General features: G+C 72.2%; 43 protein-coding genes and 1 riboswitch (1 of these 44 only partly in view). Of the genes, 30 read left to right on the top strand and 13 right to left on the bottom strand.

Annotated elements, in window-relative coordinates:
• From hydA to ACQVFL_RS16935, 6 genes are all read left to right on the top strand, one after another.
• Window positions 1–331 carry the 3' end of a dihydropyrimidinase gene (gene hydA, locus ACQVFL_RS16960; protein WP_431726963.1) on the top strand. Its footprint begins 1,085 nt before the window's first position, so only the last 331 of its 1,416 coding nucleotides appear in the window; its start codon lies off the left edge, out of view; it ends in the stop codon at window positions 329–331.
• A 42-nt stretch (window positions 332–373) separates the two neighbouring features.
• A complete protein-coding gene (locus tag ACQVFL_RS16955) occupies window positions 374–1,381 on the top strand; it encodes an LLM class flavin-dependent oxidoreductase (RefSeq protein WP_396696806.1) in 1,008 nt (335 codons plus the stop codon).
• A gap of 4 nt (window positions 1,382–1,385) precedes the next feature.
• Window positions 1,386–2,081, top strand: a complete 696-nt coding sequence (npdG, locus tag ACQVFL_RS16950) for an NADPH-dependent F420 reductase (RefSeq protein ID WP_431726962.1) — start codon at window positions 1,386–1,388, stop codon at window positions 2,079–2,081.
• A complete protein-coding gene (locus ACQVFL_RS16945) occupies window positions 2,078–2,908 on the top strand; it encodes a carbon-nitrogen hydrolase family protein (protein WP_396696810.1) in 831 nt (276 codons plus the stop codon). Before npdG ends, ACQVFL_RS16945 begins: the two co-directional genes overlap by 4 nt.
• Window positions 2,905–3,603 carry a 2-phospho-L-lactate guanylyltransferase gene (gene cofC / locus ACQVFL_RS16940; protein ID WP_396696812.1) on the top strand — a complete coding sequence of 233 codons (699 nt, stop codon included), beginning with the start codon at window positions 2,905–2,907 and terminating at the stop codon, window positions 3,601–3,603. Before ACQVFL_RS16945 ends, cofC begins: the two co-directional genes overlap by 4 nt.
• Before the next feature lie 69 nt (window positions 3,604–3,672).
• Window positions 3,673–4,656, top strand: a complete 984-nt coding sequence (locus tag ACQVFL_RS16935; RefSeq protein WP_431726961.1) for a DMT family transporter — start codon at window positions 3,673–3,675, stop codon at window positions 4,654–4,656.
• Here the strand turns inward: ACQVFL_RS16935 and ACQVFL_RS16930 are convergent.
• Window positions 4,602–16,676: an amino acid adenylation domain-containing protein gene (locus ACQVFL_RS16930; RefSeq protein ID WP_431726960.1), complete on the bottom strand. Its 12,075-nt coding sequence runs from the start codon at window positions 16,674–16,676 to the stop codon at window positions 4,602–4,604. The two genes, ACQVFL_RS16935 and ACQVFL_RS16930, sit on opposite strands and share 55 nt — an antisense overlap.
• A 120-nt stretch (window positions 16,677–16,796) precedes the next feature.
• A riboswitch (cobalamin riboswitch) is annotated at window positions 16,797–17,004 on the top strand.
• A gap of 137 nt (window positions 17,005–17,141) precedes the next feature.
• Here ACQVFL_RS16930 and ACQVFL_RS16925 point away from each other — a divergent pair.
• The 10 genes from ACQVFL_RS16925 (at window position 17,142) to ACQVFL_RS16880 (ending at window position 30,528) form a co-directional block, all read left to right on the top strand.
• Window positions 17,142–19,517, top strand: a complete 2,376-nt coding sequence (locus ACQVFL_RS16925) for a ribonucleoside-diphosphate reductase subunit alpha (RefSeq protein WP_431726959.1) — start codon at window positions 17,142–17,144, stop codon at window positions 19,515–19,517.
• Window positions 19,508–20,563 (top strand): ribonucleotide-diphosphate reductase subunit beta, encoded by a 1,056-nt coding sequence (locus ACQVFL_RS16920; RefSeq protein WP_396696820.1) that lies wholly within the window; start codon window positions 19,508–19,510, stop codon window positions 20,561–20,563. The genes ACQVFL_RS16925 and ACQVFL_RS16920 overlap by 10 nt, the downstream gene beginning before the upstream one ends.
• Before the next feature lie 1,218 nt (window positions 20,564–21,781).
• Window positions 21,782–22,465, top strand: a complete 684-nt coding sequence (locus ACQVFL_RS16915) for a GntR family transcriptional regulator (RefSeq protein WP_396696822.1) — start codon at window positions 21,782–21,784, stop codon at window positions 22,463–22,465.
• Window positions 22,462–23,427 carry a tripartite tricarboxylate transporter substrate binding protein gene (locus ACQVFL_RS16910; RefSeq protein WP_396696824.1) on the top strand — a complete coding sequence of 322 codons (966 nt, stop codon included), beginning with the start codon at window positions 22,462–22,464 and terminating at the stop codon, window positions 23,425–23,427. The genes ACQVFL_RS16915 and ACQVFL_RS16910 overlap by 4 nt, the downstream gene beginning before the upstream one ends.
• On the top strand, window positions 23,427–23,921 hold the full coding sequence (locus ACQVFL_RS16905) for a tripartite tricarboxylate transporter TctB family protein (RefSeq protein ID WP_396696826.1): 495 nt from the start codon (window positions 23,427–23,429) through the stop codon (window positions 23,919–23,921). The genes ACQVFL_RS16910 and ACQVFL_RS16905 overlap by 1 nt, the downstream gene beginning before the upstream one ends.
• The gene (locus ACQVFL_RS16900; RefSeq protein WP_431726958.1) at window positions 23,918–25,450 is read left to right on the top strand and encodes a tripartite tricarboxylate transporter permease; all 1,533 of its coding nucleotides are present in this window, start codon (window positions 23,918–23,920) and stop codon (window positions 25,448–25,450) included. The genes ACQVFL_RS16905 and ACQVFL_RS16900 overlap by 4 nt, the downstream gene beginning before the upstream one ends.
• Window positions 25,447–26,469 carry a sialidase family protein gene (locus tag ACQVFL_RS16895; protein WP_431726957.1) on the top strand — a complete coding sequence of 341 codons (1,023 nt, stop codon included), beginning with the start codon at window positions 25,447–25,449 and terminating at the stop codon, window positions 26,467–26,469. Before ACQVFL_RS16900 ends, ACQVFL_RS16895 begins: the two co-directional genes overlap by 4 nt.
• On the top strand, window positions 26,466–27,347 hold the full coding sequence (locus ACQVFL_RS16890; RefSeq protein ID WP_396696832.1) for a dihydrodipicolinate synthase family protein: 882 nt from the start codon (window positions 26,466–26,468) through the stop codon (window positions 27,345–27,347). The genes ACQVFL_RS16895 and ACQVFL_RS16890 overlap by 4 nt, the downstream gene beginning before the upstream one ends.
• Before the next feature lie 49 nt (window positions 27,348–27,396).
• On the top strand, window positions 27,397–29,031 hold the full coding sequence (locus ACQVFL_RS16885) for a fucose isomerase (RefSeq protein ID WP_431726956.1): 1,635 nt from the start codon (window positions 27,397–27,399) through the stop codon (window positions 29,029–29,031).
• The gene (locus tag ACQVFL_RS16880; protein WP_396696836.1) at window positions 29,032–30,528 is read left to right on the top strand and encodes an FGGY-family carbohydrate kinase; all 1,497 of its coding nucleotides are present in this window, start codon (window positions 29,032–29,034) and stop codon (window positions 30,526–30,528) included.
• A gap of 40 nt (window positions 30,529–30,568) precedes the next feature.
• Here ACQVFL_RS16880 and ACQVFL_RS16875 read toward each other — a convergent pair whose 3' ends face one another.
• Window positions 30,569–31,810, bottom strand: a complete 1,242-nt coding sequence (locus ACQVFL_RS16875) for a cytochrome P450 (protein ID WP_431726955.1) — start codon at window positions 31,808–31,810, stop codon at window positions 30,569–30,571.
• 117 nt (window positions 31,811–31,927) lie between these two features.
• On the opposite strand from ACQVFL_RS16875, the gene ACQVFL_RS16870 reads away from it, so the two are divergent.
• The gene (locus tag ACQVFL_RS16870) at window positions 31,928–32,503 is read left to right on the top strand and encodes a TetR/AcrR family transcriptional regulator (RefSeq protein WP_396696840.1); all 576 of its coding nucleotides are present in this window, start codon (window positions 31,928–31,930) and stop codon (window positions 32,501–32,503) included.
• Between the two features lies 1 nt (window position 32,504).
• The gene (locus ACQVFL_RS16865; RefSeq protein WP_431726954.1) at window positions 32,505–34,157 is read left to right on the top strand and encodes an amidohydrolase; all 1,653 of its coding nucleotides are present in this window, start codon (window positions 32,505–32,507) and stop codon (window positions 34,155–34,157) included.
• A gap of 148 nt (window positions 34,158–34,305) precedes the next feature.
• Here the strand turns inward: ACQVFL_RS16865 and ACQVFL_RS16860 are convergent, their stop codons facing one another.
• The 5 genes from ACQVFL_RS16860 to ACQVFL_RS16840 form a co-directional block, all read right to left on the bottom strand.
• Window positions 34,306–35,562, bottom strand: coding sequence for a M14 family zinc carboxypeptidase (locus tag ACQVFL_RS16860; RefSeq protein ID WP_431726953.1), 1,257 nt, complete (start codon window positions 35,560–35,562; stop codon window positions 34,306–34,308).
• 205 nt (window positions 35,563–35,767) lie between these two features.
• Window positions 35,768–39,136 (bottom strand): endo-1,4-beta-xylanase, encoded by a 3,369-nt coding sequence (locus ACQVFL_RS16855; RefSeq protein WP_431726952.1) that lies wholly within the window; start codon window positions 39,134–39,136, stop codon window positions 35,768–35,770.
• 265 nt (window positions 39,137–39,401) lie between these two features.
• Window positions 39,402–39,986, bottom strand: coding sequence for a hypothetical protein (locus ACQVFL_RS16850; RefSeq protein WP_431726951.1), 585 nt, complete (start codon window positions 39,984–39,986; stop codon window positions 39,402–39,404).
• A gap of 316 nt (window positions 39,987–40,302) precedes the next feature.
• Window positions 40,303–41,016 carry a hypothetical protein gene (locus tag ACQVFL_RS16845; protein WP_431726950.1) on the bottom strand — a complete coding sequence of 238 codons (714 nt, stop codon included), beginning with the start codon at window positions 41,014–41,016 and terminating at the stop codon, window positions 40,303–40,305.
• Window positions 41,017–41,202: 186 nt separating this feature from the next.
• Window positions 41,203–41,844: a hypothetical protein gene (locus tag ACQVFL_RS16840; RefSeq protein WP_431726949.1), complete on the bottom strand. Its 642-nt coding sequence runs from the start codon at window positions 41,842–41,844 to the stop codon at window positions 41,203–41,205.
• A gap of 195 nt (window positions 41,845–42,039) precedes the next feature.
• Here ACQVFL_RS16840 and ACQVFL_RS16835 point away from each other — a divergent pair, with 195 nt between their 5' ends.
• Both ACQVFL_RS16835 and ACQVFL_RS16830 read left to right on the top strand, forming a co-directional pair.
• Window positions 42,040–42,996: an AfsR/SARP family transcriptional regulator gene (locus ACQVFL_RS16835; RefSeq protein WP_431726948.1), complete on the top strand. Its 957-nt coding sequence runs from the start codon at window positions 42,040–42,042 to the stop codon at window positions 42,994–42,996.
• Window positions 42,997–43,751: 755 nt separating this feature from the next.
• Window positions 43,752–44,627 carry a DUF2637 domain-containing protein gene (locus ACQVFL_RS16830; RefSeq protein WP_431726947.1) on the top strand — a complete coding sequence of 292 codons (876 nt, stop codon included), beginning with the start codon at window positions 43,752–43,754 and terminating at the stop codon, window positions 44,625–44,627.
• A 280-nt stretch (window positions 44,628–44,907) separates the two neighbouring features.
• Here ACQVFL_RS16830 and ACQVFL_RS16825 read toward each other — a convergent pair whose 3' ends face one another.
• Together ACQVFL_RS16825 and ACQVFL_RS16820 are read right to left on the bottom strand one after the other, a co-directional pair.
• Window positions 44,908–45,099, bottom strand: a complete 192-nt coding sequence (locus tag ACQVFL_RS16825) for a DUF397 domain-containing protein (protein WP_431726946.1) — start codon at window positions 45,097–45,099, stop codon at window positions 44,908–44,910.
• Entirely contained in the window at window positions 45,096–45,896 is an 801-nt protein-coding gene (locus tag ACQVFL_RS16820; protein ID WP_431726945.1) for a helix-turn-helix domain-containing protein, read from the bottom strand. Before ACQVFL_RS16820 ends, ACQVFL_RS16825 begins: the two co-directional genes overlap by 4 nt.
• 410 nt (window positions 45,897–46,306) lie before the next feature.
• Here ACQVFL_RS16820 and ACQVFL_RS16815 point away from each other — a divergent pair, with 410 nt between their 5' ends.
• From ACQVFL_RS16815 to tgmC, 8 genes are all read left to right on the top strand, one after another.
• Complete coding sequence (locus ACQVFL_RS16815; RefSeq protein WP_431726944.1) at window positions 46,307–46,555, top strand: hypothetical protein; 249 nt, start codon at window positions 46,307–46,309, stop codon at window positions 46,553–46,555.
• Between the two features lie 203 nt (window positions 46,556–46,758).
• Window positions 46,759–47,010 (top strand): hypothetical protein, encoded by a 252-nt coding sequence (locus ACQVFL_RS16810; protein ID WP_431726943.1) that lies wholly within the window; start codon window positions 46,759–46,761, stop codon window positions 47,008–47,010.
• Between the two features lie 204 nt (window positions 47,011–47,214).
• A complete protein-coding gene (locus tag ACQVFL_RS16805) occupies window positions 47,215–47,718 on the top strand; it encodes a hypothetical protein (RefSeq protein WP_431726942.1) in 504 nt (167 codons plus the stop codon).
• The gene (locus ACQVFL_RS16800) at window positions 47,718–48,101 is read left to right on the top strand and encodes a helix-turn-helix domain-containing protein (RefSeq protein WP_431726941.1); all 384 of its coding nucleotides are present in this window, start codon (window positions 47,718–47,720) and stop codon (window positions 48,099–48,101) included. The genes ACQVFL_RS16805 and ACQVFL_RS16800 overlap by 1 nt, the downstream gene beginning before the upstream one ends.
• Before the next feature lie 46 nt (window positions 48,102–48,147).
• Window positions 48,148–48,486, top strand: coding sequence for a hypothetical protein (locus ACQVFL_RS16795; RefSeq protein ID WP_431726940.1), 339 nt, complete (start codon window positions 48,148–48,150; stop codon window positions 48,484–48,486).
• A 202-nt stretch (window positions 48,487–48,688) separates the two neighbouring features.
• Window positions 48,689–48,913 carry a putative ATP-grasp-modified RiPP gene (tgmA, locus tag ACQVFL_RS16790; RefSeq protein WP_431726939.1) on the top strand — a complete coding sequence of 75 codons (225 nt, stop codon included), beginning with the start codon at window positions 48,689–48,691 and terminating at the stop codon, window positions 48,911–48,913.
• Window positions 48,914–48,922: 9 nt separating this feature from the next.
• Window positions 48,923–49,849 (top strand): ATP-grasp ribosomal peptide maturase, encoded by a 927-nt coding sequence (gene tgmB, locus ACQVFL_RS16785; protein ID WP_431726938.1) that lies wholly within the window; start codon window positions 48,923–48,925, stop codon window positions 49,847–49,849.
• Complete coding sequence (gene tgmC / locus ACQVFL_RS16780) at window positions 49,842–50,993, top strand: ATP-grasp peptide maturase system methyltransferase (RefSeq protein WP_431726937.1); 1,152 nt, start codon at window positions 49,842–49,844, stop codon at window positions 50,991–50,993. The genes tgmB and tgmC overlap by 8 nt, the downstream gene beginning before the upstream one ends.
• 506 nt (window positions 50,994–51,499) lie before the next feature.
• Here tgmC and ACQVFL_RS16775 read toward each other — a convergent pair.
• Window positions 51,500–52,255 (bottom strand): hypothetical protein, encoded by a 756-nt coding sequence (locus ACQVFL_RS16775; protein WP_431726936.1) that lies wholly within the window; start codon window positions 52,253–52,255, stop codon window positions 51,500–51,502.
• 783 nt (window positions 52,256–53,038) lie between these two features.
• Here ACQVFL_RS16775 and ACQVFL_RS16770 point away from each other — a divergent pair.
• Window positions 53,039–53,854: a replication-relaxation family protein gene (locus ACQVFL_RS16770; RefSeq protein WP_431726935.1), complete on the top strand. Its 816-nt coding sequence runs from the start codon at window positions 53,039–53,041 to the stop codon at window positions 53,852–53,854.
• A gap of 54 nt (window positions 53,855–53,908) precedes the next feature.
• Here ACQVFL_RS16770 and ACQVFL_RS16765 read toward each other — a convergent pair whose 3' ends face one another.
• The 3 genes from ACQVFL_RS16765 to ACQVFL_RS16755 all read right to left on the bottom strand — a co-directional run bounded on the left by ACQVFL_RS16765 (window position 53,909) and on the right by ACQVFL_RS16755 (window position 56,509).
• Complete coding sequence (locus tag ACQVFL_RS16765; protein ID WP_431726934.1) at window positions 53,909–55,372, bottom strand: relaxase/mobilization nuclease domain-containing protein; 1,464 nt, start codon at window positions 55,370–55,372, stop codon at window positions 53,909–53,911.
• A gap of 44 nt (window positions 55,373–55,416) precedes the next feature.
• Entirely contained in the window at window positions 55,417–55,902 is a 486-nt protein-coding gene (locus tag ACQVFL_RS16760) for a hypothetical protein (protein ID WP_431726933.1), read from the bottom strand.
• Between the two features lie 154 nt (window positions 55,903–56,056).
• Window positions 56,057–56,509, bottom strand: coding sequence for a hypothetical protein (locus ACQVFL_RS16755; RefSeq protein ID WP_431726932.1), 453 nt, complete (start codon window positions 56,507–56,509; stop codon window positions 56,057–56,059).
• Window positions 56,510–57,159: 650 nt separating this feature from the next.
• On the opposite strand from ACQVFL_RS16755, the gene ACQVFL_RS16750 reads away from it, so the two are divergent.
• Complete coding sequence (locus tag ACQVFL_RS16750; RefSeq protein WP_431726931.1) at window positions 57,160–57,651, top strand: hypothetical protein; 492 nt, start codon at window positions 57,160–57,162, stop codon at window positions 57,649–57,651.
• The last annotated feature ends 20 nt before the right edge of the window (window positions 57,652–57,671 follow it).

The raw sequence follows: 57,671 nt of genomic DNA, 5'->3' as shown, positions 1-57,671 counted from the left end.
CGTGGTGAGCGGGGTGATCGACCCGTGCCGCTTCGTGGACCTGGTCGCGGCCCGACCGGCCAAGCTGTTCGGCCTGTTCCCCCGCAAGGGCGTCGTGGCGGTCGGTGCGGACGCCGACCTGGTGGTCTGGGACCCAGCCGCCGACCACGTGATCACGGCTGCGGGCTCGCACACGCGCACCGACTACAACATCTACGAGGGCATGCGCGTGACCGGTCGACCCGTGCACGTCTTCTCCCGGGGCGAGCACCTGGTCGGCCCGGACGGTCTGCGGACCGACACCCCGGGCCGGGGCGCCTTCCTGACCCGCGACGCCCCGCGTCTCCTCTGACCCACCGAATCCCCTGCACCACGTACGAGCGGAGCTGGACAGATGACACTTCCCCTGGGTATCCACGTCGGTGAGCGACTCAGCCTGGAACAGACCTACTGGCAGGCCGAGTTCGCCGACCAGAACGGGTTCGAGTCCGTCTGGGTCGCCGAGGGACGACTCGCCCGCGACGGCATCGTCCCGGCGGCGATCATCGCGAGCCGGACGCGGAACGTGAAGATCGGCACCGGTGTGGTCAACAACAAGAGCCGCAACGCGGCCCTGATGGCGGTGACCTTCAAGACGCTGGACGAGGTCGCGCCGGGCCGGGCCATCCTGGGCATCGGTGCCTGGTGGGAGCCGCTGGCGACCAAGGTCGGCCAGCCGCTGTCCAAGCCGCTCAAGTCGATGCGCGAGTACATCGGCGTGCTCCAGGCGTTCTTCCGCAACGAGGTCGTCAACTTCGACGGCGAGTTCGTCCAGATGCAGGACGTGCGTTTCGACAGCATGTACCGGGAGAACAAGCCGGTCGACATCCCGATCTACATCGGCGCGGTCGGTCCCCGGATGCTCGAACTCGCCGGTGAGATCAGCGACGGCGTGCACATGGACTTCCTGCTGCCGCCGTCGTACATGGTGGGTGCCCGGGAGGCGATCGACCGTGGCCTGGCCAAGCGGACCGACGGCCGCGACGCCATCGACCTGACCCAGATCGTCTCGTGCAGCGTCAACGACGACGACCCGCAGGAGGCCATCGACGCCTGCAAGGCGTTCCTCACCCTCTATCTGTGCCAGCAGCCGCACATCGCTGAGCACTGCGGCGTGGAGCGGGAACTCGTCGACCGGTTGCAGGAGATCGCCGGCTGGCCCGCCACCCCGGAGGACATCAAGCGGGCGATGCACCTGGTCCCCAACAGCCTGGTGCAGAACGTCACCGCCTGCGGCACCACCGACGACGCCTTCCAGAAGCTCCAGGCGTACCAGGAGGCGGGCGTGCGCTGCCCGATCATCTCCACGCTCGGGGACAAGGAGCAGACCCTCACCCGGCTCGCCCAGGCCGCGAAGGCGTGACCCGGTGAGCACCCATCCCTCCTGCCGCGTCGCCGTGGTCGGCGGCACCGGCCCGCAGGGCCGTGGGCTGGGCTACCGCCTGGCCCGCGCCGGACACCGGGTCGTCCTCGGCTCCCGCGACGCCGGACGCGCCGAGGCCGCCGCCGAGGAGCTGTCCCGTCAGGTCGGCGCCGCACGCGTCACCGGCGCGACGAACCTGGCGGCGGCGACCGACGCCGACGTCGTCCTGCTCGCCGTGCCGTACGACGGGCACGCCGACCTGGTCACCGGACTGGCCCCGGCGCTGGCCGACAAGCTGGTGGTGAGCTGCGTCAACCCGCTCGGCTTCGACCGCCACGGCCCGTACGGCGTCGCCGTGCTGGCCGGCAGCGCCGCCGAGGAGGCCGCCGCGCTGGTGCCCTCGGCCACCGTGGTCGGCGCGTTCCACCATCTGGCCGCCCCCCTCCTGCTCGACCCGGACGCCGACCTGAGCCACGAGGACGTCCTGGTCTGCGGGGACGACGTCGCCGCCAAGGAGCGGGTGATGGCCCTCGCCGTCGACGTGACCGGCGGCCGTGCCGTCGATGCCGGCCGGTTGCGACTGGCCCGCCAACTGGAACCCCTGACCGCAGTCCTGATCAGCGTCAACAAGCGGTACAAGACCCGTTCGGGGCTGGCTCTGACCGGCCTCGCCCCGGCGGTCGGAAAGGTCCCCGCGTGAAACTCGCCGCCCTGCAACTCCGCGCCACCGACGACCGGACCGAGACGATCGGCCGTGCCGCCGACCTGATCGACGCCGCCGCCGACCAGGGCACCCGCATCCTGCTGCTGCCGGAACTGTTCGCGGTGCCGTTCGTCCAGCCCGAACCCGACCTGGACTACTTCCGGTACGCCGAGGGCCTCGACGGTCCGTCGAACCGGATGGCGGCCGAGCGGTCGAAGCGGCACCGGATGACGGTGGTCTCGTCGATCTTCGAGGCGGGCCAGGTCCCCGGGGTCTACCACAACACCGCCTGCACCTACGTCGATGGTGAACTCAAGTCGGTGTACCGCAAGTCGCACCTGCCGTTCTCCAACGGCTTCCCGGAGAAGTTCTACTTCCAGCCGGGCGGTACCGAACCCGACGTGGTGCAGACCGGGGAGACCGGCGTCGGCACCATCATCTGCTACGAGCGGCACTTCCCCGAACTGAGCCGCGTGGTGGCCCTGCGTGGCGGGTCGGTGCTCTGCGTACCCGTCGCCTCGGCGAGCGCGCCGATGCGCGAGGTGTTCCAGTTGGAGCTGCGCGCGCACGCCGTGTTCAACGGGCTCTTCGTGATCTGCTCGAACCGGGTCGGCACCGAGGGCACCAAGGAGTACTTCGGGCTCAGCGCGGTCTACGGCCCCAACGGCGACGTGCTCGCCCAGGCCGCCGACGACCGGGACGACCTCGCGGTGGCCGAGGTCGACCTGGACCTGGTGGACCTGTCCCGTCGCCGTCGCCCGTTCCTGCGCGACCGCCGGCCCGAGCTGTACGGCCGGTTGACCCGGATGGAGCCGGAGACGTGACCCCGGGTCCGTGGGTGGTGGTCGTACCCGCCAAGTCCTTCGCGGCGGCCAAGACCAGATGCGTGGGGCTGGCCGCCGCCGACCGTGCCGCGCTGGCCCGGGCGATGCTGACCGACGTGCTCGGTGGGCTGACCCGGGCCCGGCGGGTCCGCGCCGTGGTCGTCGCCACCACCGACGCGCAGGTCACCGCCACGGCGTTGGCCTGCGGCGCCGTGGTCGCCGGCCGGATCGGCCCGCCCGAGTTGAACCGGGAGGTCGACGCGGCGCTGCGGCTCGCCGGCGAGGCGTACGGCGACGCCCGTCTGGCCGTGGTGATGGCCGATCTCGCCGCGGCCCGCCCGGCGGAGTTCGACGCGGCCCTGGGAGCCGCCGGACCGTACCCACGGGCCGTCGTCCCGGACGCCGACGGCACCGGCACCACCCTGCTGGCGCTGACCGAGGCCGCCGACTTCCGTCCCTACCTCGGGCCCGGCTCGCGCCGCCGCTTCCTCGCCGACGGCTATCACGACCTGCCGGTGCTCGCCCCAGGGCTGCGCCGGGACGTGGACACCGTGGCCCACCTGCTGGACCTGCGGGCCGGTCACCTCGGGCCCACCACCCGCGCGTGGGCCGCGACACCGCCGTCCGGCGGTCCGCCTCGCGTCACCCGGCCCGTTCGCCCGGCCCACCCGCACGCCGTCCGGCACCCGGCCTGAGGCCACCTCGGCCCGGACGGTCGAGAATGATTCACTGATCATGAGGTCGGCACCCACCGGAAGGACACGATGAGCCCGCTCACCAGCCGGGCCACCGGCGATCGCACCTGGCTGGTCGCCGTGGCCGCCAGTCTCTGGGGCTTCTCCAGCCTGCTCCGCGAACCGCTGGCCCGCGAGCTTCCCGCGCTGAGCGTGGTGCTGGCCGAACACGTCGTGCTGGTGCTGCTGGTGTCACCCTGGCTGATCCCGGCCGTACGCGCCCTGGCCCGATCCTCGGTGCGCACGAAGCTGGCCGTACTGGTGATCGGGGCCGGCTCCTCGGCGCTGGCCACCACGCTGTTCACCGCCGCGTTCCGGCTGGGCGACCCGATCACCCCGCAGGTGTTGCAGAAGCTCCAGCCGGTGCTCGCCCTGGTCCTGGCCGCCGTGCTGTTGGGCGAGCGGGTCGGCCCCCGGTTCCCGCTCTTCGCGGTGCCCGCGCTGGTCGGCGCCTGGCTGCTGGCCTTCCCCGATCCGCTGGCGGCGCAGCCGCGCGGCCTGGCCGCAGCCGGACTCGCCCTCGGCGCGGCGGCGCTCTGGGCGGCCGGGACCGTCCTCGGCCGGCTGGTCAGCGCCGAACTGTCCTTCCTGCACGTCACCACGCTGCGGTTCAGCGTCGGACTGATCGCGTTGGCCACCTTCGCGGCGGCCACCGGCACCCCGGTCGGCGTGCCGATCGAGTTGGTGCCCCGGCTGGTGCTGCTCGCCGCCATTCCCGGCCTGCTCGCGCTGACGCTGTACTACCACGCCCTGCGCCGGACGCCCGCGTCCAACGCGACCCTCGCCGAACTGGCCTTCCCGCTGACCGCCGCCCTGGTCGGGCTCACCCTGCTCGACGGTCGACTCGGCACCAGCCAGTGGGTCGGCCTGACGTTGGTGCTGGCCTCGGTGGTGCTGCTCGCGTTGCACGAGAACCGCAGCTCCCGACCGGCCGTGCGGCACCCGCAGCAGCGGATGCCTCAGGTCGCGGGGACCTCCGGCAGCGCCGCCGGGAGGTCCGGCTCGACCCGGTGACGCAGCAGGTGCAGTGGCCCGGCGGTGACCCCCGCCCCGGCCAGTGCCGCCGCGTACGTCGTCGCCGTCGACTCGTCCACCAGGCCGTGCACCAACGGCAGGGTGGGCGTACCGGCGCGTAACAGCGACTCCACCTGGCACGAGGCGATCGTGCCGGGCAACCCGAGCGCCGCCGCGTGACCGGCGATCGCCGCCGACGGCAGGTCCACCGGCACCGTACGGGTGGTCCGCCCCACGTGCAGCAGTCCGCCGCCGACCACCAGCACGTCGCGGTCGCGTCGCATCCGGGCCAGCGCCCGGCCGGGATCCAGCGCGTGCGGGAAGGAGTCGTCCACCACGATCGTGCCGGGGCGCAACCGGTCGACGTCGAGTGGTGCGGTGGCCGCGCTGGTGGCCCCGATGATCAGGTCGGCGGCGTACGCGGGGTCGGGCACCGCCGGGGTGGTGGGGCAGATCTCGACGGCGGCGGTGAGCCCGTCGGCGCGCAGCCGCTCCACCTGGTCGGCCAGCCGGGGCGCGGTCGCCGGCAGGTCGCAGAGGAGCAGTCGGGCCGGTGGACGGGGCGCGCGGGCCAGCAGCAGCCGCAGTGAGGAGAACCCGATCGAACCGAGACCGACCACGGCGACGGTCCGTCCGGCCAGGCTCCGTCCGGTCGCCGCCAACGCCGCCTCGACGGTGAGGACCACCGAGACGACCGTGGCCGCGTGACCCGTGGTGACCGCCGTGGCGGTCCTCGTGTGCCGCAGCACCCCGACGCCGTACCCGGTGTGGGCGGGGATCAGGCCGGCGAGGGAGACACAGGTCGCCCCGAGGCCGGCGGCGAGGTCGACCGCGACGGCGGCCTCGGTGGCGAGCCGGTCCCCGGCGGAGGTCAGCTCGTCGGCGAAACGCGGCAGGCAGACGAAGCCGGAGGTGCCCAGCGGGGTGGACAACTCCTCCAACAGTCGGGGCCCACCACCGGGAAAGAGCAGCTCACGAAGCTGTTCCCGGGGCAGGCTGTCGGCGGGCAGCCCGGCGATCACGGCGAGCTGCGCGGGGGAGGGCAGATACCCGACGATGGCGGCGCTCAACGCGGCCGACCGTCCCGCCTCCGGCGTCGGCGCTGGTCGGTCGATCGCTGCCGCGTCCGTCTGCGGCCGGGTCGACGCCGCCGCGTCCGTCGTCGGCTCGGCTGGCCCGGTCGGCTCGGTGCGCTTGGTCGGCTCTGCGGTCGGTCCGGTGGCGGCCGTGCCCAGGTCGGCGCGGAGCCGGTCGGCGAGGTGGTCCAGGTCGGTGGCGCTCATCGCCGTGGGGGAGCCGCGCAGGGTGACCCGCAGGCCGTCGGCCACCGGCCGGGCGGTCAGGAACAGGTCGGTGCCGAGCGGCGGCGGGGCGAGTTCGGTGTCCTCGTCCCAGCAGAGGTCGAGCCGGTCCGGACCGAGCGCCTCCGGCGGCAGGGCGGCGGGTCGGAGCGCGTCGAAGTCCAGGAAGCTGAAGAAGAACTGGGCACCGGTCGGTGCGCCGTCGGGCCGACCGGCGGGCACGGCCGCCGCGATCGACGGTGGGTCGGCGTGCTGCCGGGCGGCGGTGACCTCGGCCGCGACCCGGGCCAGGTGGACCGGGAAGGCGTCGGTGCCGGTCAGGCGCAGCGGCAGCATCGCCGCACACGGACCGAAGATCCGGTGCAGGTCCGGCAGCGGATGGTCACGTCCGGTCACGGCCAGCCCGAGGACCAGGTCGTCCTGACCGGTGAGCCGGGCCAGCACCCGGTGGTACGCGGTCAGCACCGGCGCGTACAGGGTGGTCGACGCATCGGCGGCGAGTCGGCGCAGCCCGGCCACCACCGTGGCGTCGAGCGTGAACGCGCGGACCGGGGGCGTCGGGTCGTCGCCGGTGCCGTCCTCCGGCCGATCGGTGTCCGCCCGCAGCACCGGCGGCCGGTACGCGGACCCGAACCGTTGCGACCACCAGGCGTACGCGTCCGGGTCCGGTGCGGCGGCGGCCCGCGCCGACAGCAGCCGCACGTAGTCGCGGAAACCGGCCCGCAGCGGCGGCAGCGGATCGGCCGTCCCGTCGGCGTGATAGGCGGCCAGCAGTTCGTGGCCCAGCAGCGCGGCGCTGTAGCCGTCACCGATCAGGTGGTGGGCGTGCACCAGCAGCACGTGGTCGTCCGGCGCGACCCGCAGCAGGCGCAGCCGCAGCAGGGGCCAGGCCCACGGCTCGAACCGTCGGCGACGTTCCTCGGCCACCCGGTCGGCCAGGTCGGCCGGGCCGGTCGGGTGCTCGTACGCCACCGGCAGCCGCATCGCGACGGGCAGTTCCTGCTGCACCGGTGGCCGGGCCCCGGCCGGGAAGACGGTCCGCAGCATCGGGTGCCGGGCGACCAGCACGTCCACCGCGCGCTGGAAGGCGTCCCGGCGCAGCGGACCGCGCAACCGCAGCCGGGCCAGCCAGGCGGTGCCGGCGCCGGGCGTGACGGCGTCGGCGAGCAGGAAGCCGCGCTGCGCGGCGGTCACCGGAAACGGCGCGGTGGCGTCCGCCTGCGGTGCGGTGCCGATCGACGATCCACTGTCGATCGTCGGTTCCGACGTGACGTCGACGTCCATCGTGACCCGAGCACCGGTGTGCGGATCCGTACCGGCGTCGAGCGCGGCGGCCAGGGCGGCCGGGGTCCGGTGCTCGTAGATGAGCGTCGGGCTTGCCGTGACCGCGCTGCGCTCCTGGAGTCGGGCGAAGACCTCCAGGGCCAGGATGGAGTCGCCGCCGAGGGCGAAGAAATCGTCGTCCGGGCCGACCACCGGCACGTCCAGCAGCCCGGCCCAGATCCGGGCCAGCTCCGCCTCGGTGCCTGCCGGACCGGTGATGCCGGTTGCTGGTGCGCGGCGTTCCGGCGGGGCGGTGACACGGGCAGGCCCCGTTGCGTCGGCATCCGGCGCGGTGAGGCTGTCGACGTCCGCCGGAGCGGGTGCGGGGAAGTCGGCGGCCGGAGCGGGTGTGTGGCTGGCGGCGGCCAGTGCCGCCAGGGATTCGCGGTCGACCTTGCCGGTGGCGGTCATCGGCAGGCCGTCCAGCAGGTGCAGACGCGCGGGCACCATGTGCGCCGGGAGGTGGGCGGCCAGGTGGGCGCGCAACGCGGCCGTGGTGGGGTTGGTCTGCGGCGCGGGCAGCACGAACGCGTGCAGCCGGGGATGCGGGTCGGCTCGGTGCAGCACGGTCGCGGAGGCGACCTCCGGGTGGGTGCGCAGCACCGCCTCGATCTCGCCCGGCTCCACCCGGTGGCCGTGGATCTTGATCTGGTCGTCGAGGCGACCCAGGAACTCCAGGGCACCGTCCGGGGCGAGCCGACCCCGGTCGCCACTGCGATAGAACCGCTCGCCGTCGTGGACCACGAACGCCGCCTCGGTCAGCTCCGGCTCGCCGAGGTAGCCGGTGGTGAGGCCGGTACCGCCGAGATACAGCTCACCGGCCACGCCGGGCGGGCAGACCCGGCCGTCCGGGTCGACGACGCGGACCACCGCCCCGCCGACCGGGCGACCGATCGGCAGCCGACGGACCGTGTCGTCGGGACGGGCGTCGATCAGATGCCAGGTGGCGTTGATGGTGGCCTCGGTCGGTCCGTACAGGTTGGTGATCCGGGCGTCGCCGAACAGGTCGAACCAGCGCCGGACCGCCACCGGCGACAACTCCTCGCCGCCCACGTGCACCCACCGCAACGCGGCCAGGTCGGGTGCCTCGCCGTGCCGACGGACGTGTTCCTCGGCGGCGCGCAGGATCCGCTCCCACAGGGTGGGGACCGAACTCCACACCGTGATCCGGTCTGCCGCGATCCGGGACAGCAACGCCTGCGGATCGCGGAGCTGGGCGCGGGTGAAGGTGACCACGGTGGCCCCGACCAGCAACGGGGCCAGGATCTGCCGGACGGAGGCGTCGAAGCAGCTCGACGCCGTCTGGGCGAGTCGGTCACCGGGCCGGTAGTCGAAGGCGGCCACGGCCCAGTCGAGATAGGTACGCATCGACCGGTGGCTGACCGGTACGCCCTTGGGTCGCCCGGTCGACCCCGACGTGAAGATCACGTACGCGGTCTGGTCCGCCGTCGCCTCGGGCACCGACGGGACGTCGAGCGCGGCGTCGGTGGTGCCCGGGGCGAAGGGGACCGGTCGTGCGGCACCGTCGAGGCGGGTCGCGGTGGCGGCCGAGTCGTGGTCGTGCAGCAGCACTCCGGCTCCGGCCCGGACCAGGTGGTCGGCGAGGCGGGTCGGTGGGTGGGTCGCGTCCAACGGCACCCAGGCGGCACCGGCCCGCAGGATGCCGACCACTCCGACCACCGTCTGCGGGCCGGGCGCGGTGAGCAGGCCGACCCGGTCGCCGGGGCGTACCCCGTGCCGGGCGAGCAGCGCGGCCACCCGGTCGGCGTCGCGGTCCAGCGTCCGGTAGGTCATGGCCCGCGCGCCGGTCGTCACCGCCACCGCGTCCGGGGCACGTCGACAGACCGCCCGGATCCGGACGGTCACGTCCGACGCGGTCGCCGCCCCCACAGTGGACGGCCGTGGTCTGCCGGTGGCGATCGCGACGAGTTCGTCCCGGTGCTCGGCGGCGAGCCGGGCCACGGTCGCCGGGGTGAACAGACGGCGCGGGAAGTTCCAGGACAGCCCGAGTCCGTCATCGGACTCCCAGCAGAGCAGGCTCAGCCGGGTGGCGGCGGAGCCGGAACCGGCCGCCGTCGGCGTCACGGCGACCGGACAGTCCGGGTCGAGGGTGACCGGGAACCGGGCGAAGCTGAACCCGGCCGGGCTGGCGGTACGCGGCCCCGCGCCGGGCCGGTCGAGCAGCCGGGCCAGGTCGAGGCTGCTCACCGAGCCGTGCCGCTGCGCCGCCGACCAGGCCACCCGGAGCCGGTCGGCGAGCTGTCCGACCGGCTCGCCGGGATCCACGTCGAGGACCAGGGGCAGGGTGTCGGCGAACGGCCCGACGATCCGGTCGATGCCGTCCAGTCGCGCGTCCCGACCGGCCCGTGCCACCGTCACCGGCACGCGTCGACGTCCACCCCACCGGGCCAGGCACCGCACGTACCCGGCCAGCAGCAGGTGGAACAGCGACACGCCGGCCTCGGCGGCCCGGTCCCGCAACGCCGCCACGAGCGCCGGCTCCAGCTCACCCGGCACCGTCAGCAGCGGTGGGCCGGGCGGCGCGTCCGGGTCGCCGTCGAACGGCAGCCGCAGCGTCGTGCCGTCGGCCAGCAGGTCCCGCCAGTACGCCAGGTCCGCCGACGTCGGCACGGCCACCTCGTGCGCGTACGCGTCGAACCCGGGCGCCGACGGTCGGTGCACCGGCGTACGGCCGTGGGCCAGGGCGGTGTAGTCGGCCCACAGTTCCTCGCTGAGCAGGTTCAGACTGAACCCGTCCCCGGCGGCGTGGTGCAGCACCAGCAGCAGGTGGGCCCGGTCCGGTGCCTCCCGGACCAGGACCGCCCGCAGCGGCGGCTGCCGGGTCAGGTCGACCGGGGTGTTGCACAGCCGCGCCCGTACCTCGGCCAGCGGCTCGGTGAGCGACCGCACCGTGTACCAGTCCGGGTACGGAGCCGCCGGAACCGATACGGGCGGCACGACCTGGCGGGGCGTCCCCGGACCGGCCGTGAACCGCACCCGCAGCATCGGGTGCCGCGCCTCCAGCCTAGCCAGCGCCTGCCCGAGCAGCGCGGCGTCCAGGGGACCGGTGACGGTCTGCTGGACGAAGGCGAAGCTGGCCACGGTCGGGTGGAGCCGTTCGTTGACGTGGAACGCCCGCTGCACGGCGGTCAGCGGGAACGGCCCACCCTCGACCGGCGTCCGCTCCCCGGTCGGCGTGGTACGCGTCACCGGCGGAACCGCCTCGGTGTCGCGTACCCCGGTGAGGTGGGCGGCCAGGTCGGCGACGGTGGTGTACTCGAAGAACAACGTGACCGGCAGTTCCCGGCCGATCTCCTCCTCCAGCCGCTTGACCAGGTCCACCGCGGCCAGCGAGTCCAGGCCGAGGGCGAGGAACGAGGTGTCGTCGGCGATCTCGTCGGGCTGCCGGTGCAGCGGCTCGGCGAGCAGCCGCCGCAGCACCCGGGCCACCTCGTCCCGACCCGGCCCACCATCCACACCGTCCGGTCCGCGCGGCGGGCCGACGACAGTGGCGGTCTCGACAGCGACGGTGGCGACGGCGACCCCGGCCGGGACGCTGACCGCCGGGACGCTGACCGTCGGCGCGGTGACCGAACGCTCCTGCGAGGATGCGACGACGACGTGTGCGGCGTCGACACGACGGGCGAGCGCCAGGGCACGCAGCGCCTCGTCGACCGGCATCGCCCCGGCGGCAGTGCCGACACCGCCGCTGCGGGCGGCCATGCCGGTATCGCTGATCGCGGCGAAGCCGACCGCCTGGACGGGGCGGCCGGTGGCCCGGTGCGCGGCGGCGAACGCGTCGAGGAACCGGTTGGCGGCGGCGTAGTCGCCGATCGCGCCGGCCAGGCCGGGCAGCACCGCGCTGACCGACGAGAACCCGACCAGCGCCGACCGGTCGTGACCGTGTCGCCGCAGCGCCTCGGCGAGCAGGTAGGTGCCGCGCACCTTCGGGCCCAGCACGGCGAGGGTGTCCTGGACGGACTTGGCGCGCAGGGTGCCGACCCGGACGATGCCGGCGGCGTGGAACACCGTGTCCACCCGGGGCAGCGCCGAGAGCAGGGCGTCCACGTCGGCGGCCACGGTCACGTCACACCGGTGGTACGTCGCCGTCGCGCCGAGCGCGGACAGTTCGGCCAGCAGGGCGGCCGGTGCGTGGTCCGACCGACCCGCCAGCAGTAACGTCGGCTGCTCCCGGCGGGCCAGGGACCGGGCCAACGCCGCGCCCACCCCACCGGCCCCACCGACGATCACGTGCACGGCACCCGCCGCGACGGGCCCGGCCGGTCCGTCGGCCCGGTCGGCGGTCGACACCGGGTCGAGCACGGCCTCTCCGCCCGCCGGGTCGAGGAACCGGCCCAGTCGGCGTCCGCCGCGCCAGGCCACCCCGTTCGGCGTGCGCGGGCCCGGCGGCATACTCGGGTCGGTCGGCGTACCGGTGGCGGGCGGGTCCGTGGCGAGGGCGGACAACTCGTGACGGACGGCGTCGACGCGCGCTGCCGTACCGTCCGAGGAGGACAGGTCCACGGTGTGCACGAGCAGGCCGGGACGCTCGTCGGCGAGCGCGGTGGCCAGCCCGGCGAGCACTGCCTGCACCGGGCGTCCCCGTTCCGCCGCCGCGCCGGTGACGTGCACGTCCTCGGTGACCACCAGCAGTCGGCCCGGCCGGTCGGCCCCCTCGTCGATCAGGGCGCGGACGGCGCGTACCTGCCCGGTGACGGCGGCGTCGAGCACGGCCACGTCCGGCGTGTCCACCGCCGCCCCGGCGAGCAGCACGGTGATCCCAGGAGTGTCGTCGTCCGGAGCGGCGTCGGCCCGTGCCGGGTCGACGTGGACCTCGATCCCGTCGGCGGTGAACGCGGCGGCCAGGTCGTCGGCGAACGGGCCGCCCACCCCCGGGCCGCGCAGCCGTACCCGCCGGGCCGGTCCGCCGACCGCCGCCGGCACCTCCCGCCAGCCGACCACGTGCAGCGGTACGGGGTGCAGCGGTACGGGGTGCGCCGTCCCCGGTGGCGCGAAGGCGCGACGCTCGAACGGGTACGTCGGCACCGGCACCCGCTGCCGCCCCCCGTACAGGGCGGGCCGGTCGAGCGGGCCGCCCCGGGCCCAGAGCAGTCCCGCCGTGGCCAGCAGCGACGCGGCACCGCCGGTCGACCCACAGTGCGCCGCCACCAACCGCACCAGTCCGTCGGTCGGCTCGACGTCGACCTGTCCGCCACCGTGCTCCGTCGCCTCCGCGACGCCCAACTCGACCGCGGTGTCGTACCCGTCGTCGTGCAGCCGCCGCCACGCCGCGCCCTGTTCCGGTCCGCTCGCCGCGTCGGTCGTCCACGAGATCGGCTCCGGTGGGTCCCACCGCCCGGCCGCCGGGCTGAACACCGGCACGCCCCGCAGCGCCACGAGGGCGTACCCGCCGTCGTCCCGGTCGTCGGGACCGTCCCCGGCGTGGCTCGGGTCGGCGAGCGCGACGGCACGCCGGACCGCGTCGGCGACGCCCAGCGCGCCCCCGGCGGCGGCTGCCGCCAGCTCGCCGACCCCGTGACCGAGCAGCGCGTCGGGCCGCACCCCCCAGGCGGCGAGCTGCCCGGCCAGGGCCAGGGCCACCACCACGCGCACCGGGGCGGTGACCCGCCCGTCCGGCCGACCCGTCCCGTCCGCCAGGCACCAGGACAGCAGCGGACGCCCCGCCACCGGACCGACGGCGACACAGGCCCCGGTCAGCAGATCCCGGAAGACCGGGAGCCGGTCGTGCAGGTCGCGGACCGCAGGCGCGGTCGGCGAGCCGTCGCCCGGGAAGACGAAGACGATCCGGGGTCGACGGCGGACCGGCCCGTCCCGGTACGCGGTCGCGGCAGCCGCCAACCGGTCGGCCAGCCCGGTGTCGTCGGCGACGAGCGCCAACCGGTACGGCGCGTCGTCGCGGGCCGTCCCGGCGCTGGCGACCACGTCGGCCGTGTCCAGGTCGCCCCGGTCGCGCAGGTGCCCGGCGAGGTCGTGGGCACTGCGCCGCAGCGCGGACGCCGACCGGGCGGTGAGCGTCACCAGGTGTACGCCGGGACCCGCGAGCTGCGGTACGGGCCGGTGGGGCGGTGCCTCGCACAGGACGGCGTGTGCGTTGGTGCCGCCGAAGCCGAACGCGTTCACCCCGGCCACCAAGGGCCCGGGTGCGGTCCACGGACGTGCCTCGGTGACCACCGTGAAGCCGGCGGCGTCGAGGTCGTACCGGGTGGACGGCCGGACGTGGTGCAGCGACGGCGGCAACTGCCGGTGCCGCAGCGCCAGCACCACCTTCAGCAGCGCCGGCATCCCGGCGGCGTTGAGCAGGTGTCCCAGGTTGGTCTTGACCGACCCGAGCCCGCGGGGCGTGCCGTCGGGGCGGGGCGGGTACGCGGCGGCCAGCGACCGTGCCTCCACCGGGTCACCGAGGCCGGTGCCGGTGCCGTGCGCCTCGACGTACGAGACGTCGGCCGGGTCGAGCCCGGCGTCCGCGTACGCGCGCGCGATGACCTCCCACTGCCGCTGTGGGTTCGGGGCGAGCAGGCTCAGCGACCGGCCGTCGTTACCCACGGCGGTGCCGGCGACCAGCGCGAGCACCCGGTCCCCGGCGGCGTACGCGTCGTCGGGGCGGCACAGGACCAGCGCCGCGCCGCCCTCGCCGGGCACGAAGCCGTCGGCGTCGGCGTCGAAGGCGCGGCACCGGCCGGTCGGCGACAACGCCTCGGCGGCGTCCAACAGCCGGTAGCCGGTCTCGGTGAGGTTGAGGTTCACGCCGCCGACCACCGCGATGTCGCACTCGCCGGTGGCCAGGCTGCGCGCCGCCAGGTGCAGTGCGACCAGCGCCGAGGAGCAGGCCGTGTCCACCGTGATCGCCGGCCCGGCGAGGTCCAGCGCCTGCGCCAACCGGGCCGCCACGAGGTTGCGCAGGTTGCCGACCAGCGCCGCCGGTGCGGTGACCGGACCGGCGGCGGCCAGCAGCTCCGGATAGGCGCTCTCGCCGACGGCGGCGAAGACCCCGACCCGGCGGCCCTGCCGACGCGGTCCGGCGTACCCGGCCCGTTCGAGCGCCTCGTACCCGACCTCCAGGAAGAGTCGGGCGTGCGGGTCGGTGAGCCGCGCCTCCTCGTCGGAGAGCCCGAAGAAGTCCGCGTCGAGCTGCATCGGATCGTCCAGGAAGGACCCCCAACGGGGTCGGCCGTCCTGCGGCGTCCACCGGTGCTCCGGGACCGGCCGGACCGCGTCGACACCGTCGACGAGCCTGCGCCAGAACTCGTCCGGGTCGTCGGCACCGGGGAGGCGGCAGGCCATGCCGATGACCGCGAGCGGCGGCGCGCCGGAACGGGTGGCCTGCGACGCCGTGGCGCACCCGTCGGGCGGTGCCGGACGGGTCGTGGGCGGCCCGGCCAGGATGCGGTCGGTCAACGTGGCGACGGTGGGGCAGTCCCGCAGGTCCGCCGGATCGAACGTGGTGCCGAGGGCGTCCTCCAGCCCGGCCAGCACCTCCATCGCCTTGAGCGACGAACCGCCGATGGCCAGGAACCGGTCGTCCGCCGCGATGGTGTCGGCGGGCCGGTCCAGCACCCGCGCCCAGACCGCCCGGACGACCTGCTCGACCCGTCGGCGGGACACCGGCCCCGAGTCGTCCGACGGGCACGCCTCCGACTGCCCTGCCGGGTGCGTGTTCGCGGGTGCCGCCGGGGGTGTGTCGCCGGACGCGGACGTCGCCGGCAGGCCGGTCGCCGCCGGGTGCCAGCGGCGTTCCCGGTCGGCGAAGTCGCCGGCCAGGTAGCGCTCGCGCATCCGTCGCCGCCGCAGCTTGCCGCTGGTGGTCCGGGCGAACGCGCCCGGCGGCAGCGGCAGCACCCGCACGTCGTCGTGCCCGGCCGCCTCGGCCACCCGGGCCCGTGTGGCGTCGAGCACCCCGGTCGCCCCGGCGGGCGGACGGGCCCAGGCCACGAACACCACGATCCGCTCGCCGCCGCTGTCCGGGTCGGTGCAGCCGACCACCGCCGTCGCCGTGGCCGGCAACCCGACAGTAGCGGCGGCCACCGCCTCCAGGTCGGGAGCGTGGAACGTCCGGCCGTTGACGAAGACGACGTCCTTCGCGCGGCCGGTCACGCAGAGCCGACCGGCGCGCTGGAAACCCAGGTCACCGGTGCGCAGCCAACCGTCCACGAAGGTCTCCCGGCTGGCCTGCGGGTCCCGGTGGTAGCCGCGCGCCACGTTCGGGCCGCGTACCTCGATCAGGCCCACCCGACCCTCGGGCAGCGGCCGGTGCCGCTCGTCGACGACGCGTACCTCGCAGCCGGGCACCGGGTGTCCCAGGTCCATCAGCTCCACCGCGTGCGTACCCGGCCCGGTGGTCACCGCCCGGCCCTGGCTCAGCGCGGCCCGGTCCAGCACCAGCGGCGCGGCGACCTCCCCGGGCGGCGGGAAGGTCACCGCGAGGGTCGCCTCCGCCAGGCCGTACACCGGTCGCAGGGCGGCTGGGGCGAGCCCGGCCGGGCGTACGTGCGCCAGGAAGGCCCGCCACACCGTGGGGGAGATGGGTTCCGCACCCACCACCACGCACCGGACCCGGCTCAGGTCCAGCGTGGCGAGGAGGTCCGTCGGGACCCGGCGGACCGCCAGCGCCAGCGCGAAGTTCGCCGCCGACAACAGGGTCGCACGGTGTCGGTGCGCGGCGGTGAACCACAGCGCCGGGCGCTTCGCGAACGCCAACGGGGGTACCCGAACCTGCGTGCACCCGATGGCGAGCGGGGTCAGATGCGTACCGATCAACCCCATGTCGTGGAAGTACGGCATCCAGGTGACCAGGACGTCGTCCGGCCCGGCGCCACTGGCCAGCCGGGACTGCTCCACATTGGCCAGCACGTTGGCGTGGGTCAACTCCACCCCGCGGGGCGTGCCCGTGCTGCCGGAGGAGAACTGGAGGAACGCCACGTCGGTGGGGTCGGCGGCGAACAGCTCCTCCGGTGGGGCGCCGGTCCGCAGGTCGGCCAGCCGCAGCACCGGTCCGGCCAGCCCGTCGGCGACCGCCCCGGTGGTGTCGTCCACCACGGTCACCGCGTCGGCGAGCAGCTCGCGGACGGCCCGTACCCGGGCCGGTTCGGGCGGCAGCGGCACCGGGACCAGCCCGGCGGCGAGCGCACCCCAGAACAGTGGCTGGAAGTCGTCCCCGGCGTCGGCGACCAGGATCACCGGCGTGCCCGGGATCACTCCGGCCGCGCGGTAGCCACCCGCCACCCGCAGCGACTCGTCCCGCAACTGCCGGACGGTCACGGTGCGCTCGGTGCCGTCCTCGCGCACGTGCACGATCACCTGGTCGGGCGTCCGATCCGCGGCCCGGACGAGGATGTCGAGCAGTGCCCGTCGGTCGCCGGGTCCGGCCGCTGTCTGCACGCGACGATGCTAGTGGGCATGATCGAGTACCCGGCCGACGGTCGGCGGGATGCCCGACATCTGGCACGCGACACGCCCGGCACAGCATCTGGTGTTGCCATCTCCGCACCGCACCCATATATGGTGTGCCCCGTAGCTGGTTCGGCCGCCGCTCCACGACGGTCGAGGCAAGAGGGAACCCGGTGGGAATCCGGGACTGCCCCGCAGCGGTGAGTGGGAACGACCGCCGTCATCACGCACTGGACCCGCCAGGTCTGGGAAGCGACGGCCAGTAGGCGCGAGCACCAGGCCCACGAGTCCGAAGACCTGCCAGCGCGCCGCACGCGACGTGTGCGGCGGTCGAAGGCCGCGTGGGACGGCCGACGCCAGGAGCTGGTCAGTCACGGCAGCAGTGCCGTCGGATGACCGGCGGCGTCCTCCCGCGCGGACCCGACGATCTCGGGGACAGGCGTGAGGAGGGGGAACATGACGGTGACCCAGGAGCAGGCGGGGCCGGAGCAACGCCGGCACGTCATGCAGGTCCGCAAGCGGAACGGCGACACCGAGCCGGTGGACGTCAACAAGATCGTCAAGGCGGTGGAGCGGTGGGTCGCCGACCTGGACGAGATCGACCCGCTGCGGGTGGCCACCAAGACCATCAGCGGGCTGTACGACGGCGCGACCACGGCCGAGATGGACAAGCTGTCCATCCAGACCGCGGCCGAACTGATCGGTGAGGAGCCGCAGTACTCGAAGCTGGCGGCCCGGCTGCTGGCCGCGTACGTGGACAAGGAGGTCCGTGGGCAACAGGTCGCCAGCTTCAGCCAGTCCATCCGGTACGCACACGGCCTGGGCCTGATCGGCGACGACACCGCCGCGTTCGTGGCCCGCAACGCGCGCAAGCTGGACGACGCCGTCGACCCGGCGGGGGACCTGCGCTTCGAGTACTTCGGGCTGCGCACGGTCGCCGACCGCTACCTGCTGCGGCACCCGCAGACCCGGCTCGTGGTGGAGACGCCGCAGTACTGGCTGTTGCGCGTCGCCTGCGGCCTGTCGCAGACGCCCGGCGAGGCGATCGGCTTCTACCGACTCATGTCCAGCCTGGCCTACCTGCCCAGCTCGCCGACGCTGTTCAACTCCGGCACCCGGCACACCCAGATGTCCTCGTGCTTCCTGGTCGACTCGCCGCGCGACGAACTCGACTCCATCTACGAGCGCTACCACCAGGTCGCGAAGTTGTCCAAGTTCTCCGGCGGCATCGGCATCTCCTGGTCCCGGGTACGCGGTCGGGGCGCCCTGATCCGGGGCACCAACGGCAGGTCGAACGGCATCGTGCCGTTCCTCAAGACGCTGGACGCCGGGGTGGCCGCGGTCAACCAGGGCGGCCGTCGCAAGGGCGCGGCCTGCGTCTACCTCGAACCGTGGCACCCGGACGTGGAGGAGTTCCTCGAACTGCGGGACAACACCGGCGAGGAGTCCCGGCGGACGCACAACCTGAACCTCGCCAACTGGATCCCGGACGAGTTCATGCGGCGCGTCGAGGCGGACGGCGACTGGTCGCTCGTCGACCCGTCGGACGCCCCCGAGCTGCCCGACCTGTTCGGCGAGGAGTTCGACGAGGCGTACCGGGCGGCCGAGAAGAAAGCGGTCAAGACCGTCAAGGCCCGCGACCTGTACGGCCGGATGATGCGGACGCTCGCGCAGACCGGCAACGGGTGGATGACGTTCAAGGACGCCTCGAACCGGCTGTCGAACCAGACCGGCGCCCCGGGCAACACCATCCACCTGTCGAACCTCTGCACCGAGATCCTGGAGGTCAACGACGACGCCGAGACGGCGGTCTGCAACCTCGGCTCGGTCAACCTGGGCGCGCACGTCACCGCGGACGGTGTCGACTGGGAGCGGCTGCGCGCCACGGTGCGTACCGCCGTGGTCTTCCTGGACCGGGTGATCGACATCAACTACTACCCGGCCGAGCAGGCGGCGGCGTCGAACCCGCGCTGGCGCCCCGTCGGGCTCGGGCTGATGGGTTTGCAGGACGCGTTCTTCACGCTGCGCCTGCCGTTCGACTCGCCGGCCGCCCGGGAGTTGTCGACCCGGGTGCAGGAGGAGATCTTCCTGACCGCGTTGGAGACCTCCGCCGGGCTCGCCGAGCGGTTCGGCCCGCATCCCGCGTACGCCGAGACCCGGGCTGCCCGGGGTGAGCTGCATCCGGACCTGTGGGGCGCCGAGGTCGGCCAGCCCGAGCGCTGGACCGCGTTGCGCGAGACGGTCGGCCGGCACGGCCTGCGGAACTCGCTGCTGGTGGCGATCGCGCCGACCGCCACCATCGCCTCGATCGCCGGCTGTTACGAGTGCATCGAGCCGCAGGTGTCCAACCTGTTCAAGCGCGAGACGATGTCCGGCGAGTTCCTCCAGATCAACACCTACCTGGTCCGCGAGCTGAAGGCGCGGGGACTGTGGACGGCCGCGATCCGGGAGCAGATCAAGCGCGCCGAGGGTTCCGTACAGGGCGTCGTCGAGCTGCCCGCGGACGTACGCGAGTTGTTCCGGACCGCGTGGGAGCTGCCGCAGCGGGCGTTGATCGACCTGGCGGCCGCCCGTGCCCCCTTCATCGACCAGTCGCAGTCGCTGAACCTGTTCCTGAGCGCGCCGACCATCGGCAAGCTCTCCTCGATGTACCTGTACGCCTGGAAGTCCGGGCTGAAGACCACCTACTACCTGCGGTCGCGTCCGGCGACCCGGATCCAGCAGGCCACCGTCGCCGTCACCCCGAGCGTCACGCCGGTCGTGGCGGTCAGCGACGACGAGGCGTTGGCCTGCTCCCTGGAGAACCCCGAGAGCTGCGAGGCATGCCAGTGACCACCGTCTCCGAGACCACCAGCACCAGCACCGGTACGGGGGAGCGGCACCTGCTGCTCGACCCCGGCATGGATCTGACCCTGCGGCCGATGCGGTACCCGCAGTTCTTCGACCGCTTCAAGGACGCCATCAAGAACACCTGGACGGTGGAGGAGGTCGACCTGCACTCCGACCTCGCCGACCTGGCCAAGCTCTCCCCGGCCGAGCAGCACCTGGTGTCGCGACTCGTGGCCTTCTTCGCCACCGGTGACACCATCGTCGCCAACAACCTCGTGCTCAACCTCTATCAGCACGTCAACTCGCCGGAGGGACGGTTGTACCTCTCCCGGCAGTTGTTCGAGGAGGCGGTGCACGTCCAGTTCTACCTGAACCTGCTGGACACCTACGTCCCGGACGAGAAGGAGCGGTTCGCGGCGTTCGCGGCGGTGGAGAACATCCCGTCGATCGCCCGCAAGGCCGAGTTCTGCTTCAAGTGGATCGACTCGATCTTCGCGCTGCGCGAGCTGCGGACCCGGGCGGACCGGCGGGCCTTCCTGCTGAACCTGATCTGCTTCGCCGCCTGCATCGAGGGCCTGTTCTTCTACGGCGCCTTCGCGTACGTCTACTTCCTGCGCTCCCGGGGGCTGCTGCACGGCCTCGCCTCGGGCACCAACTGGGTGTTCCGCGACGAGTCCATGCACATGGCGTTCGCCTTCGACGTGGTCGACACCGTCCGTGCCGAGGAGCCGGACCTGTTCGACGCCGAGATGGAGCAGCAGGTCAAGGACATGCTCGCCGAGGCGGTCGAGTGCGAGGTGCAGTTCGCCGCCGACCTGTTGGAGCAGGGCGTCTCCGGCATGTCGCTGGCCGACATGCGCGAGTACCTCCAGCACGTGGCCGACCGGCGACTGGCCGTGCTCGGCATCGCCCCCATGTACGGCAGCGGCAACCCGTTCGCGTTCATGGAGTTGCAGGACGTCCAGGAACTGTCCAACTTCTTCGAGCGGCGGGTCTCCGCCTACCAGGTCGGGGTGACCGGCTCGGTCAGCTTCGACGACGACTTCTGATCGACCGAGCTGTGCCGTTGTCCCGGGTGGCGTGACGCCGCCCGGGACAGCGGCGTTCCGGCTCGGGCTCCGGCCGGTGCCTGGCCGACTGGTCGTGTCGGCGGCCCCTGTCGAGCTGAACCGTTTGCGCTATCGGCTCCTCGACTGGGAGAGCGGCCGACGGTGGCCTGCACGGTGATGTCGGCGAAGTCGCCGGTGCGGGCGTGGAAGAGCGGTGGACCGACGCGGTCGGCGGTGTGGCGGGCCGGGCGCTCGCGGCCGGTGACCGTCACGGCCGCCCCGGCGAACGGCGTGGGTCATGGCCGCCCCGGCGAACGGCGTGGGTCATGGCTGGTCCGGTGAACGGCGTGGGTTGCGGCCGGCCCGACGAGGCGGGGCGGATCACCGCGATCCGTCGCCGCAGTCAGCTCGACAGTGTCCGTGTAAGACATGGGAGTCAGCGGGTCGGCGCCCCTGGCCCCCCGGCCCCCGGCCCCCGGCCCCCCGGCCCCCGGCCCCCGGCCCCCGGCCCCCGGCCCCCGGCCCCCGGCCCCCGGCCCCCGGCCCCCGGCCCCCGGCCCCCGGCCCCCGGCCCCCGGCCCCCGGCCCCCGGCCCCTGGCCCCCCGGCCCCCGGCCCCTGGCCCCCCGGCCCCCGGCCCCTGGCCCCCCGGCCCCCGGCCCCCGGCCCCCGGCCCCCGGCCCCCGGCCCCCGGCCCCCGGCCCCCGGCCCCCGGCCCCCGGCCCCCGGCCCCCGGCCTATGCCGACGTCCCCGGCCCTCGGCCGATGCCGAGCTTCGACGCGTGTTGGCGTGCCGGCCGAGCGATTCGTGCGACTGCGGGGAATGGCCGCTCGCCGTGGGCGGACCGGAACCGGTCGCGCCCGTACCCTGTCGCAATGTCTCTGCTGATCCGGCGCGACCTCGGGGCCACCGACGTGCGGTCGCGGGACCGCCGGCCGGGTCGGGTCCCTGCTGTGTCGGCAGCGACCGCAGTGCGGGGACCGGTGGCCGGGCGCGGCCCCGCCGTCCGCTGAGCGGCCCGTGGTGGCCGTCCTGCTCCCGGCCCGCGCGCCCATCCCGGCCCGCTTGTCCGCCGCCGGTCGTCGCGGCGGCGTCCCATCGTCCAGGGCATCCACCAGGCGAAACGCCGGCAGGAAACATCGAGAAACTCGTTCGTCATCTTCCGTTGACCGTGGGATGAGTCGAGTGTTAACTGTTAACAGTTATCAGGAGGACATCGTGTTGGACGTGAGGCCGATCAGGGCGGAGTCCCTCGGCGAGAAGCTGGCCGGCGAGCTGCGCCGTCGCATCATCGTCGGCGACGTGCCGTCGGGCACCCGGCTCGTCGAGGAGGAGCTGGCCGACTCCTTCCAGGTCAGCCGAGGTCCGGTCCGTGACGCCATCCGCATCCTGCGGTCGGAGGGACTGGTCACCGGCTCCGGCCGCAACGCCGTCACCCGGTCGCTGAACGACGCCGACATCGAGGAGCTGATGGCCCTTCGGGAGTCGTTCGAGCTGCTGGCGGTGGAGCGGGCCATCACCGTCCGACGCGAGGTCCTCGCCCGTCAGTTGGGTGCCGCCCTGGTCGACATGGACGCGGCCGTCACCGACCGTGACCCGGTCGCCTTCACGACCGCGGACATCCGGTTCCACAGCGCGTTCTTCGCGACCGCCGGGATGACCCGGCTCAGCGTCCTGTGGGACCAGTTCCGCCCCACCATCGAAGGTCTGCTGCACGCCTCCGGCAAGCGGCTGGCCGACCTCGCGCCCTCGGCGCGGGAGCACCACGACCTGGCCGGGCTGATCACCGCCGGCAAGGTCGCCGAGGTCAAGGCCGAGCTGCACCGACACCTGCAGACGACCTGCTCGCGGCTGCGTTCCGCGAACCCCCCGACCCCCGTCCAGAGAGAGAACGACCTATGAGATCACGCATGCTGCGCCTCGCCGCGTTGGCCGTCGCCGGCACCCTCGTGGTGACCGGCTGCGCCAACCGCGGCGGGAGCGAGACCGCCTCCGGCGAGAACTTCCCCGAGAAGGACCTCACCCTCGTCGTGCACGCCGCCGCCGGTGGTGGCTCCGACCTCACCGCCCGTACCCTGGCCAAGGAGCTGGAGGCGGACCTCGGCCGGTCGATCGTGGTGGAGAACCGGACCGGTGGCGGCGGACGGGTGGGCCTGACCTACCTCAAGGGCCGTCCCGCCGACGGGTACTCGATCGGCTTCATCCCGGTCGAGGTGGCGATGCTCGGGCACCAGGGCGCCGACATCGCCCCGGAGCAGTTCACCGTCCTCGGGCAGGTGATGAACGCACCGGCCACGCTGTCGGTGCCGACGAACAGCCCGTACCAGAGCCTCGACGACCTGCTGGCGGCGGCGAAGCGCGAGCCGGGCACGATCACCGTGTCGAACTCCGGTGCCGGGGCCATCTGGGAGGCCGCCACCCTGGCCCTGGGCGAGGCGGCCGGTGCGACCTTCAAGCCGGTGCCGTACGACGGCGGCGCGCCGGCCGTGGCCGCCGGGGTCTCCGGCGAGGTCCAAGCCGTGATGGCCGGGGTGAGCGAGTCCGCCGCCGCGGCCGGCAACAACCAGCTACGCATCCTCGCGGTGCTGGCCCCCGAGCGGGTCTCCTCGCTGCCGGACGTGTCCACCGCCAAGGAGCAGGGCGTCGACGTGGTCATCGGTGGTTGGGGCCTGATGGGCGCCCCCGCCGGACTGCCCGACGAGGTCCGGCAGCGGCTCGCCGACGCCGTCCGCAAGGCCGCCTCCTCGGAGGCGTTCAAGGACGTGATGACCAAGGCCGGCAACACGCCGCTGGCGACCTCGCCGGACGAGGCCAGCCAGTTCGCCCAGACCGAGTACGACCGCTTCGGCCAGATCTACGGCTGATGGCTATCCACCACCCGCCGATCCAGGGTGATCACGGTGCCGCCGCGCGCTGGCGCGCGGCGGCACCGGGGATGGTCTTCCTGGTGCTGGGCGCCGTGTTCCTGTGGCTGGCCCGCTCGATCGAGCTGCCCGCCCGGGCCCTGGCGGTGAGCCCCCGGATCTGGCCGGAGACGCTCGCCATCGGGATCATCGGCCTGTCGGCCCTACAGATCGTCCTCGCCTTCGTCACCACGCCCGCCGTGGCCGACGACGAGGACGAGGAGGAACCGGCCACCCGCTCGGGGATCGTCCGGGTGGTCGGCTTCGTCGCGGCCACGCTCGCCTTCGGGGTGCTCTGGTACTACCTGCACTTCCTGGTCTCCGGACTGATCTTCGTCGCCGCGCTCACCTGGATCGCCGGGGGGCGGGGGGTCAAGGACCTGCTGGTCTTCCCCGCCGGGGTGACCGTGGTGATCTACGGCCTGTTCGGCCTGCTGCTGAGGGTGCCGCTGTGAACGCGTTCGTCGAGGGCTTCGGTGCCCTCCTCTCCGTCCAGATGCTGCTCTGCGTCCTCGCGGGCGCCGCGATCGGCATGCTCGTCGGCGCGTTCCCGGGCATCACCGCCACCATGGCGGTCGCCCTGGCCAGCGCCTTCACCCTGACCATGGATCCGCTGCCCGGCCTGGCCGTACTGCTGACCATCCTGATCGGCGCGCAGTTCGGCGACCGGGTCCCGGCCATCCTGATCAACACCCCGGGCACTCCGGCGTCGATCGCCACCACCTTCGACGGCTACGCCATGGCCAAGCAGGGCAAGGCCGGCCTGGCGCTGACCGCGTCGGCCTTCGCCTCGGCGGTCGGTGGCTTCGTCGGCATCGCGGTGCTGATGGTCGCCGCGATCCCGCTGAGCACGGTGGCCATGCGCTTCGGCTCGCCGGAGATGTTCGCGTTGGTGGTCTTCGGTCTCACCATGATGATCGAGGTCTCCGGCCGGCAGCTCGTCAAGGGCCTCATCGCCGGCCTGTTCGGTCTGGCGCTGGGCACCGTCGGCCGGGACCCGATGGACGGCTCGGACCGGCTGACCTTCGGCATCCCGCAACTGGTCGAGGGGATCCCGTTCATCGCGGTGATCATCGGCCTGTTCGGCATCGCCGAGGTGTTCGGCCAGATGATCTCGCGCGGCCACCAGAAGCAGAAGGCGATCACCAGCTTCGGCCGCTGGTGGCCGAACAAGCAGGAGACCCGGCAGATGGTCAAGCCGATCGCCGTCGGCTCCTCCGTCGGCACCGTGGTCGGCGTGCTGCCCGCCGTCGGCGGGGACATCGGCGGCATCGTCGCCTGGAACCAGGCCAAGCGGGTCTCCAAGGAGCCGGAGAAGTTCGGCAAGGGCTCCCTGGAGGGCCTCACCGCCGCCGACGGCTCCTCCAACGCCGGTGTCGGCGGGTCCGTGCTCACCACGCTGGCTCTCGGTGTACCGGGCGACTCGGTGATGGCGGTGATGCTCGGCTCGATGATCATCTGGGGTATCCAGCCCGGCCCGGGCCTGTTCACCTCGCAACCGGACCTGGTCTACTCGATCGCCGGCATCATGTTCTTCGCCACCGTGCTGACGCTGGGGCTGAGCCTGCTGCGCATGCGCGGCGTCGCCAAACTGCTGGAACTGCCCAGCCGGTTCCTGTGGACGGTGATCCTGGCCTTCTGCATCGTCGGCACGTACGCGGTGAACAACAGCGTCTTCGACGTCGGCGTCATGGTCCTGTTCGGCGTACTCGGCCTGCTGCTGCGTCGGTACGGCTTCCCGGCCGGCCCGATCGTGCTCGGACTGATCCTCGGCCCGCTGGCCGAACGCAACTTCCGCAGGTCGATGGAGCTGGGCGGGCTGGAGACCATCTACACCAGCCCGATCGCGGTCGGGCTGCTCGTGCTGGCCGTGCTGGCCGTGGCGGTGCCCCGCATCCGTAGCCGGATGAAGGCCCGCCGGCAGGGCCCCACCGACCGCGACACCCCGACCGACCCGCCGGTCCCCGCCGGAGCGAGCCGGTGACGGCACGACACTTCGTGGTCCGGGACGTGCCCGGCCAGTGCCACGGCAGCACCGTCTGCGTCACCGAGGACACCTTCGTGGTCGCCTGGTTCCAGGGCGACCACGAGGGAGCCGCCGACTCGCGGATCTGGCTCAGCCGGGGGTCCGACGACCGGTGGAGCGCCCCGACGGTGGTCAGCGGCGACCTGGCACCCTGTTGGAACCCGGTGCTGCACCGGCGTACCGGCGGGGACCTGGTCTGCTGGTTCAAGGTCGGCGCGACCATCTCGACCTGGGTGACCCACCGGGTCGTCTCCACCGACGGCGGCCGGACCTGGTCGACGCCCCGACCGCTCGGCGATGCCGAGCCCGGCGGACGGGGACCGGTCCGCACCCCGCCGCTGCGCCTGCGCTCCGGCCGACTGCTCGCCGGGGCCTCCACCGAGACGTGGGGCGAGCGCCCCCGGTGGGACTGCTTCGTCGAGCGCAGCGACGACGACGGCGACACCTGGCAGCGCTCCCCGGACATCCGGCTCGACCACGCCACCTTCCCCGGCGCGGGCGCCATCCAGCCCGCGCTCTGGCAGACCCCGACCGGCGAGGTACGCCTGCTGGCCCGCAGCACCGCCGGCCGGCTCGTCACCGCCACCAGCGTTGACGACGGCCGCACCTGGTCGCCCGGGACGCTGTCCACCGTGCCGAACAACAACTCCGGCATCGCGGTGACCCGTCTCGGCGACCGCGTCCACCTGGCCCACAACCCGACGACCGGGGACTGGGCCAGCCGGGCGCCCCTGATCGTCTCCGTCTCCACCGACGAGGGGCAATCCTTCCGGCCCTGGCTGACCCTTCAGGAGTCGCTCGGCGAGACGGCGGACGAGGGCTACCGGCCCGCCGACTCGGGAGTCCGGACCACCGGTAGCAACGAGTTCTCGTACCCCTGCCTGATCCCCGTCGGGGACCGGCTCGCTGTGACGTACACCTGGCAGCGGCGCGGCATCGTGCTCGCCCTGCTCGATCCCTCGGAGCACACCTCATGACCACGGCCCACCCCGGAGCCAACCTGATCAGCGCCCTGCCGACCCTGTTCGACCCCGACGGCGCGGTCGACCTCAAGGCCACCCGGGCGGCCTACGACCACCTCGCCGCGCACCCCGTCGACGGGGTGTTCGTGGCCGGCACCACCGGCGAGTTCACCACCCTCACCGACGACGAGCGGCTGGACGTCGCCGCCGCCGCCGGTGACGCCTTCGGGCCCGAGCGCACCTACTGGCACGTCGGGCACGCCAGCACCCACCAGGCGGTACGCCTCACCCGCGCGGCCGTCGACCGGGGCGCGGCCCGACTCGCGGCGCTGACCCCGCACTACTTCCCGGCCACCGAGCGCGCCCTGCTCGACTACTACCAGGCGGTGGTGGCCGCCGCCGCCGGACGGCCGGTGTACGCGTACCTCTTCACCGCCCGGACCACCACGACGGTCTCGCCACGGTCGCTGGCCCGGCTGGCCGGGACGGGTCTGGCGGGCGTGAAGATCAGCGGCGAGCCGACCCCGGTGCTGGCCGAGTACCTCGCCGCGCTCGGCGACCGGGACCTGCCGGCGTACTCCGGTGCCGACGCGGAGTTCACCGAGGTCGTCGCGGCCGGCGGCGCCGGAGTGGTCTCCGGGGTCAGCTCGGCGCTGCCGGCACCCTTCCTCGCGGTCCGGGACGCCCTGCGCAGCGGGGACGCCGACGCGCTCGCGGTGGCCAGGGAACGGTCGCTGCGGGCGGTGGCCGCCACCCGGCAGGGCAACCTCGCCCACCTCAAGGCCGTCCTGGAACTGCGCGGGCTGCCGGCCGGCGGCATGCGTGCCCCGCTCGACCCGATCTCGGCCGACGACCGTCGCGCGCTCGAAGCCGACGTCGCCGACCTGCTCTGACCCCCGACACCGCCGTCACCCGACACCGCCGCCCTCGAAGGAGCCCCGCGTGAGCAGCTACGCCTTTCCCGAGTTGACCGACCAGCCCGTGGCCGAGCCCGGCGTGGTCTGGACCGTCGCCAGCGGCGACCTGCGGCCCAGCGCCAACGTGACCTGCTGGCCGGTGCAGCGGCAGTTCGAGGCCGACCTGGAGCGGGCGGTCACCGCCCTGGGCCACCGGGTGCGGCGGGCGCACCCGGTCGACGACACCGCCGGGCACGGCTTCATCGCCAGCCAGCGCCAGGGCATCGAGGTGTTCAAGTCGATCCCGCCGGACGCGCCGCTGATCGTCGCCGAGGCGGTCTGGCAGTACAGCCACCACGTGCTGGCCGGGCTGCGTACCCACCGGGGCCCGATCCTGGTGGTGGCGAACTGGAGCGGTGAGTTCCCCGGCCTGGTCGGCCTGCTCGGCCTGACCGCCAGCCTCACCAAGGCGGGCGTGGCGCACTCCATCCTGTGGAGCGAGAAGTTCACCGACGACTGGGCGGTGACGCGGCTGCGTACCTGGCTGGAGGCCGGGACGCTGGAGCACGACCAGAGCCACGTCCGCGACCTGCCGGAGCTGCCGGCCACCGAGGAGGTACGGCTCGGTCGGGCACTCGCGGCGCAGCTCGTCCGGGACAAGGCGATCATCGGCGTCTTCGACGAGGGCTGCATGGGCATGTACAACGCCATCATCGACGACGAGCTGCTCAACCCGCTCGGCGTCTACAAGGAGCGGCTGTCGCAGAGCGCCCTGGTCGCCGAGATGGCGACGGTCACCGACGCCGAGGCGCAGGCCGTACGGGACTGGCTGGACGCGGCCGGGTTTACCTTCCACACCGGCACCGACGAGGCCACCGAGCTGACCGACGCCCAACTGCACAGCCAGTTCACGATGTACGTGGCCGCGCTGCGCATCGCCGACGACTTCGGCCTGGACGCGGTCGGCATCCAGTACCAGCAGGGGCTCAAGGACGTCGTACCCGCCAGCGACCTGGTCGAGGGGCTGCTGAACAACGTCTCCCGTCCGCCGGTGACCAGCCGCGACGGTGCCCGGGAACTCTACGCCGGCGCGCCGCTGCCGCACTTCAACGAGGTCGACGAGGGCGTCGCGGTGGACTCCCTGGTGACCAACCGGATCTGGACCGCGATGGGGCTGGACCCGGCGACCACCCTGCACGACATCCGCTGGGGCGAGGAGTACGACGGCCGGTTCGTCTGGGTCATGGAGATCTCCGGCTCGGTCCCGGCCTCGCACAACGGCGGCTACGACAAGAGCTGGAGCATGCGGCAGCCGCCGATGTACTTCCCGCTCGGCGGCGGCACCCTCAGCGGCGTGTCCAAGCCCGGGGAGATCGTCTGGTCCCGGGTCTTCATCGCCGACGGCGTCCTCCACGTCGACCTGGGTCGGGGTAGCGCGGTGGAGTTGCCGGCCGAGGAGACCCGGCGCCGGCTCGACGCCACCACCCCGCAGTGGCCGATCATGCACGCCGTCCTGCACGGCGTCGACCGCGACCAGTTGATGGCCCGCCACAAGGCCAACCACCTGAACGTGGTGTACGCCCCGGACGCCGACACCGCCGACCGGGCGCTCGCCGCCAAGGCCGCCATGTTCGCCGAACTGGGCCTGGCGGTGCACCTCTGCGGTGAGGTGAACCTGTAGATGGCACCGTTGCTGATCGGCATCGACCTGGGCACCGGGAGCAGCAAGGGCGTGCTCACCGACGCCGCCGGGCGGGTGCTGGCCACCGCCGTCCGCTCCCGGCCCCGGTCGATGTCGCTGCCCCGGCCGGGGTGGGCGGAGGTCGACGCCGAGACGGTCTGGTGGGGCGACGTGGTGTCCATCGCCGCCGAGCTGACCGCCGCCGCCCAGGGCGCGCAGATCGCGGCGGTCTGCGTCAGCGGTGTCGGCCCCTGCCTGGTGCTCTGCGACGAGCGGGACGAGCCGGTCCGTCCGGCGATCCTCTACGGCATCGACATGCGGGCCACCGCCGAGATCACCGAGTTGACCGAGCGCTTCGGGGCCGACGCGGTGCTGGAGCGGGCGGCGACCCCGATCACCAGCCAGGCGGTCGGTCCCAAGGCGCTCTGGGTGCGACGCCACGAACCGCAGGTGTGGGAGCGGGCGGCCCGGTGGTACAACTCCAGTTCGTACGTGGTCCGGAAGCTGACCGGTGAGTACGTCCTGGACCACCACACCGCCAGCCAGTCGGTGCCGCTGTACGACATCGAGGCCCGGCAGTGGCACCGGCCCTGGTACGACGAGGTCATGGGTGACCTGCCCGCGCCCCGGCTGGCCTGGTCGGCCCAGATCGTCGGCGAGGTGACCCCGGCGGCGGCCGAGGCGACCGGGCTGCCGGTGGGCACGCCGGTCTGCGCCGGCACCGTGGACGCCTGGGCCGAGTCGGTCAGCGTCGGCGTCCGCCGACCCGGCGACCTGATGCTGATGTACGGCTCCACCATGTTCTTCGTCCAGCAACTCCGGGGCGTCGCCCGGCATCCGCAGCTCTGGAACACCGTCGGGGTGTCTCCGGACTCGTACTGCCTCGCCGCCGGCATGGCCACCTCCGGCAGCCTCACCACCTGGCTGCGCGACCTGACGGGCGAGGTGCCGTTCGAGACGCTGGTCGAGGAGGCGGCGGCGGTGCCGCCGGGCGCGGACGGCCTGCTGTTGCTGCCGTACTTCGCCGGGGAACGGACCCCGATCTTCGACCCGGACGCCCGGGGGGTGATCGCCGGACTGACCCTGCGGCACGGCCGGGGTCACCTGTTCCGCGCCGGGTACGAGGGGATCGCCTTCGGCATCCGGCAGATCCTGGAACTGCTGGACACCCCGGAGAACCCGGTCGCGCGGCTGGTCGCGGTGGGCGGCGGCACCCAGGGTGGACTCTGGACCCGGATCGTCAGCGACGTCACCGGCCGGGAGCAGGAGGTGCCGGAGGTGACCATCGGGGCCAGCTACGGCGACGCCCTGCTGGCCGCGATCGGTGCCGGTCTGGCCGCCCCGGACACCGACTGGACCCGGCCCGGGCAGATCGTGCGCCCCGACCCGTCGGTGGCCGCCACCTACGACGGCCTCTACGCCGGCTACACCTCGCTGTACCGCAACACCCGGGCCGAGGTCCACGCCCTCGCGCGGTTGCAGGGCGGGACCGGATAGGCGGCCGGGCCGGGCGTGGCCGGGTGCGCCGACCCGTCGCTCAGTCGGACGGCCCCGCCACGGCGAGCACCACACCGCTCACCGGCCGGGTCGGAATGCGGTGCAGCGGGATGTCCAGGTCCTGGTCCGGGACCCGGTAGTCGAGGCGGGCCAGCCGGACGGCGAGCGCACCGAGCAGCGCGACGGTGATCTGCTCACCGGGACAGCGGTGGCCGGTGCGGGGATCACCGCCGCCCTGCGGGATCAGCTCGAACGGGCCGATCTCCCGGCCCACGAAGCGGTCCGGGTCGAACCGGTACGGGTCCTTCCACAGCCGGGTGTCGTGGTTCTGGCCGTACAGGTCGAGCAGCACGATGGCGCCGCTCGGGATGTCGGTGCCCTGCCAGGTGAGGTCGGTCACCGCGCGCCCGCCGACGAAGGGCGCGAACGGGTAGAAGCGGCGGACCTCGTGGGCGAACGCCTCGACGAAGGCGGGCTCCGCCGCGCGCAGCCGGTCCCGGTGCGCGGGCCACCGGTGCAGGGCGTGCCCGGCGAAGGCCACGAACCAGGTGATCGCCACCGTCGGCCGGATGATGTTGAGCAGTTCGACCGCGGCGGTCTTCGGGTCCAGCAGCCGCCCGTCGCTGTCGACGTGTGCGGCCACCGCGGCCAACGCCGAGCCGTCCGGGGCGGCGACCTCGCCTCGGCGTACCCGGTCGACGAGATCACCGAACCGCCGCTCCAGGCGTCCCCGGGAGCGGCGGGCCCGCCAGTGCCGGGGCCCGGCGGTGGCGAAGCCGTCCACCTCGGCGACCAGGTTCGCGGCGAGTTCCGGCACCTCCCGGTCGTCCACCGGGACCCCGGTCCAGTCGCAGACCGCCCGGGTCAACACCTCGGCGGTCGCGGTGAACAGCACCACCCGCCGACCTGCCCAGGACCGCGTGGCCTCGTCCCAGGCCACCTCGGTCCGGGTCACCGACCCGTCGAACCCGCCGCTCATCAGCAGCGAGGTGAACATCGCCTTCCGCACCCGGTGCGGCTCACCGTCGAGGGTGTGCACCGCTCCCTTGCCGAACAGCGTGCCGCGGATCGGTTCCGGGATCGCCCTGTGCCGCCGGATGTGGCGCTCGTCGTAGAAGAAGCGGGCCGCGTCGGGGCCGTGCAGCGCCACGGCGGTCTGGCCCAGCAGACGGGTACGCACCACGTCCGTCTGATCCGCACGCAGGCGGTTCGGCAGCCACCCGTAGCCCTGGATCGCGAGTGTCAGGGTGTCGTCCACCCGATGCAGCAGGTCAGTCGGCATACCGGGGTCCTGCCCGTTCACCCGACGGTCAAACCGGTCCCGCCGGACACGAACGGGCAGGGCAGGCGCGCCGAGCGCGGGTTGCGAGCATCGCATAAGTAAGTGTTTACTTATGCGATGGGTCGTCGGGACGAGATCATCGACGCGGCGCTGCGTCTCTTCGCCGAGCAGGGCTACCGGGCCACCACGATCACGCAGATCGAGGCCGCCGCCGGGTTGTCTCCCGGTGCGGGCGGGCTCTACCGCCACGTCGGGTCGAAACGCGAACTGCTCGTGGCCGCCTTCGACCGGGTCCTGCACAGCCGCCGTGCCGCACAGGCCCAGCCCGGGATCGCCGACCTCACCGACCCGCAGACCGCGATCGCGGTCGCCGGCCGGGCCGTGCTCGCCACCGTCGAGGCGGACCGGGACCTCTACCGGCTCGTCCTGCGCGGCGGCGACCTGCCGGTCGATCTCACCGACGTCTACCAGCGGCTGTTCCAGCCGGGCTTCGACGAGGTCGCCGCGTGGCTGGCGCAGCTCGCCGGAGACCGCCCCCGGTTCGACGCGGAGGCCGTCGCCGCCGTGGCCCTGTCGTCGCTGTTCTATTTCGCGATCAGCGAGTTCACCTACGGCTGCCCGCCGGGACACGTCGCGCGGGACCGTTTCCTCGCGGCGTGGGCCGAGGGGCTGCTCGCCCAGCTTGGAGCGTGACATGAGGACCGTCTTCAGCGGCGGCACGATCCGCACCATGGACCCCGCCCACCCGGTCGTCGAGGCGGTGGCGATCGACGGCGAGGTGATCGCCTCGGCCGGGGACGCGGCGACCGTACGCGCCGCCGTCGGCCCCGGCGCGGCCGTGCACGACCTCGCCGGCCGGACCCTGCTCCCCGGTTTCGTCGACCCGCACCACCACCTCTATCTGGTGGCCGCCGACCAGCACACCCGGGCCTTCGACGAGCACCCCGCGACGGTGCGCGAGCTGCTCGACCGGATCGCCGCCGTCGCCCGCGCCGACCACGGCACCGGCTGGCTGCGCCTGCACGGGGTACGCCCGCTGCACCTGGCCGAGGGGCGCCTGCCGACCGCCGCCGAACTGGACACCGCCTGCCCGGACCGGCCGCTGCACCTGTTCTCGGTCAGCTACCACGAGTCCACGGTCAACTCCGCCGGGCTGTCCGCCCTCGGGTACGGCAGCGCCACCCCCGACCCCGGCGGCGGCCACCTGGAACGGGACCGCCGTGGACGCCCCACCGGCGTCCTCGTCGAACAGGCCAGCTTCGTCGCCGAGTCGTTGACCCGCCGCGCCAGCGCCGACGACGACGCCTGGGTGCACCGCGCCGTCGCGCACAGCCGGATCCTGGCCCGGCACGGCATCACCCGCATCGGTGACCTCGCGGTGCCGCCGGAGGGTGCCGCCCGGTACGCCCGCGCCGCTCCGGAACTCGCCGTGACCGTGCACCGCTGGCACGTCGGCGCGGCCGAGATCGGTGACCCCACCGTGCCCGACCTCGACCCGGACCGGGACCACGGACATCCCCGTACCCCGCTCGGCGGCTTCAAGCTCCTCGTCGACGGGGGCGAGCGGTGCGACCTGTGCCTCACCGGTGGACAGGTGCTCCGTTCGGTCGCCGGCATGCCCCGGGCGCTGCTGCGGCACGGTCGCCGGGCCCTGGCCCTGTCCCGGCGCGGCGGCACCCCGACCCGTCGCCCGGACGGCCGCTGGCACAACGGCCTTCGGGTGCTGGGCCGTGACCGGCTGGCCGCCGCCGTCCGGGCGGCGGTCGAGCGTGGCCTCGCGCCGGCCCTGCACGCGGTCGGAAACGGCGCCCTCGCCGACGCCCTCGCCGCCGTCGACGGGCTCGACACCCCGATCCGGATCGAGCACGCGATGGTCTGCGATCCGGCCATCGCCCGCCGCCTCGCCGACGCGGGCGTACACGTGGTCACGCAGCCGTCCTTCCTGCACGACCTCGGCGCGGAGCTGACCGTGCTCCCGCTGCCCGCACCCCTGCGGCTCGTTCCGCTGCGCACGTTGCGCGACGCCGGAGCGTCGGTGGCGGCCAGCACCGACTACCCGGCGGGCACGCTGTCGCCGCTGGTCGGCATCAAGGCGGCGGTCACCCGACGAGTGGCGGGCGGCGACGTCGTCCACCCGGACGAGGGACTCACCGTCACCGAGGCACTCGCGGCCTACACCCGGGACGCCGCCGCCGCGCTCGGGCTCGCCGACCGGGCCGGTGTGCTGCGCCCCGGCGCCGCCGCCGACCTGGTCGAACTGGACCGCGACCCAGTGCACGTCGACCCCGACCATCTCGACGGCATCGCCGTCACCGGCACCTGGTGCGCGGGACAGCGGACCGCCTGAGCCGCTTCCGCGGCTGAAGGCTCAGCCCGACGTGGCGTCGTCGGCACCCGTCAGCCATCCGATCAGCCCCCGGCCGGCCACGTGGTCCGCACGGCCGGACCGGCGGTGGTCCAGGTGGACCACCGCCGGGTCAGCGTCGCGTCGACGATCAGAACTCACACTGCTGGGGGAACTTGGCGCAGGTGGAGATCGAGGCGCCCCGGGCTGGGATGTCGCTCCACCGGTCGGCGTCCACGCCGGCCAGCGAACCGTCACTGATCGAGTCGACGATGGCCCAGAGGCCGTCGACGTTCTGCTTGATGAGGTAGCCGCTGCTCTTGTGGCCGATGCCGCCACGCGACTCGAAGAACATCGCGTTGCTGCGCCAGTTCGCGTACTCGCCCCGGGGGCCGGGGGCGTTGAGCATGGCGGCGGAGGTGACGCCCTCCGGGATGTTGATGTACGGGTAGCGGGTCACGTTGACCACGCCACTGCGACCCGCCGCGTCGGCGGCCACCACACCCATCCGGCGGACGGTGTCCCACTGCTGCGGGGTGAGCATGCCGGGGTCGAGGGAGACGCCGACCGAGAACGTGGTCATCTCGTCGGTGTCCCCGTCCACGTACGTGCCCTGGTGGTGCAGGTCGATGATGTGGTGCGGCTTGAAGCCGGCCCAGACGTACCAGAACGCCTGCGACTCGACGGCTCGGTGCCGGGTGTAGTTCGCGAAGGTCTGCTCGGACAGCGGCGCCTGACCGAGACCCGCCCGGACCGCGTTGAGCCGGTCGAAGATCGGCCGGTCCACCCCCCAGTCGCGGTTGAGGTCGATGTTGTGGACGCCGTCCTGTCGCCGGTACGCCTCGAAACCGTCCGGGTTGTAGATCGGGATGATCGCGAAGCTGACCCGCTGCAACACCTCCCGCGCGTGCTTGCCGCCGGAGACCAGCGTCTTCAGGAAGTCCAGCGACGCCTCGGCGCCGTACGGCTCGTTGCCGTGGATGCGGCCCTGGATCCAGATCCGGGTGCTGCCGGTGCCGATGAAGGCGACCTCGAGCGGGCGGCCCTGGCCGCTGCGGCCGACCTCCTGCACCCGCAGGGCGCCCTTGCTGCGGGCCTGCAACGCGCGCAACTCGGCCGAGACCTCGGCGGCGCTGAGCATCGAGGAGCGGTTGACGGTCTCCTGGTTCGGTGGCACGAACGGCCCGTTCGCCTGGGCGACCCCGGGTACGACGGTGGGGGCGAGCAGGAGCGCGGCGGCGAGCAGGATGAGATGCCGGCGTCGTGGTCTGGACACTGGTGACGTCCCTTCTGAGGTGGTCGCGGTGGCGTCCAGCGAGACGTTCGGGTGCGACTCCGCGCGCCGGTAGGCGCCGCCGTGCTGGCTGGCCGCGACCTTCCCGGTCGGAAGGCTCCGCGGTGCGCTCATTCAACAAGGGGACGTTTTCGCAGGTCAAGTGCGCTGCGTAAGTTCCGTCGTCTGTCCAGGGTGGGACATCGGTGGCTCCGTCGAATGTCCTACCCGACCCGTCTCCGGCGTGGTCGACGTACCGGCGGGCGGCTGCGTGGACTGGTGCCCGGACGGGTGTGGCGGCCACCGCCGGAGCGATGGCCGCCACGAGTCGGATCGGTTCCTACAGGTTGGCGCAGTATCCGACACTGTGGGTACTGGCGCCGGGCTTCAGGGTCCGGTTCCAGTCCACCCCGCTGATCCGGTAGCCGCCGTCGGCCTGACGTTCCCGGGTGAAGTTCCACGCGGTGTAGATGTCGCCCTCCAGGTCGACGATCGCGGTCCAGGCCACCGGCTTGTCACCGGTGTTGGTGGCGGTGATGGTGGCGCAGTAACCGCCACCGCTGTCGGAGTTCCAGCGGGCCACCCGGGTGAGCGTGACGTCCACGGTGGAACCCTCGACCAGCCGTCCCACGCCCCAGCGGGCGGTGCTCTGGTAGCCGACGCCCTCCTGCTCGGCCCAGTTGCGGATCGACGTGCGCGTACCCCCGGAGGCGTCGTTGACCTGGAAGTCCAGGCCGTGGAAGGTGTCGAGGCCGCCGTACTCGAGCAGGCTGATCGCGGCCTCGACGGTGTAGCCCGTCGCGGTCCGCACGACCGCGCTGGTCAGCCGTCCGGCCTGGAACGCCTCGTCACCGGTGCCGAACGACACGACGTTGTCGGCGTTGATCCGGATCTGGGTGTCGTCGTAGCGGTAGGAGCCGTTCTTGGCGTTGCCGGCGTCGACGTAGATCTCGACCGAGTCCTGGGTCCACGGGTCCGACCCGGAGACGTCCACCTCCGGATCGGTGACCTCGGCCAGCACGTACAGCGTCTGATCCCGCCACAGCGTACGGACCTGCGCCGACGCCCCGTCGGTGCCGGAGACCTGCTTGGCCGTGGTCACCGTGCTCGCCTGGCTCCAGACCGCGTCCACGGTGCCGTCGACCACCGGTGCGCTCGGTGCACGGCGCACCTCCAGGTACGACAACTCCTCCACCAGGGTCAGCGTGCCGACCGCGCCCGGGGTGTTCCAGCCGGAGGTGGTGCCGTCGTCGTTCACCCGCACGTCGAGGGAGAGCGTGTCCCCCCGGGTGGCCTCGGTCAGCGGCAGGTGGGCGACCAGGTGGTAGCCGCCGTCCCGGGCCGCCGCCACGGCGGGCACGTCCCCGGTGCCGTCGCGCCGGACCCGGTAGGTCTCGCCGTCCAGGGCGAACTCGACCCGGTCGTCGTCGGAGACCGTGGCGTCGGTGACCGTGACGTACGCGGTGAGGTGGTCCGCTGCCCAGCGCAACTGGAACCGGGCCGCCTCCTCGACCGGGTGCAGCGGCAGCTTGCGCCAGGTCAGGTCCGTCGGAGCGGCGGCGGTCAGCGGCACCTCCCCGGCGAAGACCGTGGCGGTGCGCAGCCGGGCGGGCAACTCGCCGTCGACCGCGCCGTGATAGGCGGGCTTGGCGCGCAGGTTGTCGTCGAACAGCAGCGGAGCGCCGTTGCCGGACCGCCACGAACGCCCGTCGGTCAGCCCCCACACGGTGACGGCCAGCAGGTCGTCGGTGTGCTCCCGGAAGATCCGGAAGGCGTCCCGGTAGTAGTAGCCCTGCTCGATCAGGTTCGCCTGGGTGACCGGGGTACCGGTGGTGACGTCGAGTTCGGTGACGGCCTGGGTCACCGGCAGGTCGGTGAACGCGTCCAGCGCCGCCTCCAGGCTGCTCACCGGCGTGGCCAGCGAGACGTGGAACTGGTGACCCACCCCGTCGACCGGCACACCCCGGGCGAGCAGCCGCTCCACCAGCGCCCGGTAGCGGGCCTGCTTGCCGCTCTGCTCGGTGTTGTAGTCGTTGATGAACAGGGTGACCGGGTCGGTGCCGTCGACCGCGTACACGTCGTTGAACGCCTCGTCGGCGTACTCGAACGTCAGGTCGATGAAGGACTCGCCGAGGATCCGGTACCACTCGCTGCGGCGCAGGCCGTCGGCGTACTCGCCACTGTCGCTGACCACCTCGTTGACCGCGTCGAAGGCGTAGAGCGGGTTGGTGGCGGAGCCGAACGCGCCGTACCGCTCGCTCAGCGACCGGGCGACGGCGAAGATGTGCGTACGCAGCCGCTCGCGCAGCACCTGCTGGTCGGCGGCGGACGTGCTCAGCGGCTGCCCCGCCGAGTCCTGGAAGAACCAGGCCGGCGTCTGACTGTGCCAGACCAGCACGTGACCGTAGACCTTCAGGTCGTTGTCGCGGGCGAAGTCCATCATCGTCAGCGCCTGGTCGTGCGGGCGGAAGGTGCCCTCGTCGTCGTACCAGGCCTCCGGCTTCATGTGGTTCTCCGCCGTGATCTGGTTGAAGTGCCGGGTCAGCAGTTGCGCGGCGGCACCCTCGGTCTCCCGACCGTCGATCGCCACACCGACCGGGAAGTCGGTGGTCTCGTGGATGCCGGTGAGGTCCTCCACCACCGGCGGCTCGGGCACCCGGACGACGATGTCGTCAGCGAGGAAGTCACTGGTGTTGCCGGGGACGTCCGCGCCCTGCCAGCGGGTCTCGAAGTAGAGGTACGCGCTGTCCGCCGCCGGCACGGTGAAGCGGGCCGTCACCTGCGTCCACCCGGTGTTGGTCACGGTGGTGAACTGGGCCAGCGTGGCGAACGACTGGCTGCCCCCGCTGGTGCTGGCCAGGCTGAGCCAGACCTCGTCGGTCGGCTGCCCCTCGGCGAAGCGCAGCCAGGCGTCGAGCTCGTAGGTCACGCCGGGCTCGACCAGCCCGGTCACGTCCCGGCCGAGCCCGGCACCCTGGTTGACCCGGTCGCTGACCAGCGCCGCGGCCTCCCCGCCGTGCGCGACGTCGGTCAGCGTGACGCTCGGGGCACCCGGACCGCCGTCGCGCGGTCCCCAACCGTCCAACCCGTCCTCGAAGTCGGTGTCGACGACCACGGTCCCCGGCGCGGGTCCGGTCCCGCCGTCCGGCGCGGTGATCAGCACGTCGTCCAGCAGGAACGGGGTGGTCCCCTCCGCCTCGACGTAGAGGGTGGCCGCGCTCAGCCCGGTGGGCAGCGTGTAGTCGCCGCCGATCCGCACCCATTCGTCCGCGGAGGCGGTGACGCTGTCGCCGATCCAGGTGTACGTGTTGTCGCCGCCGTTGGCCGGCGTCGACTCGACGGTGAAGTGCACCCCGGCGGTGCCCTCGGTGCCGGCCGGGAGCCTCACCCACGCGCCGACCGAGTAACGCGTACCAGGGGTGAACAGGGCGGTCGCGCTGGTCGCCGGGCCCTGCCAGTTCGCCGTACGGCCGGTGACCGAGAGGCTGCTGTCGCTGTCGTGACCCTCCGACGCGATGGCGAGGGTGACGTCGCCCCGCGCTCCCCACGGGGCGTACGAGCCGGACTCGAAGTCGGAGGAGAGGACGGTCTGCGCGGCGGCGGCCGGACCGGGTGCGACGGTGACCGTCGCGACGAGTGTGGTGGTGCAGAGGACGGCGAGAAGCCGCGATCGCTGTCGCGATCGGCGGGAGGATTTCCAGAGGCGCATCGGTGATCCCTTTACGCGATTGTGGCTGGTGGCGGGGTGTGAAGCCGGGCGCGTACCAGACGCATCCAAGCGCGTGCATGTTATGTCGGGCCGATTGCCCTGACCAGAACTTCCGGAAAGTTTCGGAAAAGGGCGCGGTGATGATCGGCCTGACGGAGGTTGACACCGACCGTTAGGAAGGGGCCCTTCCTATGCACCAGGCGTTAGTAAGGTGCCCTTCCTTGCGCCGAGCCCGCCGAATCCGCGCCGCGTCAGCCGGTACGGGTCACAGCCCGGCCGCCGCGTCGTACCGGCGACGCAGGTCGGCCATCTCCCTGGGCTCGAGCGCCTCCTTCTGCGCCAGGTCGGCGTACTTCGCCGGGAACATCTGCCGCAGCCGGTCGATGAAGATGACGTCCTCGGTCGCCTCGACCACCTGGATGCCGGGTGGGTTGGTGGAGCGGTCCATGATGACCGGACCGGCCAGCTTGACCGCCCAGTCCCAGGTGCGCTTCTCCTCGGCCACCCCACAGAGGTGGAAGCCGTAGACGGTCCGGACGTCGGCGATCGTGGTCACCTCGGCCGGCTCGAAGCCGTACACGTGGACCCCACAGACCACCGCCGGTGGCGTCTCCTGCCCCTCGGCCGCCTGCCCGGGCCCGTGGCCGGCGTGGTTGTGCTGCCCCGGGTCCGCCTGTTCGAGCGTGGAGCGCATCCAGGTCATGAGCTGCCCGCGCAGGTCCGCCGGCTTCGTGTCCGTCTCGGCGGCGCGGACCAGTGCCACCGCGGTGACCGAGACGGTCAGCACGATCACCGCCACCCACACGAAGCGGTTCCGGTACCACCCCGCCACACTCTGTCGGGAAATCATGACTGCTTCTCACCTCGTCGCCGGTTCTGGTGCGTCGGCAGATCGCATCGGACGCCCCCGGCAGGTCCGGCCCGCGAGCGCGGACTCGTCCCGGGGGAAACACGTACGGTGGGGACATCTGCCCGGAATGTGCCCGTCGTCGTGGTGATGGCCTGGCGATGCGGCGCGCGACCGTCTGCCGATGCGGCGCGCTGCCGGCATAGCGCTGCTCCCGTGCGCAGGCCGTTCCCAGCGCGTTTGCCCCCGCGCTGCGGCGATATGAGCCATTCCAGCACGCGCGGACCCGGTCCGGCAACATCGACGGCCGCCGAGGTGGCTATTCCGTCCGGCGCGTCACCAGGAGGTCGTCGAAAGCGTCTTGCGGGTCCGGCCGGCCGAAGGCCAGCGCCAGGAACGGCCGGGCCGCCAGGTCGTCCCGGCCGCCGACGCCGGTCAGCAGGGCCGGGTGCGGGCCCCGGAACAGGCCGCCGCCGAAACCCCGCCGCACCGCAAGCAGATACGCGGCGTGCAGGCTGACGCCGGTACGCAGCAACAGGCCGAGGTGGCCGTCGACGTCCTGCCGGTTCGGCGCGGCGCCCAGGTCCCACACCGGAGCCAGCACGCACGGCACCGTGGCGCACGGGCCCGATGCCAGCCCGGCCATCGCCTCGGCCGCCGGTAGTCCGGACGCGTCGACCAGCTCGCCGTCGCGGTACTCGTGGACGCCCGGGTTGGTGTCGGTGACCGCGCGGGCGAACACCAGCCAATGCGCGCCGTCGGCGTCCTCCGGTGCGACCGGCTGCGCGGCGTCGGCACCGGCCTGACAGATCCGCAGCACGTCGGCGCGGGGCAGCGGGTCGCCGAGGAACCGCCGCACCGGCTGCCGGGTCCGCAGGAGATGGTCCACATCCTCACCGGGGAGCCGGGACGCCGGGATCGGCAGCCGAGGCGCGGTGCGACCGGCCACCGACGTCCGTCGTCGGACCGCCTGAATCAGGCCCGTGGCCCGGTCGTCCGACGGGCCGTGCCGGGGCGACGGGTCCTCACTCATCGACACCTCCGGAGGAGATCAGTTTGCCGGCGAACGCCTCGTCCCGACCGGCCCGGCCGCCGGCCGGCGGGCCCGTTCGCACCGGGGTGGGCGTGCTGGTCCGGACCGTCGGCGATCCCGATGCCGACGGTCCGGACCACCACGCCCACCACAGTGGCCGCCGTTGGGGCCGGTTGCCGCTGGTCGTCAAGCCGCCCGCTCGGCCAGGTCGGTGTCGCCGAGCCGGTCGGTGAACTCGTACCAGGCGCGGGCGCAGGCCTGCCCGACGTCGCGCAGCACGTCCCGGCAGTGGCCGGGCGTGGCGTCGGCGACCGCGTCGGACTGCTCGGCGAGCGCCAGCGTCGCCGAGACCAGCCGCAGCAATGCCTCTCCGCGTTCGGTGTGGCGCAGCGACGGGTCGTCGGCCAGCCGTTCCAGCCCGGCCCGCAGTGCCGGTCCGAGGGGATCGGCGGGGCCCTGCCCGGGCGGTGCGCTCGGCGAGGTCTCCGCCGCGCCCTCGCCGGAGACGGCCGCCAGTTGTCGACGGACGTCGAAGGTGGTGCCCACCGAGATGCCGGCCTCCCGAGCCACCTCGCGCAGACTGGCCTCCGGTCGGCGACGCATCAGCTCCTCGGCCCGCCGGGCCGCGGCCAGCCGCTGTGCACCGTCGACGACCCGCATCGTGGACCGCTGCACCAGGATCGGCGGGATCACCCCGACCGACTCGGCCAACTGCTGGATCCGGTTGGTGCCGGCCACCGACAGCCGTGGTGAGCAGCCGGCGACCACCGAGGCGACGTCGACGAGAGTCACCTCCCGGCTCCGGGCGACCTGGATCCGTTCCCGCATGCGCACCTCGACCGCCACCGTTTGGAAAGATCATCGATTGGCGGCCGATGGTACGGTCTCCGACGTATCCGTCGCGCACAACTGGCGTACAAATGAATTGTCCTCGACTCCTGGCGGTCGGCCGGTCCGGCCGCGCGACGACGCGGTTCGGATGGTGTCCGGTCCCATGGCTCCGGCCGTCGGCTGAGGTGACTGATGCTTCTCCGCTTCGACCTTCTCGGCCCGTTGTCGGTGTCCCGGGACGGGCACCCGGTCGACCTCGGCTCGGTCAAACAACGGCTGCTGCTGGCCCTGCTGCTGACCCGCCCCGGTGAGGCCGTACCCGCCGACGAACTGGTGAACCTGCTCTGGGGCGACCAGCCGCCGGCCTCCGCCGGGGCCAACATCCGCACCTACGTGCGCGGGCTGCGGCAGGCGATCGACTGCGACGGACGGATCGTCACCACCGCCGGGGGCTATCTGCTGCGGGTCGAGCCGGACGACCGCGACCTGGACCGCTTCGACGCCGCCGTGGCGCGCGGGCGCACCGCCGCGACCAGCGGTGACCCGGTACGCGCCGAGGCCGAGCTGGCGCAGGCACTGGCGCTGTGGCGCGGGCCCGTCCTGGCCGGACTGCCGCTGCCCCGGGCACTGTCGCGCTGGGTCGGGCAGGTGGCCGAGCGGCGTCTGCTGGCCGAGGAGGACCACGCCGGCACCCGACTCGCGCTGGGTGCGGCGGCGCAGGTGATCCCCCGACTCCGGGCCCTGCTCGAACGGCATCCGCTGCGGCAGCGCGCCTGGGCGCACCTGATGACCGGCCTGTACCACAGCGGGGACGTGGCCGGGGCGACGGCGGCCTTCCGGCAGGCCCGACAGGTGCTCGCCGAGGAGACCGGGATGGACCCGGGGCCCGAGCTGACCCGCCTGTACGACGACATCCTGCACCACCGCTGCCCGCCGCCCGGCCCGCCACCGCCCGCCCGGGCCGCGCCCGCCGCCGTCCGGACCCGTCCGGCGCAGTTGCCGATCACCACGCCGGACTTCGTCGGTCGTCGGGAGCAACTCGCCCGGCTCGACGCGGTCGTCGGGCACCCGGGCGGCGGACCGACCTCCGTGGTCGTCACCGTGGTGTGCGGGATGGCCGGGGTCGGCAAGCCGAACACGGAAAACTAACCCACAAATTTTCGCCCGGATCGTACCGGTCTGATCCGATAGGCGGCCCCCGGTCAACCCGCACGGCGGGGACTGGCGCCTACTTCCACCGGTCTATCGGTGCATGTCCAGGCTACGGCATCGGGGCTGATCGACCCTCGCGCCTTAGCGACTGCCCCCGCCGCGCCGTGACCCGCCGACCGGCGCCGCCTCGGGCGGTCCGCGCGCACCCATACCAACGCGACCGCATCGGCCGCTCGCCGGTCCCTGCAACCCCTTGACCTTTCCCGACCCGCCGAGCGGGCCGGGCCGATGACGCGCGCCTCGCGCCGAGCCTCCCGCTGCCCGACCGGTGCCCTGCGCCCCGGTGAGTACGCCCGAATTCCTGCCAGCAAAGGACTTCACGCCATGACAGGCACCCACGAACACACAGACCCGATACTGCGACGAACCCCAACCGATCGGCACCCCGCGTGGTGTGACCGGTCCCGGTGCACCGCCGACCCGGCCAGTCAGGCAAACGGCTACCGGTCCGGTGTCGGCGGTGAGCACAGGTCCGTCCCGTTCCCGCTGAACCTCACCACGGCTCAATGGCTGCCCGTCAGGGACGGGACGGCATGGCTCACTGAGGCGTGCGCCCCGTGGCCGTGTGAGCCCTACCTGCGCGTGCAGGTGGGCGACGCCCATCTGTCCATGCCCGCCGACAACGCCCGGCGCGTGCTCGATGCCCTCTCGACGCTGCTCGCGTCGGCCGCAACTGTCCCGGAGGTGACCCGATGAAGAACCGAACCGATAAGACTCTGTTGATCCTCACCGCGTTGTTCGTCGCCGGGCTGGCCTTCGTCGCGGGTGCGATCAGCTTCGCGCACATGCGTGAACTGGCCCTTCACCATGGTCAACTTGGCTGGAAGTCGTATGCGTTCCCGATCAGCGTGGACGGGCTGGAAATCGTGGCCAGCCTCTACCTGGTAGCGCAGCGTCGCGCCGGGCGGCCTACCGGCTGGATTCCGTGGGTCGCGCTCATCATCGGCACCGCCGCGAGCCTCGCCGCGAACATCGCGGTAGGCGGGGCGGACCCGATCGGCAAGGCGCTGGCCGGTTGGCCGGCGGTCTCCATGCTGGTCTCGGTCAAACTTCTGTTCGCGATGATCGACCACACCAACGATGATCAGCGGACGACCGTCCGGGACGATCAGCGGACGTCCGCACCCGTCCCGGCTGTCCCCGGGACCGTCCGCCGGACCGGACGGGACGACGTGGCGCGGTCCGGGACCGCCCCCGGCGAGCGGACGAAAACCCCCGGGCCGTCCGCGACCGGCCCGGCCGACCCGGCGGGCGCCCCGGGCGGCGCGAGCCGGCCTGGCCCGCTCGGGACCGGCATCCCGGACGATCGGGCGGCGACGGTCGACATCCGGACCGTGGGGCATTTGATCCCGGCGGCGCGGGCGGCAGGTGTGACCCTTACCGCCGAGGGGCGGTCGCTGTCGCGGGACAACCTCGCGGACGCCATCCGCGATGATGGGCACGGTGTGTCCAACGAACGCGCTTCACTCCTTCTCAAGATCCTGAAGGCAGAACAGGCCGTGGCTACCATCGACCCGTCCACCGTCCGGCCCCATCCGCAGGAACCGATGACGGAGCGTGTGGCTTAACGTCGATGAGGAAGTTGGGACAAGGAGCGGGGCGCCCCGCACGGCTGGAGCGCCCCGTTGCCGGTGGTCCGATCTTTGCCCGCCCGCCTCTGACCGGCGTGACGGGGTTCATCGTGGACCTACCTCGCTCGATTCGCCTGGCCGAGAGGCCCTAGGCGATGCGCTCGGGAGGTTATGAACCGGCCACCCTCGGTGAGGCTTTCCCAAAAACGCAAGCAGCGACCCCCTGATGTACGGGAGTCGCCGTCCCGTTCGGCAACTGGTCGGGTGGCCGGCTACCTCACCGGTCGAGCCGTCCTGCCTTCAATCCGTCCATGAAGGAGGCAAACACGTCGTACTCGAACCCGAGGGTCGGCCCGGTCGGGTCCTTGGAGTCTCGCATCTCCACCCGGCCGTCCCTGTCCCGCAGCTCGACGCAGTTGCCGTTGTCGCCCGACCGAGTGGACTTCCTCCACTCTTGTCCAAGAGTCACTCTTTCATCTCCTCTATGGCCTTGCGAATGAAATGCACCGAATCGACATCACTTAGGGCGATCGACTGAAGTCGGTTGAACACGTCGATATACCACTCTACTCGCCGTTCAGGATAGAGGTCGCCTGCCATGCCCTCGATGTAGATCGCGTCGCGCTCACCTGGTGCGAAGCTGTGGATGACGAACGACCCGAGCGACCCTGGATGAGCCCCGGCAGCAAACGGGATCACCGCGACGTCAACGTTCGGGCGGGTCGCTACATCGAGAATGTGCTGCAACTGCTGGCGCATCACATCCGGCCCGCCAACCGGGCGCCGGATCGCAGCCTCGTCAAGCACGAAGGAGAGCACGGGCGGGTCGTCGCGGTCGAGGATCGTCTGACGTTGCGTCCGGACCGTGATCCGCTCGGAGATCGTCTCCTCGCTCAGCCGCGCCGGCCCTCGCTGCAGCAAGGCCCGCGTGTACTCCTCCGTCTGCAACAGGCCCGGCACGATGAACGGCTCGTAGTTGCGGATGGTCGAAGCGACCGCCTCGAAGCCGATCAACGTCTGGTACGGCCGGTTGATCGACGGGAAGTCATGCCACCATCCCCGGTCACCCTTGATTCCCGCGATCTCCACCATCTCTTCGATGGTCCCGGCATCGGCTCGGTAGGTCTGAAGTAACAGCTTGACGACGGGTACCCGCACCCCGACACGAGCCCGCTCGATCCGCGACAGGTGCGGACCGGAGATGCCCGCTGCCTTCGCGGCACCCTCTATCGACATCCCGGCTTGCTCCCGGTGCTGCTTGAGCACCTGACCCAGCCTTCTACGTCGTGCAGTCGGACCCTCGGACACGACGGCCAGTATCTCACCCCACCGATGCGCGTCGACACCGTCTCACTGACCTCGACGGACAGACGGTCCGAACATTCAGACAAGGGCGCTGGGACACTTGTCCCAGCCATTGAACGGTGGCATCCTGTCCATGACAGTGGTCCCGTCACTGCTGTCAGGTTGGGTCGAGTGACCATCCATGCCTCTCCCGGCAACCTGGAACGGCCCGCGCAGGAGGTGATCACTTTGTTGTTCGGCACCGTACTGGCCGCGTCGGTACTCGGGTACCTCGCGGGGCTGTGGTCGTTCAAGGTCAAGTCTCGATGGTGCCCGCGTTGCGGCGCCACGACGACGAGTGATCTCACCCCTCGGCGTGTGGAGCACCCCCGATGATCACGGTCAGGATCGGCGATGTCATCGAGGTTGATGACCATGACTATCGGTATGGCATTGGTCCGCTGATCGTGCGTGTTACCCGGATCGGTCGGCGACTACAGGTGGCCGATGGCGAGTGGCTTGATCTTGAGGGGTTGGAGCTGCGGCGGGACGGTACGCAGATCAGCCACCAACCACGCCCCGTGTCCGTACGCGTGGGCGGGATGCGATTCCGGCAGGGCGGTCCTCATGCCCGGCCGTGATCAGTACGGACGCGACAGGTCGCCCGTTGCTGTGGGCGGCGGGCACGCGGGTTCGCCGCGTGTCGACAAGGCTCCCCGCTGCTTCGTGACGTCAGGGTCCGTGGTGGTGGGTGAATCGGGACAGACGTGCCGCGCGGTACCGCTCGTGGGCACGCGGGGCCGCGCGGCACGTCTGTCCCTCGTTCGGCATAGGGATGTGTGAGATGGCAACGACCTATCACGGCGGATCACAGATCGACCACGCGCAGGCGACGTTGGACCGACACGCGGTGTCCAGCGGTGACGGGCTTTGCGTGGAGTGCAAGGTGCTCGGCCCGTGTCCGGCGCATGAGGCGGCGGCCAAGGTGTTCGCGTTCTCGGCCAGCCTGCCTCGGCGGCGGCCCGGCGCGACGCGCCCGGAGCTGATGGGCGCTAAACGGGTTGGTTTGAACTGGCTCGCGGCGCGGGCGGGATGACGTGCCGACCGCGTGGGCGGGGGCGGGGAGAGGGGTTCGTGCGCCGCTGCGGAATGCGCGTGCCGCTCGCCCGGCCGCGCCTGCCCCAACCACACTCACACATTCCAGGAACGGAAATCCATAGTGGCATATCAACCGGGTCCCAACGACCTGTTGCGCGGCGCGCGGCGGGAGCGGTTGTCCCCGTCCGGGTCAGGACGGCCGATGTCGCGGCAGGAGTTAGCCGAGTTCGTTGCCGCCTACCTGTTCAAGCACACCGGGCGTACGGTCAACATCGATGGCCGCTACGTTGGCAAACTCGAACGGGGAGAGCACCGATGGCCAACGGAGCCATACCGCACGGCGTTCCGCGCGGTGCTCGGCCGGGACACCGATGCCGCACTTGGGTTCTTCGTCATCCAGGGGCACGCCAACGACGCGGCGCGGTTCGATCCGAAGTCGTCGCACGAAGCCGACGACGCTGATCAGGTGGCGTCGGAGGTGGGCGCCGGAGCGGTGCGGGTGAATGTGAGCGCGGAGGCGGGATCGGCGGTCACGGTGGTCTGCCAGGACGGCACAGCGGGCCGCGTGGCGGTGGTGGCCTGCGGGGTACGGGTGTTGATCGACGCGTCCGGCGCCGGTGGGGCGAACCTCACCCCGACCGTGTTCGATTTTCCGGCGATGCCGGATGGTGCGCGGGTGTACTCCCTCGCTGAGCGGCGGGCGTGATGCCGGCGGTCACGGACGGGGACCGGGCCGGTTGCGGTTGCGGGCTGACGGTGGTCCGGTGGACCGGGCGTGAGTCGCGGGCGTTGCGCGAGGCGTTGCGGATGAGTGTGCGCGCCTTCGCCGAACATCTCGGGGTGACGTCCTCGACGGTTTCCTCGTGGGAGAACAAAACCACCGCGTTGCCGCTGAGGTTGGCCACACAGTCGGTTCTTGATCGGGCGCTCAAACTTGCCGACACGGACGCGAAGACCCGGTTCGCGGTGCTGGTGGCCAGCCTCACGGACGGTCCGTCCGGCGCGGTGACCGGCGACGGGGGCAGCGTGGCGGGTAGGCCGGTCGTGACCGCGTTTCGTCGTCCCGAAATGGCGCGTTCCGCGTCCTGAAGCCTCAGCACAGCAACGGTTCTGAGATGGGAAGGGGGTCGTCACGGTGGGAGCGTCGATTCCGAACCTGCACGGCACCCCGACGCACGTGACGGCGGTGGAGTTGTACCAGGGTCATCACGGCGACGCGGCCGGGGCGTGTGTGCGCTGCGGCGAGCGGGCGCCATGCCCGGCACGCGAACACGCCGCGTCGGTGATCGCTGCGGCAGGGGAAGACCCGCGCTGGTATGACGGGCGGCTGGCTACCGCGCCGCCGGTGTCCGTTCCCGGCTCGGCGTCCCGTGAGTTCGGCCGCTCGTATCCGGATCACACCGGCTACGCCACCGGCGGACGCGGGGCGTCGTTGAGCGAGGGTTTCCAGTACGAACGAGAGCAGGAGCCGTGATGACCTTCGACAGCCGTTTCCCGCTGAACAATGGAGCTGACCTCTGGCGGCAATTGCGCAGTGGTGGTTGTCTGCATGACCTGTCACGCAGAGGCAGAAAGTTTCGTGTAGGAAAAACGGTGGGATTGATCGGTGAGGATCGCAACGATGCGTTCCGATCCGCTTTCCATAGTCTCGTTCCGCACCAGGGAAGGGAAAGGCGATGACAGTAGTAGCGTTCGGGGCGCGGCAGGCGGTTGACGTCGTGCCGGTGCCGGTGGATTTGTCCACGGTTCGTTTCGATCCGGATCGGCAGATCAGCGTCATCACTGAGGGCGGGGTGAGTGTTCCGGCGTTGAAGCACTCGACCGGTTCCACCTCCACGAACACGGCAGCGCAGGACAACAAGGGCGGGGCGGACAAAGACTCCGACCAGACCGAGGATTGAGGCGCAGGCGTGGGCGGGCATACGGTCGTGGTTTTCACCGGCGAGTTCGACGTGACCGCTGATGCGGTGATTGTCGAATTGGAACGTCGGGGGGTTCCGGTGTTCCGGTGTGATCCTGGCGCGTTCCCGTCCACGATGGTGCTGGGTGCCCGGTTCGGCGGGAGCTGGACCGGGCACCTGCGCACCGACCGGCGAACGGTGGACGTAGCCGACGTGGCGTGCGCGTGGTGGCGGCGCCCCACCCCGATCACGGTGCCGGCCGAGGTGCCGCACGCCGAGTGGGTGCGCGCGGAGGCGGTGGCTGGGCTACGCGGTGTGCTGGCGGTGTTGCCGTGGCTGAACCACCCGGACGACATCCGCGCGGCCGAGCACAAGCCGTTGCAGTTGGCGACAGCGGCGCAGGTCGGCTTCTCGGTCCCAGCAACGTTACTTACCAACGATCCGGCCGAGGCGCGGGCGTTCGCGCAGGCGCACGGCCCGATTATCTACAAGTCGTTGACCATCGGCATCCTCGGCGAGGACAAGGTGATCTATGCCCGTTCAGTCGATCCGGCGACGCTCGATGACGGTGTTGCAGTCACAGCGCACCTGTTTCAACAACAGGTCGAGAAAGCGCACGAGTTGCGAGTGACGGTGGTGGACGGAAACGTGTTCACCGCGCGCATTGAAGCCATGACTGAAAAAGGCCGCGCCGATTACCACAATCTTCGGTACAGTGCCGACACACTGCCCGAGGCAGTGGCGGACAAGGTGCGGCGATTTCTCACGCTGCGCCGCCTGCGTTTCGCCGCGCTAGATTTTGTCGTTACCCCGGATGGTGAGCACGTGTTTTTGGAGGCGAACCCGAACGGGCAATGGGCATGGATAGAACACGAAACCGGATCGCCGATAGCCGCTGCTATCGCCGACGCGTTGGAGGGCGCCACCCATGACTGAACAACTGTCCGGGCATATTCCCCGGTTCCTGTCCGGGTTGGAAGCTGACGGCTACCTGTCCGATCCGCTATGGAGCGAAGCGTTCGGTGAGGTGCCCCGTCACGTGTTCCTGCCCGCATTCTTCCTCCCGCTGCCCGATGGGCGGTGGCAGGCGATCGACGCGGCCCACCCGGACTACTGGCGCATGGTGTACGCCGACACCACCTTGACCACCCAGTTGGACGGCATGGTCAGCCCGGACCCGGCCGGTGGACCCCTGGCAGGGACCGGTACGTCCAGTTCGACACAGCCGGGACTCATGGCGTTGATGCTGGACGCGTTGCGCCTGTCCGGTGGGGAACGGGTCTTGGAGATCGGTACCGGCACCGGCTACAACGCGGCGTTGCTGTCGCACCGCCTCGGCGCGCAGAACGTCACCAGCGTGGAGGTTGATCCGGTGGTCGCGGACTCTGCCCGGCAACGAATCACGGCGTGCGGGTACCGGCCGACCCTGGTCACGGGCGACGGTGAACAGGGCTGGCGGGAGAATGCCCCCTATGACCGGCTGATCGCCACGGTGTCCGTGCCTGCGGTGCCGCCCACATGGCTGGCTCAGGTGCGTGACGGCGGGGTCATCGTGGTCAGCCTGTGGCGTGACCTGGGTGGCGGTCCGCTCGTGCGGTTGGAGGTCAACGGCGGTAGCGGGCAAGGGTTCTTCCTGGCACAGTCGGGCGGGTTCATGCCGGTCCGCGCGGCCGACCGGGCACCGGCAGCGCTGTCCACGGCGGTGAAACAGACCGGCACCACCCGGCCGACCCGGCACCCGAGTGTCGTGCTGCACCACGCCGACGCGGGTTTGTGGCTGGCGTTGCGGGTCCCCGAGGTGACGTGGCTCGGGTTCACCCCGAACGGCGGCAACGAGCAGATGTGGCTGTTCGCCTCGGATGGCTCATGGGCGGCGGTCGATGACACCGCCGGGCAGGTGGAGCAGTACGGGCAGCGTGATCTGTGGGACGAGATCGAATCCGTCTTCGACTGGTGGCGTGACGCCGGGGCACCGACCCGGGACCGCCTCGGACTAACCGTCACCGACACCGGCGAACATCGGTTCTGGCTGGACAGCCCGGACGCGGTGGTGTGGGACGACGCGGGCGCACGCCGGTAGCCTCCACGGGTATGACGGTCCCTCGGCGGGGGCGCACCCCCATTGCCGGGGCGGGACATCCCGCCCCGGCCGTTTGCTGTGCCCCCGCCCCCTACCTCGCGGGGCCGAGGTACGTCGGGTGGGGCTGGGATGTCAAGCTGTGATCGCGAACTGACCGGGCACTACGGCGTCACAGAGCCAGTCATCGACCGCACGATGCAGAACTTGTGAGCGAAGGGCATCACGGAGACGCTGCCAGGCGTCGGCGTCTACGTTCGAGAGCACTGACGCCGCCCCCTGGCCTCCTCACTACAGCCAGTCCGCGCTCGCAGCGAACGCAGCGCTGGAGCGCCCAGGGCCATCCATGGAAAATCGACGACCGATCCGCCCCGGCGCTACACCCTCTGCCATCCCTGTGGCGAACACCAGCGGCAGGTTCACCTGAGGATCAACAAACCCGAGCCGAAGTCACACGCTTCGAGGCGCCACCACTACATAAGACAGCGGCTTTCGGGTGGGCAGGAGAGTTAAGGGGCGAAGCTTTCACGCTCTGGTACAGCGAATGTTTCGTCTCCGAATGGGCTTGAGATGTCCAGCGTGACAAGTGAATGCTGCACGAGAGTTCGCCCACTGGCCGACATGTTGTTCGCGGCCAGCACGATACCCGTCGCGAAATGCACGTCAACGTCACACTGGTCAGCCCAGGGGCTCACAAGTGCGGACTCGACAAGGTCGGCGGATCGAGGGGATCCTTGCAGCCGGACTGCCGCGCCAAACTCGGACTCGAAAGGCTCGGCGTGCGTGATCGATAGCGCCGGTAGGACAAGGGATGGGTCAATGACCTCGCGGAGGGCGGGGCTCGGGGCCTGCTGCCAGGCAGTCGGCGCCAGTTGCCGAACGTCGGCCGAAGGATCGGGACGCCATGCTCTGACTGTGGCGTCTACATATGCCCAGCGGGTGACACCGTCCGAACCGTGGGCACGTAAGACGGCGCCTTCCTCGCCGAGGTCTTCGTAACGCCACCGATCAGGCTTGTCTACCTGTAGGCGGCAGCGGACCACGTTTGGTGGCGTGGGAGCCTCCGGCCGACTCCGTATCAGCAACCCGCCGAGCGACCAGCGCCCCGGCGTGGTCAGCGGAGACACGGATTGTCCCAACGCCGGGGCGACGACCTCGGCGAGGTACCGCTCGTCGTAGGAGCTGACGAGTTCGATGGCAAGGCGGGGATGACGGGCGTCGGCCGTTGTCATGGCGACCAGCAGGGGTCCCAGAATCTCGTTCATACTGCCTTCCACAGGTCGTTCACCCGCGTCTGGTTGTCTCGGTAATGAATGCCCAGGACGCTGACACCTCGGCGGGAAGTCGGCCATCCTGCTCACGCATCCGTGCGGGAACGTACCAAGCGGCGTTGACAATGATCAACCGGCTTTCGTCGCTTGACACTGTCGAGATGCGGATCCGATCGTCGACAGTGTACGTGCATCTGGCAGGAGTCGCCGTGGGTTCACACGACGCTTCTTCCGGTGTCCCTGTAGGCAGGCCGTTCCCTTCGATGGTTCGGTAGGCGAGTATCTGTATACGTGTCGGTTCGACCGAAGTTGCAAGGTCAATGTGCACGGCAGACTCCGCGACAAGACCCATCGGGTTGGAGCGCGGTACGGTTGCTACCTCACCCTCCTTGACCAAGCCCTGTTCAATCCATATCCAGTATACTAGTTGCCCGGCGATTTCAGCTCGTTGCCCGGAGCGCAACATCGCTTGAGGGACATGTGGGGGCGGGTCAACGGCGAGGCGGCGCTGCGCGTCGAAGGAGACGCTGGCCTGCTCGTCCGCCGACGTGCGCTGTCCGCACCCTGGCAGAGACAGCAAGATTACCGCTGTAGCCGCGAAAGCTAGTACCGCCCGGTGTGGTGCCCCGCCGGCGGCGCACCATCGCACCGCCGGCCAAAGCAAGCATTTCGAGCCCGAGCTGTTTAACACGTAATGCCGTCTACCCGATTCGAGGTGTTGGAGGTGTATGTACCGCTACTCTCAATGCTCTCGTGGTAGGAGGTTCCGAGCCAGTCGTGGACATCACCGGCGCAGTAAGGCGACGCGGCATTCTTTTCGATGTAACCGCTGCTGGCGTTGCTCTGGAGGCGGCGCTGTGCTTCGACAACGTGCACACCGCCCGCAACCGGCTCAACCTCCTTGCTACACGCGGTGTCCTGTCCCGGTTCCGGGACGCGGTACGGCCCGGCTCCCAATCGTGGCGGTGGTCGCTGGGCTGGATCGGCGCGGCCTATGTCGCGTACCGCGACGGCGCGGCCGTGCCCCGGCCCGGCACCGTGGCGGACCGGGTCAACCGGCTCGCGTCCAGTCCACGCCTGGCACACCTGCTCGGCATCAACGCCTTCTTCGTGGACCTGGCCGCGCACGCCCGCACCACCCCCGGCGCCCGGCTCGGCGCGTGGTCGTCGGAACGGGGCTGCCGCGACGTGTGCGGGGACCTGGCCCACCCGGACGGGCACGGCGTGTGGACCGAAGACGGTCACACAGTCTCGTTTTGGCTGGAGTACGACCGCGCCACCGAACCCGCCCGCCGGGTCCTCGGAAAGTTGGACGGCTACGAATCCCTGCACCGGGCGGCCGGACTGTCGCACTCGGTACTGATCCGGATGCAGACTCCACGGCAGGAAACCGCGCTACACCAACGGTTGCGAACCCACCCGGCCGTGACCCGGGGCGGCCTGTTCGTGGCCACCACGTCCGGCGACCACACCACCCACCCCGCCGGGCCGGTCTGGCTCCCGGTCGGCCACACGGCCCGGCTCCGACTGGCCCACCTGCCGAACCCGGCCCCCGTCGCGCACCGGGCCGCGCACCCCGACGACCCCGACTGACCCCGGGGCGCCGGGCGGCACCGTCACGGCGTCGCCCGGCACACCCGGGCCGGTCTACCGCTGCCGGCCGCGCCGGTCGAGTGACGGCGGGTCCGGCGTCGGCGGTCGGGCGGCCCGCGCATCCGGTGTGCGGGCGTCTGCCGTCCCGGCGGGCGGGTGGTACAGCGGAAGGTGTCCGGCCGCGTGGCGGGCGGCCCGCGCCTGATGGAGGCGGTCCTGCGCCTTGCGTAGGTCGGCCAGACTCTCCGCGAGGGCGGCGACGGTGAACACGAGGTGCAACGCGGCGACGGTGTCTCGGTCGCGGGACACCGTGCCCGTGGCCGCGATCAGCCGGGCCATCGCGCGCAGGTGGCTCGCCTGCGACACCCGGCGGGCCGACGCTCGGCCGTGTAGGTCGTGGGCGGCCCGGTCGAACCAATCGGCGGCATCGCTGAGCGGCCCACCTTCCCGGCCTTCCCACGCGGTCGCGGTCGCGGTCAACAAGTCGGCGGCGGCTGAGGCGATGGCTGAGGCGACCAGGGGACTCGACGCGGCCCGCATCGCCTCGTGGGCGTCGCGGACCGTCTCGGCCGCGCGGCGCGACACGTCCGGCGGGACGATACCGGTCGCGGCCACCCTCGCGGCGTTCCCGCCCCTGCCTGTTGGCGGGGTCTCGGTCCACCGGGACCGCAGTTGCGGCAACGTCAGGTCGGGGGCGAGGCGGCCCCCGCCGTACCACACCGTGTCGCCGGTTGCGGTGCGGTGCCCGTCGAGCCCGACCGCGTACCCGGTCACCTGCTCCGGGTCGCGCGTACCCCGCCGCAGCTTCACCCGCACGCCCGCCTGCGCGAGGCGGGCAAAGAAGTCCCGTTCATCCGTGGCGACGGCGGCGGCCTCACGCACCCGGCGCCGTAACCGCTCGCGCGGCGCCACGCCGCGACCCGCCCGCCCCGTCTCGCGACCCGGCCGCGTGCTGCTGGACGCGGTGCGCAGCCGCGCGGCCTTGTTCAGCTCGGCCGGGCTCGGCCACCGGCGCGACCCCTTCCCGGGGGGCGCGACCCGGTACAGCCCGTACCGCTGCTCAAGATCCCGGCAGGCGGCCTGCGCCTTACGCTTGTCCTGCCACGGCCACACCGTGCGCCGGTCCTGACGCACGAGCGTGGCCACCACGTGCACGTGATCGTCGTTGTGACGCACCGCCACCCACCGCACCGCGTCCACGTCCCCGTGCGGCGCCAACCCGACAGCGGCGATCACCTCGGCCGCGATGTGCGCCCACTGGGCATCGGACAGGATCCGGTCGGTCGGATGGTTACGGATCGAGGCGTGCCACACCGGCGCGGACGGCGCCCGGAACCCGGCCCGCACCGGCTGTTCCAACAGGTTCGTCAACCCGCGCACGTCATGCCACCCGCCGGACCGCTCAGGCGGTTGCAACGCATCGAGCGGGCCGGACCCGTCCCACGCGGCCACCACCCGGGGCCGGACGTGTTCCTCCCGCTTGCCGGGACCGAACAGGTACCGCAAGAGTCCGCCCACGTGGGCGCCGCGTGGGTGCACCGCAGGAATCACCGGTGGCCGTTTCAGGCCAACCGGCGGTGAATGCGCGCAACCACCGTGTCCACCTCGGCCACGGCTCGCGCCACCCGGCTGACCGCCTGTTCCAGCCACACCGGCGGCGCCCCGGTCGAGTGAAGCTGCGCTACGGCCTGGTTGAGGTTGGTGCCGGCGCGGTTGACCGCGTTGCGGACAGCGAACAACTCCCGCTGTAGCTCGGCCAACTCCTCCACCCCGGCGGGCGCCTCACCCGCCCGGCCCACCTCACCCGGCGTGCGCCGGGCCACGGCGAGCGCGGCCAGGGCACAGAACCCGGTCAACGTCATCTGCGCCGCATCGGCGGCGGCCTTGATCTGCGACACCTCCGCGCCGGTGAACCTCGGCGTGAGCCGCTGATCCCGCACCGCCGGGCCACGCGGCCGGTACCGGCGAGGCGGCGCGGCCGGGCCGGTGCTGCTCTGGTCGGTCGGCGCGCCCGGCGCGCCGCTGCTGGTGTTCGGGTCATCTGCCATGCACCGCACGGTGAACGGCTGCCGTTATCGGACCCGCTACCAGCGACCCGTAACACCCCGCGCACCGCGCCTCGAACGGTGACCGCGCCCGGTCACAGCACTTCGTGTGCCGAAGGCACCAGCTTGCTCCCGATGATCATGGCCCGTGCGGGCGTTACCGGTTGACGGGGCCACCGGGTCCGGGCTGGACGGTCACGCACCACGGACACACCACGCTCGACGCGGCGGCGGGCACGGCGAAATCCCGCGCGCACGCCCGGCGGCTGCGCTTGGATCCGATCCGGCGGTGCCGGTGGCCGGAACAGGTTACGGTCACGTCGGCGGGGATCTCGTCGCCCACGGTGCGGAGCTGCGCATGGCCGCACTCGTCGCACACCGCCTCGGGCGGCGGCGCGGTGATCTCCCGCTCCTGCGAGCGGATCGAATACAGGCGCTGGTCGGCACGGTGCGGGGTGACCTGGCCGCACCCGTCGCACCGCAGGTAGCGCACCGACAGCGGCACCGGACGGCGCATCTCGTGAACGAACTCGCGCGCCAGCATACGAACCAACGCCCAACCGGACGGCTCGGGCGCTTCGCTGCCGGACGGCTCCACCATGGCCACCATCAGACCGCACCCGGAGGCATCGGGCCAACCCCGGCGTGCACACCGGCGGAACGGCCGGACCGTTCCGCCGTTCCGCCGTTCCGTGGCGACTGTTCCGGAACGACGGCCCGTTCCGCGTGGTCTGTTCCTTGCGCCGGGCGGAACGGTCCACGCGTCCAGTACGTCCGGTGCGGAACGGTCCGGACGCCGTGGCGATACGGGGCCGGAACGGGGCCGGTCGTTCCGCTTCCGCTTCGCTTCCTGGTTCCGCTTCCGCCTGCCCGGGTGGAAGCGGAAGCGGCAGCACCGGCGTGGTAGCGGCTGGTAACGCTGCCTGGTAACGCCCGGCAGACGGTGCTACCAGGCGCTACCCGTAGCGCTCCCGGCAACCCACCCGCAACGCGTTCGCTCACCCGTAGCGCCCCCGGGTCCGGCGGTGCTACGGGCAGGCGAGCAACCGCCCGGACGCAACGGCACGAACGCGCCAACGTCTGCGGCCCCACATCTCGGCCCGTACCGGGCCGTGCCGTTACCGGCTGACGCGTCCGCTACCAGCGTCAACCGTCAACGGTCCGCTAACCCCCACTTGTCAACGTCGAGCCCAGAACAGGAGGCGAACCACCTATGCACACGACTCTCACGAAACCCGCGAAAGTCAACAGTGGAGGACAATGGCCACAAGCCAGAACCCGAACCCGCGCCGTCGCCCGTCTCTAGGCGACCGGTCGGCCACCGGCCCGGCGACCCCGCCCGGCACCGACCCCACCCCCGACACCCACCGGCACGACACCGGCCATCCCAACGCGCGGGGGACGTTACCGATGGCCCGCCACCTCTCCACTCCTTCCACCAACGCCCCGGTGCGCGTCGAGTCCCGACGCGACCGGCCCACCCCAACCGGCGACGGCTCGGCGGGGGTGTCGTCGGCGGACCGGGCCATCATGCGCGCCCGGCTCGCCGCGATGGCCGCACCCCGCGACAGCGACAGCCCACGCCTGGCCAAGCTACGCGCGGTGCTGCGTGACGAGTCGCTGATGGCGCACGTGCGGGCCAACGTCGAAGCGTGGCCACCGTTGAGCGACGAGCAACGCGACACCCTAGCCGCGCTGCTCGACCGCACGGCCGACCGTACGGCGACGCGTTCGCGGCGGCGGGCGGCCTGATGGCCGCGCACGACAACGGG

This window comes from Verrucosispora sp. TAA-831, assembly GCF_050780145.1.
Classification (GTDB): Bacteria; Actinomycetota; Actinomycetes; order Mycobacteriales; family Micromonosporaceae; genus Micromonospora.
Note: the sequence above shows the minus strand (reverse complement) of the source record. Positions and strands in the feature narration are given on the sequence as shown.

Bases quoted from the DNA above. Each gene is read 5' to 3' on its own strand.
- ACQVFL_RS16955 (WP_396696806.1), top strand. From the start codon at position 374: ATGACACTTCCCCTGGGTATCCACGTCGGTGAGCGACTCAGCCTGGAA.
- ACQVFL_RS16935 (WP_431726961.1), top strand. From the start codon at position 3,673: ATGAGCCCGCTCACCAGCCGGGCCACCGGCGATCGCACCTGGCTGGTC.
- ACQVFL_RS16925 (WP_431726959.1), top strand. From the start codon at position 17,142: ATGACGGTGACCCAGGAGCAGGCGGGGCCGGAGCAACGCCGGCACGTC.
- ACQVFL_RS16920 (WP_396696820.1), top strand. From the start codon at position 19,508: ATGCCAGTGACCACCGTCTCCGAGACCACCAGCACCAGCACCGGTACG.
- ACQVFL_RS16910 (WP_396696824.1), top strand. From the start codon at position 22,462: ATGAGATCACGCATGCTGCGCCTCGCCGCGTTGGCCGTCGCCGGCACC.
- ACQVFL_RS16905 (WP_396696826.1), top strand. From the start codon at position 23,427: ATGGCTATCCACCACCCGCCGATCCAGGGTGATCACGGTGCCGCCGCG.
- ACQVFL_RS16890 (WP_396696832.1), top strand. From the start codon at position 26,466: ATGACCACGGCCCACCCCGGAGCCAACCTGATCAGCGCCCTGCCGACC.
- ACQVFL_RS16880 (WP_396696836.1), top strand. From the start codon at position 29,032: ATGGCACCGTTGCTGATCGGCATCGACCTGGGCACCGGGAGCAGCAAG.
- ACQVFL_RS16875 (WP_431726955.1), bottom strand. From the start codon at position 31,810: ATGCCGACTGACCTGCTGCATCGGGTGGACGACACCCTGACACTCGCG.
- ACQVFL_RS16870 (WP_396696840.1), top strand. From the start codon at position 31,928: ATGGGTCGTCGGGACGAGATCATCGACGCGGCGCTGCGTCTCTTCGCC.
- ACQVFL_RS16865 (WP_431726954.1), top strand. From the start codon at position 32,505: ATGAGGACCGTCTTCAGCGGCGGCACGATCCGCACCATGGACCCCGCC.
- ACQVFL_RS16860 (WP_431726953.1), bottom strand. From the start codon at position 35,562: ATGAGCGCACCGCGGAGCCTTCCGACCGGGAAGGTCGCGGCCAGCCAG.
- ACQVFL_RS16855 (WP_431726952.1), bottom strand. From the start codon at position 39,136: ATGCGCCTCTGGAAATCCTCCCGCCGATCGCGACAGCGATCGCGGCTT.
- ACQVFL_RS16850 (WP_431726951.1), bottom strand. From the start codon at position 39,986: ATGATTTCCCGACAGAGTGTGGCGGGGTGGTACCGGAACCGCTTCGTG.
- ACQVFL_RS16845 (WP_431726950.1), bottom strand. From the start codon at position 41,016: ATGAGTGAGGACCCGTCGCCCCGGCACGGCCCGTCGGACGACCGGGCC.
- ACQVFL_RS16840 (WP_431726949.1), bottom strand. From the start codon at position 41,844: ATGCGGGAACGGATCCAGGTCGCCCGGAGCCGGGAGGTGACTCTCGTC.
- ACQVFL_RS16835 (WP_431726948.1), top strand. From the start codon at position 42,040: ATGCTTCTCCGCTTCGACCTTCTCGGCCCGTTGTCGGTGTCCCGGGAC.
- ACQVFL_RS16830 (WP_431726947.1), top strand. From the start codon at position 43,752: ATGAAGAACCGAACCGATAAGACTCTGTTGATCCTCACCGCGTTGTTC.
- ACQVFL_RS16815 (WP_431726944.1), top strand. From the start codon at position 46,307: ATGATCACGGTCAGGATCGGCGATGTCATCGAGGTTGATGACCATGAC.
- ACQVFL_RS16810 (WP_431726943.1), top strand. From the start codon at position 46,759: ATGGCAACGACCTATCACGGCGGATCACAGATCGACCACGCGCAGGCG.
- ACQVFL_RS16805 (WP_431726942.1), top strand. From the start codon at position 47,215: ATGTCGCGGCAGGAGTTAGCCGAGTTCGTTGCCGCCTACCTGTTCAAG.
- ACQVFL_RS16800 (WP_431726941.1), top strand. From the start codon at position 47,718: ATGCCGGCGGTCACGGACGGGGACCGGGCCGGTTGCGGTTGCGGGCTG.
- tgmA (WP_431726939.1), top strand. From the start codon at position 48,689: ATGACAGTAGTAGCGTTCGGGGCGCGGCAGGCGGTTGACGTCGTGCCG.
- tgmC (WP_431726937.1), top strand. From the start codon at position 49,842: ATGACTGAACAACTGTCCGGGCATATTCCCCGGTTCCTGTCCGGGTTG.
- ACQVFL_RS16775 (WP_431726936.1), bottom strand. From the start codon at position 52,255: ATGAACGAGATTCTGGGACCCCTGCTGGTCGCCATGACAACGGCCGAC.
- ACQVFL_RS16760 (WP_431726933.1), bottom strand. From the start codon at position 55,902: ATGGCAGATGACCCGAACACCAGCAGCGGCGCGCCGGGCGCGCCGACC.
- ACQVFL_RS16755 (WP_431726932.1), bottom strand. From the start codon at position 56,509: ATGGTGGCCATGGTGGAGCCGTCCGGCAGCGAAGCGCCCGAGCCGTCC.
- ACQVFL_RS16750 (WP_431726931.1), top strand. From the start codon at position 57,160: ATGGCCACAAGCCAGAACCCGAACCCGCGCCGTCGCCCGTCTCTAGGC.